General features: G+C 65.4%; 50 protein-coding genes and 1 tRNA gene (2 of these 51 only partly in view). 26 read left to right on the top strand and 25 right to left on the bottom strand.

The features are described from left to right. The 3 genes in view from SSO01S_RS05130 to SSO01S_RS05120 are tightly spaced (at most 40 nt apart) and all read right to left on the bottom strand, a layout consistent with a single transcriptional unit that may run on beyond the window. Positions 1-671: the 5' portion of a DHA2 family efflux MFS transporter permease subunit gene (locus tag SSO01S_RS05130; RefSeq protein WP_066796137.1), read on the bottom strand. It extends 916 nt beyond the left edge of the window; 671 of the gene's 1,587 nt are visible here — the first part of the coding sequence; the start codon lies at positions 669-671; the stop codon falls past the left edge of the window. 40 nt (positions 672-711) lie between these two features. Continuing rightward, positions 712-1,800 carry an HlyD family secretion protein gene (locus SSO01S_RS05125; RefSeq protein WP_066796134.1) on the bottom strand — a complete coding sequence of 363 codons (1,089 nt, stop codon included), beginning with the start codon at positions 1,798-1,800 and terminating at the stop codon, positions 712-714. Further along, positions 1,793-2,239, bottom strand: coding sequence for a MarR family winged helix-turn-helix transcriptional regulator (locus SSO01S_RS05120; RefSeq protein ID WP_157073646.1), 447 nt, complete (start codon positions 2,237-2,239; stop codon positions 1,793-1,795). Before SSO01S_RS05120 ends, SSO01S_RS05125 begins: the two co-directional genes overlap by 8 nt. Positions 2,240-2,324: 85 nt before the next feature. Here SSO01S_RS05120 and SSO01S_RS05115 point away from each other — a divergent pair, with 85 nt between their 5' ends. The 4 genes from SSO01S_RS05115 to SSO01S_RS05100 all read left to right on the top strand — a co-directional run bounded on the left by SSO01S_RS05115 (position 2,325) and on the right by SSO01S_RS05100 (position 6,159). Beyond that, the gene (locus tag SSO01S_RS05115) at positions 2,325-2,768 is read left to right on the top strand and encodes a GFA family protein (RefSeq protein WP_066796131.1); all 444 of its coding nucleotides are present in this window, start codon (positions 2,325-2,327) and stop codon (positions 2,766-2,768) included. Beyond that, complete coding sequence (locus SSO01S_RS05110; protein WP_066796127.1) at positions 2,749-3,510, top strand: alpha/beta fold hydrolase; 762 nt, start codon at positions 2,749-2,751, stop codon at positions 3,508-3,510. The genes SSO01S_RS05115 and SSO01S_RS05110 overlap by 20 nt, the downstream gene beginning before the upstream one ends. Positions 3,511-3,571: 61 nt before the next feature. Beyond that, entirely contained in the window at positions 3,572-5,386 is a 1,815-nt protein-coding gene (locus tag SSO01S_RS05105; protein WP_066796125.1) for a M2 family metallopeptidase, read from the top strand. Between the two features lie 26 nt (positions 5,387-5,412). Then, a complete protein-coding gene (locus tag SSO01S_RS05100) occupies positions 5,413-6,159 on the top strand; it encodes an SIMPL domain-containing protein (RefSeq protein WP_169798316.1) in 747 nt (248 codons plus the stop codon). A gap of 135 nt (positions 6,160-6,294) precedes the next feature. On the opposite strand, the gene SSO01S_RS05095 is transcribed toward SSO01S_RS05100, so the two are convergent. From SSO01S_RS05095 to SSO01S_RS05085, 3 genes are all read right to left on the bottom strand, one after another. Then, complete coding sequence (locus tag SSO01S_RS05095; RefSeq protein ID WP_066796120.1) at positions 6,295-7,737, bottom strand: AMP nucleosidase; 1,443 nt, start codon at positions 7,735-7,737, stop codon at positions 6,295-6,297. 74 nt (positions 7,738-7,811) lie between these two features. Next, positions 7,812-8,138, bottom strand: coding sequence for a hypothetical protein (locus tag SSO01S_RS05090; RefSeq protein ID WP_245646589.1), 327 nt, complete (start codon positions 8,136-8,138; stop codon positions 7,812-7,814). A 29-nt stretch (positions 8,139-8,167) separates the two neighbouring features. Further along, the gene (locus SSO01S_RS05085; RefSeq protein WP_066796118.1) at positions 8,168-8,650 is read right to left on the bottom strand and encodes a peroxiredoxin; all 483 of its coding nucleotides are present in this window, start codon (positions 8,648-8,650) and stop codon (positions 8,168-8,170) included. Between the two features lie 100 nt (positions 8,651-8,750). Here SSO01S_RS05085 and SSO01S_RS05080 point away from each other — a divergent pair, with 100 nt between their 5' ends. After that, positions 8,751-9,311 (top strand): YqgE/AlgH family protein, encoded by a 561-nt coding sequence (locus SSO01S_RS05080; protein WP_066796115.1) that lies wholly within the window; start codon positions 8,751-8,753, stop codon positions 9,309-9,311. Between the two features lie 59 nt (positions 9,312-9,370). Here SSO01S_RS05080 and SSO01S_RS05075 read toward each other — a convergent pair whose 3' ends face one another. After that, positions 9,371-9,928: a hypothetical protein gene (locus tag SSO01S_RS05075; protein WP_157073645.1), complete on the bottom strand. Its 558-nt coding sequence runs from the start codon at positions 9,926-9,928 to the stop codon at positions 9,371-9,373. 226 nt (positions 9,929-10,154) lie between these two features. Between SSO01S_RS05075 and ahcY the strand changes: the two genes are divergently transcribed. The 9 genes from ahcY (at position 10,155) to trxA (ending at position 23,366) form a co-directional block, all read left to right on the top strand. Then, on the top strand, positions 10,155-11,573 hold the full coding sequence (ahcY, locus tag SSO01S_RS05070; protein ID WP_066796111.1) for an adenosylhomocysteinase: 1,419 nt from the start codon (positions 10,155-10,157) through the stop codon (positions 11,571-11,573). Positions 11,574-11,626: 53 nt separating this feature from the next. Further along, the gene (locus SSO01S_RS17705; RefSeq protein ID WP_169798315.1) at positions 11,627-11,767 is read left to right on the top strand and encodes a TonB-dependent receptor; all 141 of its coding nucleotides are present in this window, start codon (positions 11,627-11,629) and stop codon (positions 11,765-11,767) included. A 296-nt stretch (positions 11,768-12,063) separates the two neighbouring features. Beyond that, entirely contained in the window at positions 12,064-14,391 is a 2,328-nt protein-coding gene (locus SSO01S_RS05065; protein ID WP_066796348.1) for a PAS domain-containing sensor histidine kinase, read from the top strand. After that, complete coding sequence (tsaE, locus tag SSO01S_RS05060; RefSeq protein ID WP_066796109.1) at positions 14,388-14,831, top strand: tRNA (adenosine(37)-N6)-threonylcarbamoyltransferase complex ATPase subunit type 1 TsaE; 444 nt, start codon at positions 14,388-14,390, stop codon at positions 14,829-14,831. The genes SSO01S_RS05065 and tsaE overlap by 4 nt, the downstream gene beginning before the upstream one ends. Further along, positions 14,828-15,808, top strand: a complete 981-nt coding sequence (locus SSO01S_RS05055; RefSeq protein WP_169798319.1) for an aminoglycoside phosphotransferase family protein — start codon at positions 14,828-14,830, stop codon at positions 15,806-15,808. The genes tsaE and SSO01S_RS05055 overlap by 4 nt, the downstream gene beginning before the upstream one ends. Then, complete coding sequence (locus tag SSO01S_RS05050) at positions 15,805-16,557, top strand: nucleotidyltransferase family protein (RefSeq protein WP_066796099.1); 753 nt, start codon at positions 15,805-15,807, stop codon at positions 16,555-16,557. The genes SSO01S_RS05055 and SSO01S_RS05050 overlap by 4 nt, the downstream gene beginning before the upstream one ends. A gap of 108 nt (positions 16,558-16,665) precedes the next feature. Next, positions 16,666-19,593, top strand: a complete 2,928-nt coding sequence (gene addB, locus SSO01S_RS05045; protein ID WP_066796098.1) for a double-strand break repair protein AddB — start codon at positions 16,666-16,668, stop codon at positions 19,591-19,593. Further along, a complete protein-coding gene (gene addA / locus SSO01S_RS05040) occupies positions 19,580-22,993 on the top strand; it encodes a double-strand break repair helicase AddA (RefSeq protein WP_066796095.1) in 3,414 nt (1,137 codons plus the stop codon). The genes addB and addA overlap by 14 nt, the downstream gene beginning before the upstream one ends. Positions 22,994-23,045: 52 nt before the next feature. Continuing rightward, positions 23,046-23,366 carry a thioredoxin gene (gene trxA, locus SSO01S_RS05035; RefSeq protein WP_066796092.1) on the top strand — a complete coding sequence of 107 codons (321 nt, stop codon included), beginning with the start codon at positions 23,046-23,048 and terminating at the stop codon, positions 23,364-23,366. A 172-nt stretch (positions 23,367-23,538) separates the two neighbouring features. Here trxA and argJ read toward each other — a convergent pair whose 3' ends face one another. After that, complete coding sequence (gene argJ / locus SSO01S_RS05030; RefSeq protein ID WP_066796089.1) at positions 23,539-24,765, bottom strand: bifunctional glutamate N-acetyltransferase/amino-acid acetyltransferase ArgJ; 1,227 nt, start codon at positions 24,763-24,765, stop codon at positions 23,539-23,541. A 117-nt stretch (positions 24,766-24,882) separates the two neighbouring features. On the opposite strand from argJ, the gene SSO01S_RS05025 reads away from it, so the two are divergent. From SSO01S_RS05025 to secA, 3 genes are all read left to right on the top strand, one after another. Beyond that, on the top strand, positions 24,883-25,188 hold the full coding sequence (locus tag SSO01S_RS05025; protein WP_066796086.1) for a hypothetical protein: 306 nt from the start codon (positions 24,883-24,885) through the stop codon (positions 25,186-25,188). Positions 25,189-25,349: 161 nt separating this feature from the next. Beyond that, positions 25,350-25,607 carry a hypothetical protein gene (locus tag SSO01S_RS05020; protein ID WP_083942847.1) on the top strand — a complete coding sequence of 86 codons (258 nt, stop codon included), beginning with the start codon at positions 25,350-25,352 and terminating at the stop codon, positions 25,605-25,607. 111 nt (positions 25,608-25,718) lie between these two features. Beyond that, positions 25,719-28,457 carry a preprotein translocase subunit SecA gene (gene secA / locus SSO01S_RS05015; protein WP_066796081.1) on the top strand — a complete coding sequence of 913 codons (2,739 nt, stop codon included), beginning with the start codon at positions 25,719-25,721 and terminating at the stop codon, positions 28,455-28,457. Between the two features lie 553 nt (positions 28,458-29,010). On the opposite strand, the gene SSO01S_RS05010 is transcribed toward secA, so the two are convergent. From SSO01S_RS05010 to moaA, 6 genes are all read right to left on the bottom strand, one after another. Then, positions 29,011-29,610 (bottom strand): CC0125/CC1285 family lipoprotein, encoded by a 600-nt coding sequence (locus tag SSO01S_RS05010; RefSeq protein ID WP_066796078.1) that lies wholly within the window; start codon positions 29,608-29,610, stop codon positions 29,011-29,013. Between the two features lie 137 nt (positions 29,611-29,747). Then, on the bottom strand, positions 29,748-30,263 hold the full coding sequence (locus SSO01S_RS05005; protein ID WP_066796070.1) for a phosphoribosyltransferase: 516 nt from the start codon (positions 30,261-30,263) through the stop codon (positions 29,748-29,750). Continuing rightward, the gene (locus SSO01S_RS05000; RefSeq protein ID WP_066796345.1) at positions 30,260-31,276 is read right to left on the bottom strand and encodes an adenosine deaminase; all 1,017 of its coding nucleotides are present in this window, start codon (positions 31,274-31,276) and stop codon (positions 30,260-30,262) included. The genes SSO01S_RS05005 and SSO01S_RS05000 overlap by 4 nt, the downstream gene beginning before the upstream one ends. 62 nt (positions 31,277-31,338) lie before the next feature. After that, positions 31,339-31,413, bottom strand: a tRNA-Asn gene (locus SSO01S_RS04995). A gap of 75 nt (positions 31,414-31,488) precedes the next feature. Next, a complete protein-coding gene (locus tag SSO01S_RS04990) occupies positions 31,489-32,253 on the bottom strand; it encodes an NAD kinase (protein ID WP_245646588.1) in 765 nt (254 codons plus the stop codon). Next, positions 32,253-33,251 (bottom strand): GTP 3',8-cyclase MoaA, encoded by a 999-nt coding sequence (gene moaA, locus SSO01S_RS04985; protein ID WP_157073643.1) that lies wholly within the window; start codon positions 33,249-33,251, stop codon positions 32,253-32,255. The genes SSO01S_RS04990 and moaA overlap by 1 nt, the downstream gene beginning before the upstream one ends. A gap of 82 nt (positions 33,252-33,333) precedes the next feature. Here moaA and SSO01S_RS04980 point away from each other — a divergent pair, with 82 nt between their 5' ends. Both SSO01S_RS04980 and SSO01S_RS04975 read left to right on the top strand, forming a co-directional pair. Next, positions 33,334-35,328, top strand: coding sequence for a putative bifunctional diguanylate cyclase/phosphodiesterase (locus SSO01S_RS04980; protein ID WP_066796063.1), 1,995 nt, complete (start codon positions 33,334-33,336; stop codon positions 35,326-35,328). Next, positions 35,325-35,723, top strand: coding sequence for a hypothetical protein (locus tag SSO01S_RS04975; protein ID WP_066796061.1), 399 nt, complete (start codon positions 35,325-35,327; stop codon positions 35,721-35,723). Before SSO01S_RS04980 ends, SSO01S_RS04975 begins: the two co-directional genes overlap by 4 nt. A gap of 65 nt (positions 35,724-35,788) precedes the next feature. Here the strand turns inward: SSO01S_RS04975 and SSO01S_RS18130 are convergent, their stop codons facing one another. From SSO01S_RS18130 to SSO01S_RS04960, 3 genes are all read right to left on the bottom strand, one after another. After that, on the bottom strand, positions 35,789-36,160 hold the full coding sequence (locus SSO01S_RS18130) for a hypothetical protein (protein ID WP_157073642.1): 372 nt from the start codon (positions 36,158-36,160) through the stop codon (positions 35,789-35,791). Between the two features lie 212 nt (positions 36,161-36,372). Then, positions 36,373-39,831 (bottom strand): transcription-repair coupling factor, encoded by a 3,459-nt coding sequence (gene mfd / locus SSO01S_RS04965; protein WP_066796056.1) that lies wholly within the window; start codon positions 39,829-39,831, stop codon positions 36,373-36,375. Positions 39,832-39,868: 37 nt separating this feature from the next. After that, positions 39,869-40,135 carry a succinate dehydrogenase assembly factor 2 gene (locus SSO01S_RS04960; RefSeq protein ID WP_066796054.1) on the bottom strand — a complete coding sequence of 89 codons (267 nt, stop codon included), beginning with the start codon at positions 40,133-40,135 and terminating at the stop codon, positions 39,869-39,871. A gap of 71 nt (positions 40,136-40,206) precedes the next feature. Here SSO01S_RS04960 and recG point away from each other — a divergent pair, with 71 nt between their 5' ends. After that, entirely contained in the window at positions 40,207-42,258 is a 2,052-nt protein-coding gene (gene recG / locus SSO01S_RS04955; protein WP_066796051.1) for an ATP-dependent DNA helicase RecG, read from the top strand. Positions 42,259-42,358: 100 nt separating this feature from the next. Here the strand turns inward: recG and SSO01S_RS04950 are convergent, their stop codons facing one another. From SSO01S_RS04950 to tyrS, 3 genes are all read right to left on the bottom strand, one after another. Then, positions 42,359-42,670, bottom strand: a complete 312-nt coding sequence (locus SSO01S_RS04950; RefSeq protein ID WP_066796048.1) for a PilZ domain-containing protein — start codon at positions 42,668-42,670, stop codon at positions 42,359-42,361. Between the two features lie 107 nt (positions 42,671-42,777). Next, positions 42,778-44,067, bottom strand: coding sequence for a hypothetical protein (locus SSO01S_RS04945; protein ID WP_157073641.1), 1,290 nt, complete (start codon positions 44,065-44,067; stop codon positions 42,778-42,780). Then, positions 44,064-45,281, bottom strand: a complete 1,218-nt coding sequence (gene tyrS / locus SSO01S_RS04940; RefSeq protein WP_066796046.1) for a tyrosine--tRNA ligase — start codon at positions 45,279-45,281, stop codon at positions 44,064-44,066. The genes SSO01S_RS04945 and tyrS overlap by 4 nt, the downstream gene beginning before the upstream one ends. A gap of 491 nt (positions 45,282-45,772) precedes the next feature. Here tyrS and SSO01S_RS04935 point away from each other — a divergent pair, with 491 nt between their 5' ends. From SSO01S_RS04935 to SSO01S_RS04925, 3 genes are all read left to right on the top strand, one after another. After that, the gene (locus SSO01S_RS04935) at positions 45,773-48,076 is read left to right on the top strand and encodes a TonB-dependent receptor (protein ID WP_245646587.1); all 2,304 of its coding nucleotides are present in this window, start codon (positions 45,773-45,775) and stop codon (positions 48,074-48,076) included. Positions 48,077-48,166: 90 nt separating this feature from the next. After that, complete coding sequence (locus SSO01S_RS04930; RefSeq protein WP_066796034.1) at positions 48,167-48,661, top strand: DOMON-like domain-containing protein; 495 nt, start codon at positions 48,167-48,169, stop codon at positions 48,659-48,661. A gap of 61 nt (positions 48,662-48,722) precedes the next feature. Beyond that, on the top strand, positions 48,723-49,919 hold the full coding sequence (locus SSO01S_RS04925; protein WP_066796031.1) for an exo-beta-N-acetylmuramidase NamZ family protein: 1,197 nt from the start codon (positions 48,723-48,725) through the stop codon (positions 49,917-49,919). 329 nt (positions 49,920-50,248) lie between these two features. Here SSO01S_RS04925 and SSO01S_RS04920 read toward each other — a convergent pair whose 3' ends face one another. Next, positions 50,249-51,067 (bottom strand): hypothetical protein, encoded by an 819-nt coding sequence (locus tag SSO01S_RS04920; RefSeq protein ID WP_218000335.1) that lies wholly within the window; start codon positions 51,065-51,067, stop codon positions 50,249-50,251. Positions 51,068-51,192: 125 nt separating this feature from the next. Between SSO01S_RS04920 and SSO01S_RS04915 the strand changes: the two genes are divergently transcribed. From SSO01S_RS04915 to SSO01S_RS04905, 3 genes are read left to right on the top strand one after another with little or no spacing between them, the layout of a single operon-like run. Next, complete coding sequence (locus SSO01S_RS04915; protein WP_066796028.1) at positions 51,193-52,368, top strand: hypothetical protein; 1,176 nt, start codon at positions 51,193-51,195, stop codon at positions 52,366-52,368. Positions 52,369-52,404: 36 nt separating this feature from the next. Then, positions 52,405-53,508 (top strand): DUF2336 domain-containing protein, encoded by a 1,104-nt coding sequence (locus SSO01S_RS04910; RefSeq protein ID WP_066796025.1) that lies wholly within the window; start codon positions 52,405-52,407, stop codon positions 53,506-53,508. Next, entirely contained in the window at positions 53,505-54,899 is a 1,395-nt protein-coding gene (locus tag SSO01S_RS04905) for a sensor histidine kinase (RefSeq protein ID WP_066796022.1), read from the top strand. The genes SSO01S_RS04910 and SSO01S_RS04905 overlap by 4 nt, the downstream gene beginning before the upstream one ends. A 66-nt stretch (positions 54,900-54,965) precedes the next feature. Here the strand turns inward: SSO01S_RS04905 and SSO01S_RS04900 are convergent, their stop codons facing one another. The 4 genes from SSO01S_RS04900 to gltX all read right to left on the bottom strand — a co-directional run. Further along, positions 54,966-55,286 (bottom strand): hypothetical protein, encoded by a 321-nt coding sequence (locus SSO01S_RS04900; RefSeq protein ID WP_066796019.1) that lies wholly within the window; start codon positions 55,284-55,286, stop codon positions 54,966-54,968. 115 nt (positions 55,287-55,401) lie between these two features. Continuing rightward, on the bottom strand, positions 55,402-55,644 hold the full coding sequence (locus SSO01S_RS04895) for a hypothetical protein (RefSeq protein WP_066796017.1): 243 nt from the start codon (positions 55,642-55,644) through the stop codon (positions 55,402-55,404). 32 nt (positions 55,645-55,676) lie between these two features. Then, positions 55,677-56,960 (bottom strand): citrate synthase, encoded by a 1,284-nt coding sequence (locus tag SSO01S_RS04890; RefSeq protein ID WP_066796015.1) that lies wholly within the window; start codon positions 56,958-56,960, stop codon positions 55,677-55,679. Between the two features lie 30 nt (positions 56,961-56,990). Continuing rightward, on the bottom strand, positions 56,991-57,471 hold the 3' portion of the coding sequence (gene gltX, locus SSO01S_RS04885; RefSeq protein ID WP_066796013.1) for a glutamate--tRNA ligase. The gene runs 938 nt beyond the window's last position; only the last 481 of its 1,419 coding nucleotides appear in the window; its start codon lies beyond the right edge, outside the window — the gene reads right to left on this strand; its stop codon occupies positions 56,991-56,993.

Raw genomic sequence — 57,471 nt, 5'->3', positions numbered from 1 at the left:
GCGAGCAGGGCAAAGCCGAACAGGTCGAACCGCCGCTTTCTGATGGGGCGGCTGGGCAGCAGCCACCACAGGATCGCGATACAGATCACGCCCAGCGGCAGATTGACGAAGAATACCCAGCGCCAGTTGAAATTGTCGGTCAGCCAGCCGCCGATCACCGGGCCCAGGATCGGGCCCACCATGATCCCCATGCCCCAGATCGCCATGGCCTTGGCCTGGCGCTCGGGCGGGTTGATGTCGAGCATCACCGTTTGGCTGAGCGGGTTCATGAACGCGGCGGACACGCCCTGCAGGACACGGAAGATCACCATCTGCTCAAGGTTCTGCGCCATGCCGCACAGCGCCGATGCGATGATGAAGCCGATGGTGGAAAGCAGGAACAGGTTGCGCGAGCCGATCGTGTCGGAAAGCCAGCCGGTGATCGGGATCGCGATGGCGACCGCCACGATATAGCTGGTCAGCACCCAGGTGATCGTATCGGCCGAGGCGCCGAGCTGCGTCGTCATGTGCGGCAGCGCGACATTGGCGATCGTCGTGTCGAGGATCTGCATGATCGTCGCGAGCATCACACCGAAGGTGAGCAGCCCGCGATTGGCGACCGGCAGCGCCGCCACGCCAGGGGTCGGGCGGGGCGGGGTTGCAGGCGTGTCAGACTGGGTGACGGTTGCCATAATCTTCCCTTCGTCATCCCGGCTTTCGCCGGGGTGACGGCTAGTCCACAACCTTCACGACGACGTCCGCCGACAGCCCTGCGATCAGCGGGCGCGGGCTCTGTTCGTCGATCATGATGCGCACCGGCACGCGCTGGGTGACCTTCACCCAGTTGCCATTGGCGTTCTGCGCCGGAAGCACCGAGAATTCGGAACCCGTGCCCGCGCCGATCGAGCCGACATGCCCCTTCAGGTGCAGGCCCGGATAGGCATCGAAGCTGATCTCGGCCTTTTGCCCGACGCGCATCTTGTTGAGGTCGGTTTCCTTGAAATTGGCCTCGAGCCAGGCACCGCTGTTCTGCACGATCGTCACGGCGGGAAGCCCGGTCATCATCATCTGGCCGACCTGGAGGCGATCGGACTGGCTGACGACGCCGTCGACGGGCGCATAGACCTTGGTCCGGCTCAAATCGAGCTGCGCCTTGGCGAGCTGAACGCGCGCAGCGGCAAGCTGGGGGTTCTCGCCCGCAGACCCGGTGGAGAGCTTCGAACGCGCCTCCGCCGCATCCGATGTCGCGCGGCTGACGGCGGCGCGCGCTTGCTCGACCGAATGTTCGGCCTGTTCAAGCCGCGCACGAGTTGTGAAGCCGCTCTTCATCAGCTCCGCCTGGCGGCCATAATCCTGCTGTGCTGCCCGAAGCGTATCGCGCGCGGCCTGGATATCGGCGCTCGTGCCGGCATAGCTGGTCTGCAGCGTCTGGACGTTCACCTGCGCGGCGGCGATCGCGGCCTGGGCGGAAGCTACCGCGATGCGATACGGCTCGGGATCGATCTCGAACAGCAGATCGCCTTTCTTGACCGTCTGGTTCTCCTTCACCGCGACCGTGACGATCCGGCCGGCGACATCGGCCGAAACCGAAACCTTGTCCTGGCTGACATAGGCGTTGTCGGTCGAAACCGTGCGGCCGCCCGTGAAGTAGAAATATCCGACGATCGCGATCACGATCAGCGGAACGCCGAACATCAGCAGCGGACGCAGCCAGGCGCGCTTGGGCTTCTCTTCGACGATCGCTTCGGACGGAACGACATCGGTTTCGGCCATCGTGCTCTCCCTGGAAGCGTTCAGGATTTTCGGATCTGCGTCAGCCATTGGCGGCCTCTTTGCCCTCTGGGGTGTTGGTCAAATTTGCGCGGACCGCATTCAGCGATCCGATAAGCTCTTCGCGTTGCCGGGGGGATAACCCCTTCAGCGCCCCTTCGATCATCTCGCTAGCGACATTGTGTAGATCGGCGAGAACGGGGCGGGCCTTGTCCGTCAGGTAGATCAGCCAGGCGCGCCGGTCGGCGGGATCGCGCCTGCGCTCGACCAGCCCGGCATCCTCCAGCCGGTCGATCATGCGGCACGCGGTGATCGGCTCGACTTCAAGCAGCTCGGCAAGCTGGCCCTGGTTCAGGCCCTCGCGGCGCTCCAATATCTTCAGCGTGCGCCATTGCGGGCCGGTCGCGCCGGTGGTCCGCGCGCGCTCGTCGAAGCGGCGACGCATCAGCCGCGAGACATCGCTCATCAGAAAGCCTAGATTCTCGGTCACGCGACGCACATAATAAGCCTAGTTATTAATTGCAATCAGCAACTGGATTTCATTGTGCGACGCAGCGATTGCAGCGGAGGCAAGCATGAGCAAGCAGATGACCGGCGGCTGCCAGTGCGGGCGGGTGCGATATCGCGTCAACATCGAAGACGATGACGCATATCTCTGCCATTGCCGCATGTGCCAGCGCGCGACCGGGGGCGTATCGATCGCGTTCAAGGGCGTGAAGAAGGCCGACGTAAACTGGGAGCGGGAGCCCGATCTCTACGCCTCGTCGCCCATCGCCGAGCGCGGCTTCTGCAAGGAATGCGGCACGCCGCTGACATTCTGGTTTCCCGATGCGCCGACGATGGATCTGACGGTGGGGAGCTTCGACGATCCCTCGCGCTTCCAGCTGCGCCATCATTATGCGGTGGAAAGCATGCACGAGCAGTGGCTCGACACGCGCGACCTGCCCCGATACCGGACCGAGGACAACGCGAACGTCGTGAAGCGCTGGATGGAAGCAATTGGCAAATTACCCGACTGAAACGCACCGCTTCGCCGCCGATGACGGTGTCGAGCTTGCATGGACCGAAATGGGCGAGGGGAGGCCGGTGGTGCTGATCCACGGCTATTTCTCCACGGCTGCGGTCAACTGGATCAAATATGGCCATGCGGAAAAGCTCGCGGAGCGCGGCTTCCGGGTGATCATGCCCGATCTGCGCGGGCATGGCCTGAGCGACAAGCCACACGATCCTGCCGCCTATCCGCCCGACGTGCTGATGCGCGACGGGATGGCGCTCGTCGCGCATCTGGGCCTCACCGATTACGATCTGGCGGGCTATTCGCTGGGCGGCCGGACGGTGCTCCGCATGCTGGTCAACGGCGCCACCCCGCGCCGCGCCGTCTTGTGCGGCATGGGATTGCAGGGGCTGATCGATACGCAGGGGCGGGGCGGCTATTTCCGCCGCGTGCTCACCAATCTCGGCAGCTTCGAGCGTGGCAGTTCGGAATGGCTGACCGAAGCGTTCCTCAAGACCACCAAGGGCGATCCGGTGGCGCTGCTCAACGTGCTTGAGACCTTTGTCGATACCCCCCGCGAGCAGATCGCCGCGATCACGGTGCCGACTCTTGTCGCGACCGGCGTCGACGATGACGACAATGGATCGGGCGAGGCGGTGGCCGAACTGCTTCCGCATGGCAGCTTCCGATCGATCCCGGGCAATCATATGAGCGCGGTGACCCGGCCCGAGCTGGGGCAGGCGATCCTGGATTTCCTGAGCGCTTGACGCATTGATAGAGCGGGGCGCACTCTCGGGCACATTCAGAATGTACCTGAGAGGTTCCCCCATGACCCGTACCGGTATTTCCGCGCTGGCGCTTGCCGTCGCGGTCGCCGTCGCGCCCGTCCACGCCCAGGACGCGACGCCCAGCGCGGCGGAGGCGCAGGCGTTCATCGATCGCGCACAGAAGGAGGTCACCGAATTCAACCTGATCGCGCAGCGCGTCTCGTGGATCAACGCAACCTATATCACCGACGATACCGACGCGCTGGCCGCCGAATATGGTGCGCGGAGCACCGAGATGTCGGTGAAATACGCGATCGAGGCTGCGCGCTATCAAAAGGCGCAGGGGCTGTCGGCGGAGCAGCAGCGCCAGCTGACGATGCTTCGCGGCGCGATCACCTTGGCCGCGCCCACGCGCCCGGGTGCGGCGGCGGAGCTTTCCGACATCGCGACCCGGATCGGCTCGCAATATGGCAAGGGGAAGGGGACGCTGAAGGGCCAGCCGGTCAATGGCAGCGACATCGAAGCCGCGATGGGCGAGAGCCGCAATCCGGACGAGCTCAAGGAAATGTGGGTTAGCTGGCACGATCAGGTCGGCGCGCCGATGCGCGGCGACTATACCAAGCTGGTCGGCATCGCGAATGAGGGCGCGAAGGAGCTGGGCTTTGACGATACCGGTGCGATGTGGCGCTCCGGCTACGACATGCCCCCGGCCGATTTCATCAAGCTCACCGATGGCATCTGGAATGATATGAAGCCGCTCTATACCGCGCTTCACACCTATGTCCGCCGCAAGCTCAACGAGAAATATGGCGACGCCGTGCAGCCCAAATCCGGCCCGATCCGCGCCGATCTGCTCGGCAATATGTGGGCGCAGGAATGGGGCAATATCTATGACGTGGTGGCCCCGGCGGGCGCGGGCGATCTAGGCTTCGATATCGGCGAACTGTTGGCCGCCAAGGGATATGATCCGCTGAAGATGGTGAAGACGGGCGAGAATTTCTATTCCTCGCTCGGCCTGACCCAGCTTCCGGAGAGCTTCTGGCAACGCTCGCAATTCATCAAGCCGCGGGATCGCGAGGTCCAGTGCCACGCCTCGGCCTGGGATATCGACGAGAAGGACGATCTGCGCATCAAGATGTGCATCAAGGTGAACGCGACCGATTTCGTCACGATCCACCACGAACTGGGGCACAACTATTATCAGCGCGCCTATAAGGATCAGCCTCAGCTCTATCGCAACGGCGCGAATGACGGCTTCCACGAAGCGATCGGCGATTTCGTCGCGCTTTCGATCACCCCCGATTACCTCGTCCAGATCGGCCTGCTCGACAAATCCCAGGTGCCGAGCGCGGACAAGGATATCGGCCTGCTGCTGCGCCAGGCGATGGACAAGGTTGCGTTCCTGCCCTTCGGCCTGCTGATCGACAAATGGCGCTGGGGCGTGTTCGACGGATCGATCCTGGCGGGCGGCTATCAGGCCGGATGGGATAAGCTGCGGCTCGATTATCAGGGCATCGTCGCCCCGGTGAAGCGCGACGAGACCCGCTTCGATCCCGGTGCGAAATATCACATTCCGAACAGCACCCCCTATGCGCGCTATTTCCTGGCGCGCGTGCTCCAGTTTCAGTTCTACAAGGCCGCCTGCGATCAGGCGGGCTGGAAGGGCCCGCTCCACCGCTGCTCGTTCTTCGGCAACAAGCAGGTGGGCGAGCGGCTCAACAAGATGATGGAGATGGGCGCATCCAGGCCATGGCCGGATGCGCTGGAGGCGTTCACCGGCAGCCGCCAGATGTCTGGCAAGGCGATGGCCGAGTATTTCGCGCCGCTCAAGGCATGGCTCGACAAGCAGAACAAGGGGCAGCCGAAGGGCTGGTGACCCGAAACCAGGGGAAGGATATCCAGATGGTTCGTTACGCAATTGCCTGCGCGATGCTAGCGCTGCCCGTCAGTGCGCTGGCACAGACTGCACCGGCATCTGCGCCGGTGACGGTAGAGATCGTCGCGAGCGGCGAAGTGACCGTGCCCGCACAGCGCTTCCGCATTTCGGCGAAGATCTACGGCAAGGCGGAGACCGAGGACGCGGCCAGGGCGGCGCTGGCGGCGCAGAAGGCGAAGCTCCTCCGGACCCTGTCCGCGTCGGGCGTGCGTGAAGCGCAGCCCGGCGGCACGCCGGGGGACAATTCGCTCATGAGCTTTTTCGCCAGCCTGCCGGGCCAGGGCAAGCCCACCATCAGCCTCGCCAGCCTTGACGAGGATCCCGACGCGAAGCCGGAAGCGACGGCGACCGAGACGATCGATCTCGACGCACCGACCCGCGCCGCCGCCGCGGCCGCACGCAAGGCGATCGAGGCCGAGGGCGGTACGCCGGAGGAGCAGGTGATCGGCCTGCTTGATGATTATCCCGGCGCGGCGCGCAAGGCCAAGGCGGATGCCCTGGTCAAGGCGCGAGCGCAGGCGCTATCCTATGGGGAAGCACTCGGCCTTCGCAGCGCCGCGATCACGCGGATCAGCGAGAAGCAGGATATTGTCGGCGGCACGATCGGCCTGATCGGGCAGATCGTCGGCATGTTCGCGCCCAAATCGGGTGCGCAGTCCAACGACGTGACCGTGCGGGAGACGCTCACCGTCGAGTTCACGCTTACCCGCTAGAGTCTGATCCAGGCCTGTTGGCGACAGCGGGGATCAAACTCCAAGCGGCGCGGACGCTCTGCGCTCGGCCCGCGTCAGAATCGGGCGCGGGCGCTCTCCTTCGGCCAGATAGTGCCGGAGAGCGCCTGCAATCCCTTAGCGGAACGGCGGCTCGTTGAACGCGCGCAGCTTGCGCGAGTGGAGCTTCGCGCCTTCGCGGCGCAGTTCCTCGCAGGTCTCGATGCCGATCTTCAGATGCTCGGCGATCGCGCGCTCATAGAATCGGTTGGCCTGTCCCGGCAGCTTGAGTTCGCCGTGGAGCGGCTTGTCTGAGACGCAGAGCAACGTGCCATAGGGGACGCGGAAGCGATAGCCCTGCGCCGCGAGCGTGGCGCTCTCCATGTCCACGCCCACCGCGCGGCTGAGCGAGAAGCGCAAAGCCGTGGTCGAATAGCGCAGCTCCCAGTTGCGATCGTCGGTGGTGACGATCGTGCCGGTGCGCAGCCGTCGCTTGAGCTCGTCGCCCGACTGCCCCGAAACCGTCTCCGCCGCGCGCGCCAGCGCCATCTGCACCTCGGCGATGGCGGGGATCGGGATTTCCGGCGGCAGCACATCGTCCATGATGTGATCGTCGCGCAGATAGGCATGGGCGAGCACATAGTCGCCGATCCGCTGGCTGGGGCGCAGGCCGCCGCAATGGCCGATCATCAGCCATGCCTCGGGGCGCAGCACCGCCAGATGGTCGGTGATCGTCTTCGCGTTGGACGGGCCCACGCCGATATTCACCAGCGTGATCCCCGACCCGTCGGCAGTCATCAGGTGATAGGCGGGCATCTGGTGGCGGCGCCATGCCGACGTGTCGTTGAGCAGGCGATCGGTATCGTCGCCGGCTTCCACATAAATGCCGCCCGCGCCCGAAACCCCGGTGAAGCGGCTTCCTTCGCCCAACTGGTCCACCGCGAAGCGGATGAACTCGTCCACATAGCGATGATAGTTGGTGAACAGGATATATTGCTGGAAATGCTCGACCGGCGTGCCCGTATAATGGCGCAGGCGGGCGAGCGAGAAATCGGTGCGCAATCCGTCGAACAGCGCCAGCGGGCGGGTTTCGTCGTGCGCGATCCACAGCCCGTCCGCGATCTCGTCGCCGATATGCGCCAGCTCGGTCGCCGGGAAGTGGCGCGCCAGCTCGGTCACCGACACGGCCTGGTCCATTGCCTGGATCTGGTCGGCGTCGAGCACATAGGGGAAGGGGATTTCCTGCCGCCCGGTGACCGCGTGCACCTCGACGTCATAATCCTCGATCAGGAAGGTGAGCTGCTCGACAAGATAGTCGGCGAACATCGCGGGCTTGGTGACCGAGATGCGATAGTCGCCCGCCTCGACGAGCCGTCCGAACGACCGTGCCGGCACCGGGCGGTCGGTCCCGCCGCGATAGGTCAGCCGAAGTTCGGGATAGGCGAAGCTGCCGTCGGTGCGGGCTTCGGGGTCCGGCGGCGTGCCGTCTTCAAGGTAGCGATCAATGGCGGCTTTGAGCCGATCGACAGAGGCAGTGTAGAGCCGGTCCAGATCGGCGACGATGTCGGATGCTTGAGTCATCTAGGACGGCTAAGCTGCAAAGATGACGCTGGCAAGACCCCGGCCCCGCGTGGAGTGGGGCCGGGGGAAGGTATTTACTTCTTGCGACTTGCGGTCTTGCCGCTGGTGTTGGGCTTGTCGCCGCCCAAATGGCTCGCGGCATATACGGCGCCGCCCACGGCGGCTGCGGCCCCTGCCGCGATGGCAGCGGCGGCGACCGGATTTTCCTTCACCGCTCCGACAGTGGCCTCGACAGCGCCGCTGATCGCTTCCTGCGCGCTCTCAAGCAGAGACTTTGCGGTGTCGAGCGCCTTGTCGCCGGTTTCGTCGTTCGCGGCGTTGGCCAGGCTCGAAATGTCAGTGGTGTTGGTGTCGGTGACCATGGTGTGTTCCTCCAGATAGCTGGATTCCAACTCCACCATGGCCCCGGGGTTCCGTCAGGTTGGATCGATCAAAGCTGGCCGAGCATATAATCCGCCGAGCTGACCTCGAACTGGCCTGGCGCTTCGACATTGAGCTGTTCGACGACGCCGTCATTGACCAGCATCGAAAAGCGCTGGCCGCGACCGCCCATGCCAAACTTCGATCCGTCCATCTCCAGGCCGACCGCCTTGGGGAAGTCGCCATTGCCGTCTGCGAGCATCGTCACCTTGCCATCGACGCCCGATGCCTTGCCCCATGCGCCCATCACGAATGCGTCGTTGACCGCGGTGCAGGCGATCTCGTCCACGCCCTTCGCCTTCAGTTCGTCGGCCTTCTCGACGAAGCCCGGCAGGTGCTTGGCAGAGCAGGTGGGGGTGAAAGCGCCGGGAACGGAGAAGAGCGCGACCTTGCGGCCTGCGAAGAACTCGTCCGAACTGACCGGCTCGGGTCCGCCTTCGGTCACCTTGATGAAATTGGTGCTCGGCACGCGGTCGCCAACCTTGATCGTCATGTCATTCTCTCCTCAAAAAGTGTCCCAGTCCCAATCGGCGCGCGCGATGCCTTTTTCAAGCGTGGCGGAGCGGAAAGCGCGGCGGTAAGTTGTTTCGGCTATGGATTCGGCACCTTTTCTCACCGGACAATTTCTGCTCGCCATGCCCGGGATCGGCGATCCGCGCTTTGAGCGTGCCGTGATCGCGATGTGCGCCCATGATCAGGAGGGCGCGCTAGGCATCGGCATTGGCGAGACGATCGACGGCCTCGGGCTGCACGATCTCCTCCGCCAGTTCGAGATCGAGCCCGGCGAGGCGCCCGATGCCGCCGTCCATTTCGGCGGCCCGGTCGAGCCCAGGCGCGGCTTCGTCCTGCACTCGGTCGATTGGGCGGGGCAGGATACGGTCGATGTCGGCGGCCGCTGGGCACTCTCGGGCACCGTAGATGTGCTGCGCGCCATCGCGGAGGGCAACGGTCCCAGTCAATGGCTGGTCGCATTGGGCTATGCCGGCTGGGGCGAAGGCCAGCTCGATGCCGAAATGACCCGGCATGGCTGGTTCAGCACCGAATCGACGCCGGGCCTGCTCTATGACGTGGATGCCGAGGACCGCTGGGTTGTGGGCTTCGCGGGCGCGGGCATCGATCCGCGGATGCTCGCAAACAGCGCCGGAACGGCGTGACGGCGGGCTTCCGGCTCAGGGTGTAAGTCGATCGCCTTCGTCACCTACGGGCCGATGCTTCAGGGTTTCGATTTCTCGGCACCGGGCTCGTCGTCCCAGATCACCTGCGGCTCCAGCACCTTGATGCGCAGCAACGAATCTGTGTGGGGCGATCTGCACAGGCTGGCCGTTCCCTCCACGGTAAGCCGTTCCTTGGTCACGCGGTGGCGCAGTTCGAAGCGGACGGGGTGGTTGCACGCGGCTGCGTCGCCATCCTTATAGGCAAGCGTCGCCTTGCGCGGGAAAAGCGGCGCGTCGAACAGGTTTCTGCCCCATCCCGCGCCCGGCTTCGCCCGTCGCGGCTCCACATAGAATCCGATGACGTCATAGCCGCGGGTTTCGTTGACGATCACCAGACAGCCCATCTTCCAGCAGCGATCGCGTTGATAGCGTTCGATGCGCATGGCGGTCATCAGCATGCGGGCCACATTCTCCGAGCCGCCGGGCCGGGTGAAGTTTTTCGGGGCCACGCCCTCCGCCTCGTCGAGGGACTGGTTGTCGTCGATCGCGATCCACTGGGCGAGACATTGCTGCGGGAACGCCAGCGCCAATATAGTCGCCAGGGCGGGTTTCCACATGGCTGCCACCTCCCGTTTCCACCGCCCTTTTCGGTGTTCTGAGCAGATAATACACGCTGTCGATCCGAGGCTGAACCCAAAATGTACGGGCCCGTCGCGAACCGAACATATAAAGATATCTTTATATTTGGATTGCGCATGTCGGACTAAATCTGTACTGGCCCATCGCAGATGGTTCAGGGCGTGTGCTCCGGGCCTGCAATTCTACGCCCATGGAGATTCGTCAGTGGCTACCGTGCTCGACAAGAAAAACGATTATGTGATCGCCGATATCGCGCTCGCCGATTTCGGCCGCAAGGAAATCGAGATCGCCGAGACCGAAATGCCGGGTCTGATGGCGCTTCGCGCCGAATTCGGTGCGTCGCAGCCGCTCAAGGGTGCCCGCATCACCGGTTCGCTCCACATGACGATCCAGACCGCCGTGCTGATCGAGACGCTCACCGCGCTCGGCGCAAAGGTTCGCTGGGCGACCTGCAACATCTTCTCGACCCAGGATCACGCCGCCGCCGCCATCGCCGCTTCGGGCGTGCCGGTGTTCGCGGTGAAGGGCGAGAGCCTGGCCGAATATTGGGACTATGTCGGCGACATCTTCTCGTGGGACCATGAGGTCGAAGGCCAGACCGCAAACATCATCCTCGATGACGGCGGCGACGCGACCATGTTCGCGCTGTGGGGCGCCAAGCTCGAAGCCGGCGCGACCCTGCCCGAGCCCGAGAATGACGAGGAAGTCGAGTTCCAGCGCGCGCTCAAGGCGTTCATCGCCAAGAAGCCCGGCTATCTGACCCAGACCGTCAAGAACCTGAAGGGCGTTTCGGAAGAGACCACCACCGGCGTTCACCGCCTGTACGAGATCGCGAAGAAGGGCGAGCTTCCCTTCCCGGCGATCAACGTCAACGACAGCGTCACCAAGTCGAAGTTCGACAACCTCTACGGCTGCAAGGAATCGCTGGTCGACGCGATCCGCCGCGCCACCGACGTGATGCTCGCCGGCAAGGTCGCCTGCGTCGCCGGCTTCGGCGATGTCGGCAAGGGTTCGGCCCAGTCGCTCCGCAACGGCGGCGCGCGTGTCATGGTCACCGAAATCGATCCGATCTGCGCGCTGCAGGCCGCGATGGAGGGCTTTGAAGTCGTCACCATGGAAGAAGCCGTGAAGCGCGCAGACATTTTCTGCACCGCGACCGGCAACGCCGACGTCATCACCGCCGAGCATATGGCGGCGATGAAGCCGATGAGCATCGTCTGCAACATCGGCCACTTCGACTCGGAGATCCAGATCGCCGCGCTGTCCAACTATGAGTGGGACGAAGTGAAGCCGGGCACCGACCTCGTGAAATTCCCCGATGGCAAGCAGATCATCATCCTCGCCAAGGGCCGCCTGGTGAACCTGGGCTGCGCGACCGGTCACCCGTCGTTCGTGATGTCGGCTTCGTTCACCAATCAGACGCTGGCGCAGATCGAGCTCTTCACGCGGGGCGACCAGTACAAGAACGAAGTGTACGTCCTGCCGAAGCATCTCGACGAGAAGGTTGCCGCGCTGCACCTCGAAAAGCTGGGCGTCCAGCTCTCGAAGCTGACCCCCAAGCAGGCCGGCTATATCGGCGTGCCGGTCGAAGGTCCGTTCAAGCCGGATCACTATCGCTACTGAAATACTTCTTCTATAGTGAGAAGTTCGAGCATGACCTGCAGCTCGCATATGACGTGAACGATAAGTTCCGGCTCTATGGCGGCGTCAACAACTTCACCAACGAGAAGGGTGACGCGGGCTCGACCGCCTATCCCTATTCGGCGGTCGGCCGCTATTTCTATGCCGGTGCCAAGGTCCGCTTCGGCGGCCAATAAGCTCCCGGTAGGGATCTGAAAGATGGCGGCGTGCCCCCGGGGCGCGCCGCCATTTTTGTTTTCCCCATTCCCCGGCCCGAGGGGGAGGGGAAATGGGGGGTGCGTTGAGCAAGCCCGGCCGGGCGGTGCTTCGCCAGCCCATATCGGGCCGCCAATCCGTCGCTCCTCCAAGCGGCGCAGTCCCTCCATCGTCCCTCGTTTCGCGCTTCCGGCAGCAATCATCTTCCCGCCGGGCGGCGCTTTGCCTAAGGACAGGCAATGACCGCAACGAACGGCCGTGGGGACGCGGCTTGATCATGATTTCCTCAAGCTCGGCCGCTTTGGCCGGCGCGGCGCTGGCGCTGCTCGTTATCGGTGCCACCTGGGCGCTGTGGACGGGGCTGCGCGCGCGCGCCGATGCCGCGTCGCTGGCCGAGGATCATGTCCGCTTCAGCACCCTGATCTCGGGTTCGCCAGCGCAGGCGATGATCGTCCGCGCCGATGGCCGGATAGAGATGCCGCGCCGGCTGGCGGACTGGCTGGGCCTGCAAGAGATCCCGCGCGAGCTCGGCGCGCTTTCGGGAGGCGAGGGCGGCCTGATGCCCGAGGATCTGGACGCGCTCGGCGTCCATGTCGCCGCCGCGCAAAAGGCGGGCAAGCCGTTCAGCCTGTCGGTGCGCGCCGAAGGGTCGGAGCGCGCCCTGCTGGTGGTGGGCGAGCGTGCGCACCAGACGCTCAATGCGCCCGGCGGCGTCGTGCTCTGGTTCCTCGACGCCACCGAAAGCCAGGATGAGATCAACCGGCTGCAAAAGGGCAGCACCCGCCTGCGCGCCGCGTTCGATGCGCTGACTTCGCTGATCGAGGCTGCGCCGATGCCGATGTGGTATCGCGGCCCCGATCTCAAGCTGCTGATGGTCAATTCGGCCTATGTCGCCGCGGTCGAGGGAGCCGACGCGGAGGATGTCGTCGAGCGTGGGCTCGAACTGGTCGAGGGCGCGGGGCTGGGCGGGCCGCTGGCAAACGCCGCGATCGCCCGCGATACCGGGGAACCCCAGACCGCGGCGATGCCCGCCACGATCGGCGGGCGCCGCCGGATGCTGCGCCTGCACGACGTGCCTTTGCCCACCGGCGGCGTGGCCGGGTTCGCCGTGGATATCGAGGAACTCGAACAGGCGCGCGGCGGGCTCAAGCGCTTCGCCGATGCCCAGCGGGCGATGCTCGATCGCGTATCGGCGGGCGTTGCCCAGTTCGGCGCGGATCGCGGCCTGATTTTCTGCAACCAGCCGTTCCGCCGCATGTTCGCGATGAAGAATGAATGGCTTGCCGACCGGCCCGAATTCGATCGCGTGCTCGAACGGATGCGTGAGGCCAAGCGCCTGCCTGAAACGCGCGATTTTCCGGCATGGAAGGCGGAGCGCCGCGAATGGTTCACCGCGCCCGATGCGATCGAGGAAATCTGGCATGTCGGCGCGACGCACCTGCGCGTCGTCGCCCAGCCCATGCCCGAGGGCGGGTTGCTCCTGCTGTTCGAGGATCGCACCCAGCAATTCGAGCTCCAGCGCGAACATGGCGAGATGCAGCAGGTCCGCACCGCGACGCTCGACAGCCTTGCCGAAGCGGTGGCGGTGTTCGGCAAGGGACGGCTGCAATTGTGGAACCGCAAGTTCCGCTCGGTCTGGGGCTTCGAGGATGCATTTCTCGATGCGCACCCCCAGATCCTGGCGCTGGTAAAGGCTGCCGGCCCCAAATTGGCCAACCCTGCCAAGGCGGAGGTGATCGGCGATCTCGTTCGCCTCGCCGCGCAGGATCGCCAGCAGCGCGGCAGCAGTATCGTCTTTGCGGATGGCCGGCACTTCGATCTGACGGCAGTGCCTCTGCCGGATGGCAACGCGCTGGTGACCATGCTCGACACGACCGACCAGCATCGCGTGGAGCGGGCGCTGCGTGACCGTAACGAGGCGCTGGAGGCGGCGGACCGCGTCAAGACCAGCTTCGTCGCGAATATGAGCTATGAGCTGCGCACCCCGCTGACCTCGATCAAGGGTTTTGCCGAGATGCTGCACGGCGGCCTCGCGGGCCAATTGAGCGAGAGCGGGATCGAATATTCGGAGGCGATCCTGGTGTCGGTCGAGCGGCTGGGCGCGCTGATCGACGATGTGCTCGATCTCACCCAGAGCGAAGGCGCGCCGCTGGACAAGCGTCCGGTCGATATCGAGATGATCGCCCAGGGCGCGGCTGAGGCGATCGCGCCCTTGGCGAAGGAAAAGGCGATCGATCTCGTCGTCGAGAATGCCGGCAGCGCGGGTGTGGTGTCGGGCGATGCGCGACGCCTGCGGCAGGTGATCGAGCATCTGTTGCGCCATGCCGTATCGGGTACGCCCTCGGGAGGCCGCGTGCTGCTTCACCTCGATGGCAATGCAAGGGTCGCGCGGATCATCGTCTCGGATGACGGTCCCGGCATGAGCGAAGCGGCGGCGGCTAGCGCTTTCGATCGGTTCGCGCTCGGCGGTCGCAATGCGCAGCGCGCGCTTGGCCTCGGCCTGCCGCTCGCCAAGCAGTTCGTCGAGGCGCATGGCGGGCGGATCGAGCTCTTTTCGGAAGTGGGCGAGGGCACGCTGATCACCGTGGAGCTGCCGCGCGGATGATCCTTGCCGATCCTCAGGCTTCGCATGCGCTGGGGCAGCGTCTCGCGGCGCTGGTGCGCCCCGGCGATGTCATCGCGCTGTCCGGCGATCTCGGCGCGGGCAAGACCAGCATCGCGCGGGGGCTGCTCGCGGGGCTGGGGCTGGAGGGGGAGGCGCCGTCGCCAAGCTTCGCGATCGTCCAGCCTTATGCGCCGCCCGAGGTCCGCTTTCCGGTGCTGCATGTCGATCTCTACCGTATCGAGCATCCGGACGAGGCTGAGGAATTGGGCCTCGACGATGCGCGCAACGATTCGCTGCTGATTGTCGAATGGCCGGAGCGTCTGGGGGAATCGGCGTGGTTCGATGCGCTGTGGTTGTCCCTGGAAGTTACACCGGATGGCGCGCGGGAGTTGACAGCGAGGGTGCCCGCGCCATGGAGGGACCGATGGTCCCTGACATGAACCCGCCCGAAACCGCTCCCGCCTTCCTCGCTTCGGCGGGATGGGGCGGCGCGGAGATCCGTCCCCTGGCCGGAGACGCGTCTTTCCGCCGCTATTTCCGCGTGGTCGAGCACGACCGTACCTCGATCCTGATGGATTCCCCGCCCGACAAGGGTGAAGATCCGCGTCCGTTTATTTCAATTGCCCGCTGGCTTACCGGACGCGGCTTCGCCGCCCCCCAGATCCTCCACGAGGATCTCGAACAGGGCCTCGTCCTCATCGAGGATTTCGGCGACGCGCGGATGCGCGAGACGGTGGACGCAGCGCCGGAGAGCGAATTGCGCCTCTACGAACAGGCGGTCGATCTGCTGATCCGGCTGCGCGATCATCCCGCCGCCGAAGACATCGGCCCTTACAGCCCGTCGCAATATCATCGTGAGGCGCGGCTGCTCACCGAATGGTATTGCCCCGCGCTCGGCCTGGAACCCGACGCTGAGGGATATAACGACGCCTGGAATGCGGTGCTCGATTCCGTGCTGACCGGTCATGAGCCTGTCACGGTGCTGCGCGATTACCATGCCGAAAACATCATGTTGATCGAAGGCAGCGAGAATTTGGGTTTGCTCGATTTCCAGGACGCGCTTTCCGGCCATCCTGCCTATGACCTGGTTTCGCTGCTTCAGGACGCCCGGCGTGAGGTTCCGGCCGAGCTGGAGACCGCGATGCTCGATCGCTACAAGCGCGTGACCGGCGTGGGCGACGAGTTCGATATCGCCTATCATGTGCTCGGCGCGCAGCGGAACGCCAAGATCATCGGCATCTTCACCCGGCTTTGGAAGCGCGACGGCAAGCCGCGCTATCCGGGTCTGTGCCCGCGCGTCTGGAACTATCTGGAGCGCGATCTCCGGCATCCCGCGCTCAAGCCCGTTGCAGACTGGTTCGATGCCAACGTGCCTGCGCATCTGCGCGGCGATCCGATGACGCTCGCCGGCGAATGACCGTCTATGCCCTGCGTCCGCAGCCGGACGCACCCGTTCCCGAAACCGCGATGGTGATGGCCGCAGGACTCGGCAAGCGCATGCGCCCGCTCACCGCCACCCGGCCCAAGCCGTTGGTGGAGGTGGCGGGCAAGACGCTGCTCGACCACACGTTCGATCATCTGCGCGAAGCGGGGGTGAAGCGCGCCGTGGTCAACGTGCATTACCTTGCCGATCAGATCGAGGCGCATCTGAAGGCGCGGGCAAAGGGCATCGACGTCTTGATCTCCGACGAGCGCGCGCAGCTGCTGGAAACCGGCGGTGGCGTCGTAAAGGCGCGTGAGATGATCGGCGACAAGCCGTTCTTCTGTGTCAACAGCGACAATCTCTGGATCGATGGCCCGGTCGATGCGCTGCGCCAGCTCGCGGCGGCGTGGGACGATGAGAAGATGGACGCGCTGCTGCTCCTCGTGCCGTTGGCGCGGGCGAACTGCCATGGCGGGCAGGGCGATTTCCGCCTCGATCCGTTCGGCAGGATCATCGAGCGGCGCAAGCCGGGGCGGCTCGCCCCCTTCGTCTATATCGGCATCCAGATCCTCTCGCCCCGCGTGATCCGCGATTGGCCGGAGGGTCCGTTCTCCACCAATCTCTTCTGGGATCGCGCAATGGCGCAGGGGCGCCTGTGGGGCGTGGTCCATCAGGGCATGTGGTTCGACGTCGGCACCCCCGTCGCGATCGGCGAGGCGGAGACCGTCCTGGCCGAGATGTGACAACCACCGTCATCCCGGCGAAAGCCGGGATCTCAGCCCGGTAGGGAACCTTATTGCACGAGATCCCGGCTTTCGCCGGGACGACGAATGGCTGTACAAAGGGCGCTCATGTCCGGCCGTCTCCACCTCTTCACCATACCCCCGCACCGCGCCTTTGCCGATGCGCTGGCCGATGGGCTGATCGCGCGTTTCGGCGGCGATGCGCTGGGGTTGGCGCGCGGTATCGTGCTGGTGCCCAACAACCGCGCCAAGCGCGCGATCCAGGACGCGTTCGTCCGCGCCAGCGGCGGCGGCCTGCTGCTGCCCCGGCTGGTCGCGGTCGGAGATCCCGAGCTCGACGAGGCCGTGTTCGAGGCGGTCGAAGATCAGGAGCCGGTGCCCCCCTCGGTCGATCCGCTCCAGCGGCGCATGATCCTTGCGCGGCTGATCCAGGAAAGCGGCGCGCCGGTCGATGCCGCCGAGGCGGTCCGGCTGGCGGGCGAGCTTGCTTCCACGCTCGATCAGTTGCTGATCGAGGAAGTCGATCCCCGGCGTCTCGCCAGCCTCGAACTCGGCGAACTCACCACCCATTGGGAGCGCTCGCTCACCCAGTTCAGGGTCATCCTCGAGCATTGGCCGGTCGAGCTGGCGCGGATGGGCCGCGTCGATCTCGCCGAACGGCGCACCCGGCTGCTGGCCCGGGTCGCGGGACGTTGGCGTGACGCACCGCCGCCGGGGTTCGTCTGCGCCGCGGGGATCACTGCCAGCGCGCCTGCCATCGCGCGGCTGCTGCGTGTGGTGGCGGAAATGCCGCGCGGGATGGTGGTGCTGCCCAGCCTGTCGACCGGGATCGGCGAGGACGAATGGGCGTCTCTCGGTCCGCACGATCCCGACGCGAGCGGCCGCCGCAAGCGCGCGATGGAGACGCACCCGCAGTTCCAGCTCAAGCTGCTGCTCGAGCGTATGAGCGTGAACCGCAGCGAATTCTCTGTCTGGCGCGGCCGGAGCGAGCATGACGCCGCCCCCGCGCGCAGCAAGGCGATCGAAACCGCGATGGCGCCGCCCGAGCTCACCAGGGAGTGGAGCGCGCTGCCCCTCTCTGCCCGGCGGCTCGATGGCGTCCGTGTGCTCGAAGCGGAAACGCCGGCGCAGGAAGCACAGGCCATCGCGCTCGCACTGCGTCAGGTGCTCGAAACCCAAGGCAAGACCGCCGCTCTGGTCACGCCCGATCGTGCGCTGGCCCGCCGCGTCGTCGCGCATCTCGCGCGCTGGGGCATCGCGATCGACGATTCGGCGGGGCAGGCGCTTTCGGTGCTCCCGCCCGGCACGCTGTTGCTCGCTCTAGCCGAAGCCGCCGCACAGGATTTCGCCCCGCTCGCCTTGCTCAGTCTGCTCAAGCATCCGCTGGTCCGGCCCGATGCCCGGCTTGAGTGGCTGGAGGGCGCGCGCCTGCTCGATCGTGCGCTCAGGGGTCCGCGCCCCGCACCGGGACTTGCCGGGATCGACCGCCAACTTGCCGAGCAGGACGGGCGTGATGGCGGTCTGCGCCGGGCCGCGCAGGCATGGTGGGTCCGGGCGCGACCATTGCTGGAGCCGATCGAGGCGGTGTTCGCCGCAGGGCCGCAGCCCTTGCCCGCGATGATCGCGGCGCTGCGCGAAGCGGCGCAGGCGCTGGGCGGCGATGGCCTGTGGAGCCGGGCCGAGGGCCGCGCGGCTGCCGATCTGCTCGATGCGCTGGAGCGCGAGTCCGTGTTCGGCCCGCCCGCCGCTGACCCCGCCAGCCTCGCGCCCCTGCTGCGCACCTTGATGGACGAGACGGCGGTGCGCCCGCCACAGGGCGGACATCCGCGCCTGGCGATCCTCGGTCTGATCGAAGCGCGGCTGCACAATGCCGATCTGATGATTCTCGGCGGCCTCAACGAAGGCGTCTGGCCCGGGCTTCCCGCGCCCGATCCCTGGCTCGCTCCCCGCATCCGCACCGAACTGGAGCTGCCCGGCCTCGAACGGCGCATCGGCGTGTCGGCCCACGATCTGGCCGGAGCGCTTGGCGCGCGCGAAGTGCTGCTGACGCGTGCGCGCCGCGATTCCTCCGCGCCCACCATCGCGTCGCGCTTCTGGCTCCGCCTCGAAGCGCTGTCGGGCGGACTGGAGCGGGCCGAAGATCTCGCCGCATGGGCGCGCGCGATCGATGAGCCTGGGCGGCACGAACCCGCCACACGTCCCGAGCCTTCGCCGCCCGTGGATAAGCGCCCCAGGGAGATTTCGGTCACCGAAGTCGATCGGCTCAAGGCGGACCCCTATGCCTTTTACGCCAAGCGCATGCTGCGCCTCGCGCCGCTCGATCCGGTCGATGCCGATCCCAGCGCGGCGTGGCGCGGCACGGCGGTGCATGCGGTGCTGGAGCAATGGGCGAAGCTGGACGATTGCCGTCCCGACAAGCTCCATGAGCGGGCACTCGCGATGCTGGCGGACGAGCGCACCCATCCGATGATGCGCGCCTTGTGGCAGCCGCGGCTGATGGAAGCGATCGACTGGATCGTCGCCGAAAGCGCGGCGCAGGCGGAGACCGGTCGCCGCGTGCTTGGCGTCGAGCAGGACGGGCATATCCCGTTCGCGGGCGTGACGCTGCGGGGCAAGTTCGATCGGATCGATCGCTTGCCCGATGGCACGCTGGCGGTGGTCGATTACAAGACCGGACAGCCCCCCAGCGCAAAGGCGGTGCGCGCGGGTTACAGCCTGCAATTGGGCCTGCTCGGGCTGATCGCGGAGCAGGGCGGTTTCAAGGGCATCAGCGGCGATGCGCGCGGCTTCGAATATTGGTCGCTCGCCCGCAAGAATGGCAGCTTCGGCTATGTCGATTCGCCGGTTTCGCCCAAGAAGCGCGATCCGATCCCGCCCGAGGAGTTCGTGCCCATCGCCGGCGGCAATTTCCACGAAGCGGTGCAGGATTGGCTTACCGGCGATCGCCCGTTCACAGCCAAGCTCGTCCCCGAATATGCGCCCTATGCCGAATATGATCAGTTGATGCGCCGTGACGAATGGTATGGCCGTGAATAGCCTGCGGCTGCTCCATCCCCTGAAGGGCAATCAGCGCGCGGCGAGCGATCCTGCGCGCCATATCTGGCTTTCCGCATCGGCGGGTACGGGCAAGACCCAGGTGCTTGCCGCGCGCGTCTGGCGGTTGCTGCTCGGCGGCACCGATCCCGGCGCGATCCTGTGCCTCACCTTCACCAAGGCGGGCGCGGCGGAAATGTCCGAACGGATCACCTCGCGCCTGGCAAGCTGGGTCCGCGCCGACGACGAGGCGTTGTTCAAGGATCTGGAGGCGCTGGGCGAGGATTCCGGCCCCGAAGCGCGCGCCCGCGCCCGCACCTTGTTCGCAAAGGTGCTCGACGCTCCCGGCGGGGGCATCCGCATCCAGACGATCCACAGCTTCTGTCAGACGCTGCTGTCCGCCTTCCCGGTAGAGGCGGGGCTGGTGCCCGGATTCCGCCCGCTCGATGGGCGAGAGGAAGTCGTGCTCAAGCGCGAGGCTTTGGCCGAAATGCTGGTCGATGCCGAGCGGGAAGGGCGGACCGGTCTGATCGACGCGGTCGGCGCGCTCAGCCTCAGGCTGGGGGAGGGGCAGGCGGAAGCGTTCCTGCATCGCTGCGCCCAATCGGCTGAGGCGCTGGCGGATCTGCCCGCCGGTATTCAGCCATTTCTCCGCCGCGCGCTCGATCTGCCAAGCGGCGATATCGATGTGGAGCTGGAGAAATGCTGCGCCGATGATGCGTTCGATTGCGCCGGCCTGCGCCAGATCGCCGCTGCCAATCGCCAATGGGGCACCGCGACCGGAAACAGCGCGGCGGAGGCGATCGGCGCGTGGCTGGGCGGCGCGACAAAGGATCGCGCGGCAGGGCTCGATGCGCTGGGGCTGGTGTTCCGCACCAAGAGTGGCGACCCGCGCAAGATTTCTCCCAAGCTGATCGCCGCCCATCCGGATTATGAGATGTTGGCCGAGCGCATTGGTGGGCGCTGCGCCGAGCTGGCCGCGATGAAGGTGCGTGCGGATTATGCCGATCTGCTCGCGTACGGGCTGGAGGCGGGACGTGTCTATGCCGATACCTATGCCCGGGCAAAGCGGCGCGTGGGCGCGGTCGATTTCGACGATCTGATCCGCCGCGCCGTCGAACTGCTGCAGACCCCCGGCATGGGCGAATGGGTGCGCTTCAAGCTCGATCAGGCGACCGAGCATGTCCTGATCGACGAGGCACAAGATACCAACCTCAAGCAATGGACGATCGTCGACGCGATCGTGCAGGAATTCGCGGCGGGCAAGGGCACGCGCGACGCGGGGCGGCGAACGCTGTTCACCGTCGGCGATTACAAGCAGGCGATCTTCAGCTTCCAGGGCACCAGCCCGATCTTCTTCCAATGGGCGCACCGCCAGTTCACCGAGATGTTCCGCCTCGCTCCCGATGCGGAGACCGAGGCGCGCGAGCTGGAGTCGCTGTCGCTCACGCACAGCTTCCGCTCGACCCGGCCGATCCTCGAATTCGTCGATGCCGCGCTGGCCGTGCTGCCGGAGCCGGGCATGGGTACGCTCAGCGATACCGAGCCGCACGCCAGCGAAGTGGCGGGGCCGGGCACGATCACCTTGTGGCCGCCCACGATCGAGGGCGGCAGCGAGGCCGATGAAGAGGAATGGGTCAGCGACGCGACCCGTGAGCATGCCCGCCGGATCGCCCGCGCGATCCGCGATTGGACCGATGGCAGCGTCCTGAAACGCGATGGCACGCCGCTGGGGCCACAGGACGTCATGGTGCTGGTCAAGCGCCGGGGCGAGCTCGCCTCGCTGATCGTCGCGCGGCTCTATGCGGAGGGCGTGCCGGTCGCGGGGGTCGATCGCTTGCGGCTCAATGCTCCGCTGGCGGTGCAGGATCTGCTCGCCGCGATCCGCTTCGTCTTGCAGCCCGACGACGATCTTTCGCTGGCCTCTTTGTTGGTCTCCCCTTTGATCGGCTGGAGCCAGGAAGATCTGATGGCCGGGGCGCTGCGCGAGCGCGGCGCGCTGTGGCGGCACCTGCGCGCGACCCAGCCTGCGGTAAGGTTGCGCCCGCTCGAACAATTGCTGGCGATGGCCGATTTCACCACGCCCTATCGCTTCCTAGAGGCGATCCTGTCGGGCGAGATGGACGGGCGGCGCAAGCTGCTGCTTCGGCTGGGCGAGGAAGCGCGCGATCCGATCGAGGAATTGCTGAGCGCCGCGCTCAATTTCGAGAAGCTGGCAACGCCCACGCTCCAGCGCTTTCTCGACTGGTTCGATCGCGGCGATGTCGAGATCAAGCGCGAGGCGGATCAGCCGCGCGGCGCGGTGCGCGTGATGACCGCGCATGGCGCGAAGGGTTTGCAGGCACCGCTGGTGATCCTTGCCGATGCCACTGCCGATCCCACCAGGAGCCCCCGCGACTTCCTCGGCTGGCAGCCCGAGGAGCATGACGGCGCGGCATTCCCGATCTTCCGCCCGCGTAAGGCGGAGCAAAGCGGGGCGCTGGAGCAAGCCGTCACCCGCACCGCCACGGCCGAGATGGAGGAGCATTGGCGGCTCTTCTATGTCGCCGCCACCCGTGCGGAGGAACGGCTGGTGATCGCAGGGGCGCTGGGGCCGATGGCCAAGGGCGAGCCGCCTGCGCAAAGCTGGTACGCCGCTTGCGCTCGCGCGTTCGAAGCGTTGGGTGCCGAGGGCGAGTTTCACGGCACCACGCCCGCTGGTCCGGTCGTGCCCAAGCCGATCCCCGTGGCGCCCCCCACGCCAAGCGCTGCATTGCCCGCCTGGATCGCGCAGCCCGCGCCTCAGGAATCGCGCCCGCCGCGCCCGCTCGCGCCGTCCGCTTTGGGCGACGATTCGGTTGCCGATCCGCCGCCCACGCCCGCAATGCGCCTCGCCGCCGAGCGTGGACGCCTGCTCCATGCCTTGTTTGAGCGTCTGCCCGGCGTCGCTTCGGAGAAGCGCGCCGAGGCTGCTGATCGCTGGCTCGCCGGCGCGGGCGGCGTCGCGGAGGGGCTTCGCGCCGAACTCGTCAGCGCCGCGCTCGCGGTGACCCAGGATCCGCGCTTCGCCGATCTGTTTGGCCCATCCTCGCTCGGCGAAGCGCCGATCGCGGCGGTGGTCGGGGACGGCGTGGTCGTATCGGGCACTGTCGATCGGCTGGTGGTCACGCCCGAGCTTGTCCGCGTCGTGGATTTCAAGACCGGCCGCCGCGCGCCTGCGTCGCTAGCTGACGTGCCGCATTATCATCTGCGCCAGATGGCGGCCTATGCAGCGGCGCTCGCCGTGATCTTCCCGGGCCGCGCGATCGAGGCCGGATTGCTTTACACTGCGGGCCCCACGCTCCATCTGCTGCCCCCTGATCTGCTGGCCGCGCACAAGCCCGGCTTCGCGGCTTCGGAGCAAAGCTTGGCTTCGCGCGCTTGAGCCACAGCCACCCAGCACATAGATAGTATCCCAACACACAGGAGATTTCCCCATGGCCACCAAGGCAGTCACCGACGCCAGCTTCCAAACCGACGTGCTGGGTTCCGACAAGCCCGTTCTCGTCGATTTCTGGGCGGAATGGTGCGGCCCGTGCAAGATGATCGCGCCCGCGCTCGAAGAGCTCGGTGCCGAGCTCGCCGATCAGGTCCAGATCGTGAAGGTCGATATCGACGAAAACCCCGATGCGCCCACCAAATATGGCGTGCGCGGCATCCCCACGATGATCCTGTTCAAGAATGGCGAGCCCGCCGCAACGCAGGTCGGCGCGCTGCCCAAGGGCGCGATCAAGCAGTGGATTGAGGGCAACCTCTAAGAACGCTTGCGGCTGGGCGAGATCGAATAGCCGTCATCCCCTCGAAAGCGGGGATCCAGGGTTGCCCGGCGATACCCTTGGCTCTGGGTCCTCGCTTTCGTGGGGATGGCGATTCAAGATGTCGGGATCTCGCTCAAAAGCTGATGCCGTTGCGCTCTTTCGCGGATGCCGCTCAGCTCCGATAGTCGGCGTTGATCGAGATATAGCCGTGGGTAAGGTCGCACGTCCAAACGGTCGCGCGGCCTTCGCCCAGTCCCAGATCGACGCCGATCCGGATCTCGCGCCCCTTCAGATGTTCGGCGACCGGGGCTTCGTCATAGCCCGTCACCGCCAGCCCGCCCTCGGCCACCTGCGTCTCGCCAAATCGGATCGCGAGCCGGTCGCGCTCGGCGGGCTCGCCGGCCTTGCCCACAGCCATCACGACGCGGCCCCAATTGGCGTCCTCGCCCGCGATCGCGGTCTTCACCAGCGGCGAATTGGCGATCGACATCGCAATCACATGCGCGCTGCGGTCGCTCTCCGCGCCTTCGACCTCGATCGTGATCAGCTTCTGCGCCCCTTCGCCGTCGCGCACGACGAGCAGGGCCAGTTGGTGGCACAGATCGGCCAGCGCGGCGCGGAACGCATCGGCCCCGTCGCTGTCCGAATCCTCGATCGGCGCGTTGCCCGCCTTGCCGGTCGCAAAGGCGAGCACGGTGTCGCTGGTGGAGGTGTCGCTATCTACCGTGATGCACGAGAAAGTCTTCATATTCGCGTCGCTTAGCGCCGATTGCAGAAATTCCGGCTCAACTGCCGCGTCGGTGAAGATGAACCCCAGCATCGTCGCCATGTCGGGCATGATCATCCCCGAACCCTTGATGATGCCCGCCAGCGTGACGGTGCGCCCGTCGACCACCGCCTGCGTCACCGCACCCTTGGCGAAGGTGTCCGTCGTCATGATCGTCGCTGCGGCGCCTTCCAAGTTGCAGGGTTCGGCGGTGAACGCCGTATCCAGCCCGGCTTCCGCCTTGTCGATCGGCAGCGGCACGCCGATTACGCCGGTGGAGGCCACGAAGACATCCGAGGGCTGGCAATCCAGATGCGCGGCGGCGCGCGCCGCGATCGCCTCGACTGCGGCGCGCCCGCGATTCCCGGTAAAGGCGTTGCTGTTGCCCGCATTCACCACCAGCGCGCGCGCCTGGCCCAGCACCAGCGCCTTGCGGCACCATTCCACCTCGGGCGACGGGCATTTGCTCTGCGTCAGCACGCCGGCCACCGCCGTGCCGGGATCGAGCGTCACGAAGGTCAGGTCGCACCGGTCCCAATTCTTGTACCGCGCCCGCGCCACGCGCGGCGTGACCCCGGCGATTCCGGGCATTTCGGGAAAGGGCAGAGCGAGGGGAGAGCGATCGGTGGACATGAATACGCGCCTATGGATGGGGTGGCGCTGCTTCGGGCAGCGCGGCGCAAAGATCAAGGTTGTTGCCGGGCCGGACGCAGTTTAGAAACATGTCGGCCAAATGAGAGGTTTCCCCTGATGTTGTTCGTATCCCTGCTCGCGCTCGCTTCGTTCCAGACCGCTCCTGCGGCCCCTACCGTGATGACCATCACCGTCCAGAAGCTGCCGGCTTCGTTCAAGCAGAACCCGGTGGTTTCGCTGACCTTCAATGCGAAAGGTGAGGTGGCGTCGTGCGCGGCCAAGGTGACCAGCGGCAGCGCGGGCGTCGACAAGGCCGCCTGCGGGCAGGCTGTGGCCAATTATTCGGTCAAGCCCGAAGGCGGCAAGGCACCGGCACCGACCGACGTCGTCATCGCGTTCGAGACCGAAGCGCCCGCGCAATAAGCGCGCCAGCGCCGATCCGCGACCGGTCTGGCGTACCCGCCGGATCGCGTCTGCGGACGCCCCAGCGCCGATTTCCATTGTTGAACCGGCGCGCAGCCATTATGTCGCCTCACGATCGGCATGGGCCTTGCCCCGTGCGGGCCTTAACGCAGGACTGACGCTTGGAATTGCTGCTTCTCCTCACGGCGCTGCTCGCGAGCCTGACCGGGACCGGTTCGGCCGACCGCCAGTTGCGTCAGGTGCAGGGCGTCGCGGTGGTCCATGCGGCCGAAGCCGCGCAGGCCGCGGTGCAGCCTGCCCGCAGCGTCGCGCCTGCCAAGGCCGCGCACCTGTTGCGGCCCGAAGCCGATGCGCTTCGCCCGGCGCGCGGCACGCCGCTCGCCGGCCAGCATTTCCCGTTCGAGCGCCGTCTCGAATAAGGCGCTGCGCGGCGCGTCCCTTCGCGCTGCTTTCCCATCACCCTTGCACCCTGCGGGCGCCCCCTTTGGCGCGACCGCTCGACAACCCTTTAGATTTGAACAGGAATTCTCATGATCGGCGGTTTGGTCAAGACCATCTTCGGATCGTCCAACGAACGTTATGTGAAGTCGCTCGGCAGCATCGTTGCCAAGATCAACGCATTCGAGCCCACCATCTCGGCGATGAGCGACGATCAGCTCTCGGCCCAGACGGTCAAGTTCCGCGAAGCGCTCGCCAATGGCGAAAAGCTCGACGACCTGCTCCCCGAAGCCTTCGCCACCGTGCGCGAAGCGGCGAAGCGCGTGCTCGGCCAGCGCCATTATGACGTGCAGATGATCGGCGGCATCGTCCTCCATCGCGGCGAGATCGCCGAGATGCGCACCGGCGAAGGCAAGACGCTGGTCGCCACGCTGGCAACCTATCTCAATGCGCTGCCGGGTGACGGCGTCCATGTCGTCACCGTCAACGATTATCTCGCCGCGCGCGACGCCGAATGGATGGGCCGGGTCTATCGCTTCCTGGGTCTCACCGTGGGCGTGATCGTCCCCAATCTGAGCGACCAGCAGCGCCGCGACGCCTATCATTCGGACATTACCTACGGCACGAACAACGAGTTCGGCTTCGATTATCTGCGCGACAACATGAAATATGATCGCGCATCGATGGTGCAGCGCAAGTTCAATTACGCGATCGTCGACGAGGTCGATTCGATCCTGATCGACGAAGCTCGCACCCCGCTGATCATCTCCGGCCCGACCGACGACAAGTCCGAGCTGTACATGCAGGTCGACGCGATCGTGAAGCAGTTCGCGCCCGAGGATTATGAGAAGGACGAGAAGCAGAAGTCGATCATCCTCACCGAGGACGGCACCGAGAAGGCCGAGCGCATGCTGGAGGCTGCCGGCATCCTGGTCGGTGGAAACCTCTACGATTTCGAAAACACCCAGGTGGTCCACCATCTGAACCAGTCGCTGCGCGCGAACATGATGTTCAAGCGTGACATCGATTACATCGTGAAGGACGGCAAGGTCGTCATCATCGACGAGTTCACCGGCCGCATGATGGATGGCCGCCGCTGGTCGGACGGCCTGCACCAGGCGGTGGAGGCCAAGGAAGGCGTGGCGATCGAGCCCGAGAACCAGACCATGGCCTCGATCACCTTCCAGAACTATTTCCGCATGTACCCCAAGCTCTCGGGCATGACCGGCACCGCGGCCACCGAAGCGGCGGAATTCTACGACATCTACAAGATGAATGTCGTCACCATCCCGACCAACCTGCCGGTCCAGCGCGTCGATGAGGAAGACGAATTCTACAAGACGCTCGAAGAGAAGTTCCGGGCGATCGCGAAGAAGATCAAGGAGCATGCCGCCAAGGGCCAGCCGGTTCTGGTCGGTACCGTCTCGATCGAAAAGAGCGAGATGCTCAGCGACTTCCTCAACAAGGAAGGCGTGGACCATGCGGTCCTCAATGCGCGCCACCACGAGCAGGAAGCACGCATCGTGGCGCAGGCGGGCCGTCTGGGCGCGGTGACCATCGCGACCAACATGGCCGGTCGCGGCACCGACATCCAGCTCGGCGGCAATCTGGAATTCCGCGTCGAGGACGAGCTGGCCGAGATGCCGGAAGGCCCGCAGCGCGAGGCCGCGATCGCGCAGATCAAGGCCGAGATCGAAGCCGAGAAGGAGCGCGTCCGCGAGGCGGGCGGCCTGTTCGTGCTCGGCACCGAGCGGCATGAAAGCCGCCGCATCGACAATCAGCTTCGCGGCCGTTCGGGCCGTCAGGGCGATCCCGGCCTCAGCCGCTTCTATCTGTCGCTCGATGACGATCTGCTGCGCATCTTCGGCTCGAACACGCTGTTCGCCAAGATGATGCGCAACAATATCGAGGATGGCGAGGCGATCGGCAGCAAGTGGTTGTCCAAGGCGATCGAGACTGCGCAGAAGAAGGTCGAGGCGCGCAACTACGACATCCGCAAGCAGGTTGTCGAATATGACAACGTGATGAACGATCAGCGCAAGGTGATCTACGAGCAGCGCGCCGATATCATGGATGCCGAAACCGTCGGCGACGTGGTCGAGGATATGCGCTCGGAAACGGTCAACGCGATCGTCGCCGATGCCTGCCCGCCCGATTCCTATCCCGAGCAATGGGATCTTCCGGGGCTCAAGGAAAAGCTCGCTGCGGTGCTCAACCTCGAAGTGCCGCTCGACGATTGGGTCAAGGAAGAAGCCGTCGAACCCGAGATGGTCGAAGAGCGCGTCCGCGAACTCGCCGACAAGCTCATCGCCGACAAGGCTGCCGAGCTGGAGCCCGAGACCTGGCGTCAGGTCGAAAAGTCGATCCTGCTCCAGAGCCTCGATCATCACTGGAAGGACCATCTCGCGATGCTCGATGCGTTGCGCCAGGTGATCCATCTGCGCGCCTATGCGCAGAAGACGCCGATCAACGAATATAAGCATGAGGCGTTCGCGCTCTTCCAGCGCATGCTCGAGACGATCCGTGAGGACGTCACCCGCACGCTGGCGATGGCGCAGTTCCGCATGGCCCCGCCGCAGGATCTGCCGGAGCTTCCGGACTTCCTGACGACGCACATCGATCCGCTGAGCGGCGAGGACAACACCTACGATTATGACGGTGGCGCGACGGGCAATGTCCTGTCCCAGCTCCCGCCCATGGCGATCCCCCAGCCCTCGGGCGCGGACCTGCCCACCGATCCCTCCGAATGGGACCGCCTGGTCAGCCGCAACGCCCCATGCCCCTGCGGCTCGGGCCTGAAGTACAAGCACTGCCACGGCCAGGTGGCCTGAGCTGATCCCATAACGGTCACCCCGGCCTTGTGCCGGGGCCCACCAGGCCTGTGGTTCTGCCGCCAGAACCTCCTGCCGATCGCTCCCCGAAGCTGAATCCCGGGACAGACCCCGGATGACGGATCTGGGGACCGCTTACTTGGGAAGGGCCCCGTCATCCCCGCGCAAGCGGGGACCCAGAGCCCAGAGTGGCACCGCGCATAACCCTGGCTCCCCGCTTGCGCGGGGATGACGAAAGGGGGAGGGCACCGGGGCCGCAACCCCTCTCTTCGTCACCCCGGGCTTGCCCCGCAGTCCCGCTTCTTCCTTGCCGCAAAGCGGAGCTCTCATCCCGCTTGCAATGTAGGATTTCGCCTGCTTGGCTCAGCCGGTCGGCAGTGCCGCCCGCTCTTTGAAATCGTCCGCCGTTGCTGATTCGTCACCGCGAACATCGCGAACATTCGCGCCGCGAAGCGCGTTCTTGGTGTCACCTTAGTGTCACCTTCCGCGCGCGCACGAAAAGGGGGAGCGCCCGCGAACCGGCGCTCCCCCCAATTTCGTATCGATCCGCGAATTACTTCGTCGGCGGCGTCACGATCGTGGGGCCGATCCGGTCGATCACTTCGCGCGCGTCGAATGCGCGGACGTTGGTGGTCGGCTTGGGGCCTTTGCCGGTGACGATCTCGGCCATCGCCTCATAGCGGTTGACCGTGCGGTAATCCCAGTCGCGGGCGCGCCAGAAGGGATCGTCATAGAATGGGTCCCAGCTCCGCCAGCCGCCGTAGCGCGGGCGGTAGAAGCGCCAATAGGGGCTCCAATAGCCATAGGGGCTGCCAAAGCTCGATCCGAAGCCGGGCGAGCGATAGGTGGTCGTCTGCGTCTCGGTGTCCTTCGAGACCAGGATGAAGTGGTCGAAGCCGCGCTGGAGGGTCAGTTCGGCGGCGCGGAAGAGCAGGTAGCGCTCGACCGTCTCACGCGCGGTGAGGCTGTTTCCGCGGAAGCTGACCTGGAAGCGGTTGCTCTCGATCTGCTGGTCCGAATAGCCATTGGCCGACGAGCTGGCCGTGGCGGGCTGATAGGGCGTCGCGGTCATGCAGCCGCCAAGCGCTGCGCTGCCGATCAGGGCGGCGGCTAGCGCGGCGATGCGCGGACGCTTCAAAATGCTGATTCGCATGGTTCCTCCAGGGGGTTGGCGAACGGGGCAGGGGTTTTTCTTATGATTGTGAAACGCGTGTAGAACCGCTTTGTGTCCCGCGCGCGCCTGCGCCGGATTGTTGCGGGCGCACGATTGACCGAGGCTGAACGGCGCGGTCAGGCGATGCGTTCCGGCACTTCCATCGCGTCCTCGGTCAGCGCCGCGCGGGGGGCCATCGCTTCCCAGGGGAATACGAACCAGTCCTTCTGCACGGCCCGATCGATCGGGCGGAAGCCATATTCAACCTTCTGGGAAGACTGGATATTGTCCATCAGTACCGCGAAGCGGATATTGTCCGCGACGGCGCCGTCCGCGGCCAGCGCGGTGCGGATCTCGCCGATCGTCTTGCCGCTGTCGTTGATGTCCTCGACGAAGAGCAGCCGGTCCCCGTCGCGGGTGCGCTGGGCCAGGATCGCGATCAACTCCGCGCCGAACTGGGCGATCTTGGTCGAATAGTCGATCGAGACCATCGACAGCCCCATGCGGTGCGACAGATACACCGCTGGGGTCAGCCCTCCGCGTCCCACGCCGACGAGCAGCGAAGGACCCCATTCCGACGCGGCGTCGGCGATGGCGTGCACCCCCGCGACCATGTCCTCATGGGTGAAGGGGGTGAAGACGATCCCGGTCATGCGTGCGCCTCCGCATAGGCGTCGAGCGTGGCGAGGTGCCGGGCGACGTCCTCGTCGGGCAGGAACGAGCCGAGGAAGCTGTTGCGCGCCAGCGTAACGAGCTGCGTCCGGCTCAGGCCGCGCCCGCCCGCGATCGCGCGGTAGTTATCGCCGACATAGCCGCCGAAATAGGCCGGATCGTCGGAATTGACCGTGGCGCGCAGGCCGAGCTCCAGCATCCGGTCGATGGGGTGCGTATCGATCGATTCGACGTTGCAGAGCTTCACGTTGGAGAGCGGGCACACGGTGAGCGTCATCGCCGACCGCGCCAGCCGGGCGACGAGGTCGGGGTCCTCCAGGCTGCGATTGCCATGGTCGAGCCGGTCGATGTGGAGCAGGTCCAGCGCCTCCTTCACATATTCGGGCGGGCCTTCCTCGCCGGCATGCACGACCCGCTTGAGCCCCATCGCCCCGGCGGCGGCAAAGACGCGCTCGAACTTGGATGGCGGATGCCCGACTTCGGACGAATCCAAGCCCACGCCGGCGATCTGATCGATCCAGGGCTGGGCCTGGTTGAGCGTCTTGAATGCCGCTTCCTCGTCCAGATGGCGCAGGAAGCAGAGGATCAGCTTCGAGGTAAGGCCGTGCTTCGCCTCCGCGTCGGCCATGCCCTGGAGCAGGCCGTTGGCGACGACTCCGAACGGAATGCCCCGATCGGTGTGCGTCTGGGGATCGAAGAAGATCTCGGCATGGACCACGCCGTCCGCTGCGGCGCGATCGAAATAGGCCATCGCCATGTCGCGAAAGTCCTGCTCGGTCTGCAGCACGCTGGCCCCGGCATAATAGATGTCGAGGAAATCCTGGAGGTTCGAGAATTCATACGCCGCGCGCACTTCCTCGACCGACTTGAACGGAATCTCGATCGCATTGCGCCGGGCGAACTCGAACATCTGCTCGGGCTCGAGGCTCCCTTCGATATGCAAGTGGAGCTCCGCCTTGGGGAGCCCGGCGATGAAGGTGTCGAGATCGGTCATGCGGCGGACCATCGCAGGGGCCGCAGAGAGTCGCAAGGGTCAGCGATGGAGGAGGATTTTGGTGGCTCCCTGAGTAGGATTCGAACCTACGGCCGCTCGATTAACAGTCGAGAGCTCTACCGCTGAGCTATCAGGGATCACCAATTTTCCGCGCGGCCACGCCGCTGCGGAGGCGGCCCTATAGCAGCGCGATTCCCGGGATTGCAAGGGCCTCAGGCGATGAATTGTTCCATCGTTATGCGGTCGTCGAGCGCATGCTCCGGATCGAAGAGCAAGGTAAGGTCGCGCGTGTGATCGATCTCGACATGTACCGAGGCGACTTCGCGGACTTCGCGCTGGTCCGCCACGGCGCTGACCGGGCGCTTGTTCGCCTCCAGCACGCGGATGCCGATGCGGGTTCGTTCGGGCAGAATGGCGCCCCGCCAGCGCCGCGGGCGAAAGGGGCTGATGGGGGTGAGCGTAAGCAATGCAGAGCCGAGCGGCAGGATCGGCCCGTTGGCAGACAGGTTATACGCCGTCGATCCCGCCGGTGTCGCGACGAGCATTCCGTCCGCGACGAGTTCGGCAAGCACGACGCGGTCGTTGATCGTGATCTCCAGCTTCGCGGTCTGGCGCGTCTCGCGCAGCAGCGAGACCTCGTTGATCGCGGGGAGCACCACGGTCTCGCCATCGATGGTCGTGGCGGTCATGCTGAGCGGCGAGACGCGGAACGGCCTGGTTCGTGCCAGGCGATCGTCGAGGGCGTCGATTCGCCAGTCGTTCATCAGGAAGCCGACCGTGCCGAGATTCATGCCGAATACCGGCAGGATGCGGCGGCGCTCGAGCATGGCGTGCAGCGTCTGGAGCATGAAGCCGTCGCCGCCCAGCGCGACGACGCATTCGGCTTCCTCCAGCGGCACCCATTCATAGGCGTCGCGCAGTTCCGCAGCGGCGGCGAGCGCCGGCGCGGTGGGCGAAATGGCAAGCGCGCGCGGCATCATCCGCCGGTGACGCTCATGTGCCGTGCGACCGCCGGAGCGGCACCGCGTTCGATTCGGAAATCATGCGCGGCGGGCTTGTGATCGAGCGCCGAATCGATCGCTTGATCCAGCGCGGCGATGCCGCCGGAGCGAATCGCAGCCTTGAGATCGACCTGGTCTTCCTGGCCAAGGCACATGAAGAGCTTACCTTCGGTAGTGAGGCGCACGCGATTGCACGTGCTGCAGAAATTGGACGTGAGCGGCGATATCAGGCCGAGCCGCGTCTCCGTACCCTCGACGCGCCAATACCGTGCCGGTCCGCCGCTATTGTGCCCGTCGCGCACCAGCGGGAAGCGTTCCTGCAAATCTGCGAGCACGCCGGTGAGCGGGAGGAAGCGATCGATACGGTCTTCGTCGATCAGGCCGAGCGGCATGGTCTCGATAAGGGTGAGGTCGAAGCTTTCCGCCACGCACCACGCCAGCATGTCCGCGATTTCGTGGCCGTTCAGCCCCTTGAGCGCGACCATGTTGATCTTCACCGCTAGACCCGCTGCCCGCGCCGCGGCGATGCCGGCCAGCACCCGGGCCACGTCCCCGGTGCGGGTGATGTGGCGGAAGGTGCCGGGATCGCGGCTGTCGAGGCTGACATTCACCCGGCGCACGCCCGCATCGAACAGCGCGCCGGCATGATCGGCCAGCCGGGTGCCGTTGGTGGTGAGCGTGAGCTCGTCCAGCCCCTGGCCTATCCACCGCCCCAGCCGCCGCGCCAGATCGAGCGCGTCGCGGCGCATCAGCGGCTCGCCGCCGGTCAGCCGGATCTTTCGCACGCCGCGCGCGATGAAGCGTTCGGCGATCAGCGCGATCTCTTCCAGCCGCAGCAATGCGTCGCGGGGCAGGAACGTCATCTTCTCGGACATGCAATAGCGGCAGCGCAGATCGCAGCGGTCGGTCACGGAGATGCGCAGATAGCTGATCTCTCGCCCGTGACGGTCAACCAGGGCTGGGGCGCAGGCCATGCCGAAGGGGTTAAGCGACAAGCTGTGGGCAAACAAGCCTTAGGATTCGCGGGTTGCCGCGCTTCGCGCTATCGAGAGACGAATGTCTGACGATTTCACCGTAATCGATGCCGTCAACGTGCCCTCGCAAGAGGCGCCGGTGTTCGTGCTTTCCTTCCGCCAGCGCGACGAAGTTGCGGCAGCGGCGGCCGGCGGAGGCTGGCGCGTCGTTGCAGCGCGACGGAGCGAGGGCGCCGAACATCGCTTCATTTCCAGCGGAGCGGCGGTCGCCGTGATCGACGCGCGCGGCGCGATGAGCGACGGTCTGGAAGCTGCCAAGATGCTGGGCGGCGCGATCGAGGCGCATGGCGCGGCGATGCTGATCCTCGTCTCGCAGAGCGACGCCGTGCATATGCGGCACTTCTACGATGCGGGGGCGACGCACTTTCTCTCCAGCCCGATGTCTTCGGCAGCGATGGCGCACGCGATTCGCTTTGCGCTGCGCCATGTCGAACGGCTGGCGGGATGGAGCAAGGAGGCGGGACCGGCGGGCGAGCCGATGGGCTGGCGCTACGATCCGGACCTGAAGTCGCTCCAGCTCACTCCTGCGCTGGCGGGGCTGCTGGCCTTGCCCGAGGCGCCGGGTCTGCGGGCCCTGTATCGCAAGCTCGACAGGGCGGACTGGCAACTTGCCAGGGCCGCGCTGCGCCGGCTGGACGGCACGGTGGCCTCCACCGCCTTTGCGCATGATCTGCCGGGCATCGGTCGCGTGGTGCAGCATCTCCAATATGATTCGGCGACCGGGCGGCTTCATGCCCTTGTCGAGGCTCTGGGCGTGGCCCCCGATGCGAGCGCGGCGGTGCGCGATGCGCTGACCGGGGCGCGCGACGGGCCAAGCGCGCGACGCTGGATCGACCGGCGACTGAGCGAGGGCGGCAATGTCGGCGCGATCCTGATCGGCCTGACGCGATTTGAGACGGTGAACACCGCTTATGGCCGCGCTGCGGGCGACGAACTGTTGCGCGCCGTGTCGCGCCGCGTTGCCGAAGTCGCGCGCGAAGCGTTGGGCAAGACTGCGATAGTGGCGCGGATCGGGGGCTCGGAATTCCTGGTCGCCAGTGACGACGCCGATGACGACACGCTGGCGGCGGCCGTCGCGCGGCTGGAAGAGGCGCTTTCCCGGCCCTTCGTAGCCGGGGGTGCCATCGCCCCGCTCGGCGCGCGCCTGGCGAGCGCCGCCAGTGGCCCCGAGGACAATGCGGCGACCCTGCTTCGCCGCGCGAGCGAGACCCTGCTGGGCGACGGATCTCCGCGCGAAGGGGGCGGCCCCCCGATCGACGCATTGGTCGGTAACATTCATCATGCGTTGGAACGCGGCGAGATCGGTGTGCTGTTCCAGCCGCAGGTCGCGATCGCGACCGGGCAGGTCATCGGCGTCGAAGCGCTGGCGCGCTGGCAGCATCCGCAGTTCGGCGAGATCGGTGCGGAAACTTTGTTTGCCGCCGCCGAACGGGCGGGGCTTGAGGCGACGCTGAGCGACCATGTCCAGCGGCGCGCGCTTTACACCGCGGCAAACTGGCCATCTTCGCTGGCGAAGCTACGGCTTTCGATCAACGTTACCGCTGCCGATGTGGCGCGGCCGGGCTTTGCCGACAGCCTGCTCGGGCGTGTGGACGCGAGCGGATTTCCGCGCGCACGCCTCACCGTCGAGATCACCGAAGGCGGGATCATGGCAGATCTGAGCGAGGCTTCGCGGCTGCTGGGCGAACTGCGCGCTGCCAAGTGCCGCGTGGCGATCGACGATTTCGGAACCGGCTATTCGAGCCTCGCTTATCTGAAGGCGCTGCCGCTCGACTATCTCAAGATCGACAAGAGGCTGAGCCAGGACATCACTGGGAGCGCGCGTGATCGCGTGGTGGTGCGCGGCGTCATCGATATGGCGCGCTCGCTGGGCCTTTCGGTGATTGCGGAAGGGGTGGAGACCAAGGGGCAACTCGATCTGCTCGCCAAGGAAGGGTGCCAGTATTTCCAGGGCTATCTGTGCTCCGAAGCGATAGATGTGCCCGCGCTCGCGCAATTGGTGTCCCGGGCTGCGTGAACGACCCACTCGACCTGAGCGGGGTGTGGTATGGCCGCTATGGCAGCCGCGTGGATGATCAGGAAAACAGCTTCATCGCGCTGATCGAGGAAGGGGGCGGGGTCTTTACCGGCAGTATCACCGAGCCCGACGACGAAGGCGGGGGCATCCGCCGCGCCACGATTGCCGGACGGCGCACGGGGCAGGCGCTGTTCTTCGTCAAACAATATACCGGGCGCTGGACCCACGCGGTGCGCTACGCTGGCCGGATCGACGATGCGGGCAAGGTTATCGACGGAAGCTGGAGCGTGGACTGGCTGACCGGTGGCTTCGACATGGAGCGCGAGAAATTCGACGCGGGAGCGCTGGAGGCGGAGGAAGAGGCAGAGATACCGATGTCTGCGGACGTGCATTAGCGGGGGGCATGAAATGATCGGATCGATGGCGACTGCGATCCTGGCTTGGCTTGAAAAGTCGTTCCCTAGCCGACGCTGAGCTTCGCGTCCGGCCTGCCGATGCGGCTAAGCGCAGTGCCCGCCATCCGCGCAAGTGCCGCGAGCAGGGCCGCTGTGCCGGGATCGATCTCGCGCGGATCACGCCAATAGGCGCCGACCGCCATTACCGGCGCGACGAGGCCGATCGGGTACATCGCCATGCTGCGGACAAAGGTGGGGCGATATGCTGCATGGGGCACGCGATCATCGGCATAGATGTCCGCGATCAGGATGGGGCGGTTCTGGACGATTGCGATGCCGGAAATGCATGCCTCGATCGCGAAGCGCTTGCCGGTCCAGAGTGGGGCGAGCGCATCCTCGGCGATATAGGCGACCTGATTTCCTTCCCGGCGAATCACGGTGACGCCGTCGCTGGCGGCGATGGAACGTCCGGAAGCGCAGAGTATGTCGACAAGCCGATCGATGGACGTCGCATCGGCGAGCGCAGATGTCGCTTCATTTAACTTGCGTCTTTGCGCAAATATCGCTGGCTCGCCCAAGGTAATTCCCCTCGTCGCCGACAATATCCACAATGCCTTACTAGAGTCTTTCCGTGAATTATTGGGGAAGACTAGCCCGCTGCCTTCGCAAGGCCCCGTGAAATTTGGAGTGCCGCGTTCAATCGGGCGCGTGGATTGTTCCACTCGCGGGTGACGACCAGTTTCATGTCGGGCCGCAAGCGTGCTGTGCCGTCGAGCCGCTCGACATAGGCCAGCAGGCCTGGGACGTTCGGGAATGTGTCGCCGTGGAAGGTGACGAGCGCCCCCTTCGGTCCCATGTCGAGCTTGGCGATGCAGGCGCGCTTGGCGTTGAGCTTGGTCTCGATCAGGCGCAGCAGGTTCTCGGTCGCGTCGGGCAGCTTGCCGAAGCGATCGATGAGCTCGGCGGCGAATGCCTCGATCCCGTTCGAATCCTCGACTTCGTTGAGGCGGCGGTACAGGCCCATGCGAAGATCGAGATCCGGCACATAATCCTCGGGAATGAGGATCGGCGCATCGACGTTGATCGAAGGCGAGAGGTCCTTGGGGCGAAGCTCCTCGCGCAGCCCGCCGGCCTTGGCGTCCATGATCGCCTCTTCCAGCATCGACTGGTACAGCTCGTAGCCGACTTCCTTGATGTGCCCCGATTGCTCGTCACCCAGCATGTTGCCCGCGCCGCGAATGTCGAGATCGTGCGATGCGAGCTGGAAGCCGGCGCCCAGCGTTTCGAGATCGGAGAGGACCTTGAGCCGCTTGGTGGCGGTTTCGGTCATCTGCCGCTCGGGCGGGGTGGTCAGATAGGCATAAGCGCGGGTCTTGGACCGGCCGACGCGCCCGCGGAGCTGGTAAAGCTGGGCAAGGCCGAACTTGTCGGCGCGGTTGACGATCATCGTGTTGGCGCTCGGAATGTCGAGCCCGCTCTCGATGATCGTGGTCGAGACGAGCAGGTCGTAGCGGCGATCGTAGAAGGCCGACATGCGCTCTTCGACTTCCGTCGGCGACATCTGGCCGTGCGCGACGACATAGGTAATCTCCGGCACCTCTTCGCGCAGGAACTTCTCGATATCGGGAAGATCGGAAATGCGTGGCGTTACGAAATAGGCCTGGCCGCCGCGATAATGCTCCCGCAGCAATGCTTCGCGCAGGACGACCGGATCCCAGGGCATCACGTAAGTGCGCACCGCGAGGCGATCGACCGGCGGGGTCTGGATCACCGAAAGCTCACGCAGCCCCGACATCGCCATCTGCAGCGTGCGCGGGATGGGCGTGGCGGTGAGCGTCAGGACGTGGACGTCGGCCTTGAGCGCTTTGAGCCGCTCCTTGTGCGTCACGCCGAAGCGCTGTTCCTCATCGACGATGACGAGGCCCAGCCGCTTGAAGTCGACGGTTTTGGAGAGGATCGCGTGGGTGCCGACGACGATATCGATCGTGCCCGCTTCCAGCCCCTCGCGCGTTGCCTTTGCCTCGCCCGCAGGAACGAGCCGCGAGAGACGGCCGATCTCCAGCGGGAAGCCCTGGAAACGCTCGACGAAATTGCGGTGATGCTGGCGCGCGAGCAGCGTGGTGGGGCAGACCAGAGCGACCTGCATCCCCGCCATCGCCGCGACGAAGGCGGCACGCAGCGCCACCTCGGTCTTGCCGAAGCCGACATCGCCGACGATGAGCCGGTCCATCGGTCGGCCCGCGCCGAGATCGGCCAGAACGTCGCCGATCGCGCGATCCTGATCGTCGGTTTCCTCATAGGGGAAGCGATCGACAAAGGCGGGGTAACCGCCCGGATCCGGTTCGAGCACTTCGCCGGGGCGCACCGCGCGCCGCGCGGCCGTGGCGATCAATTCACCCGCGATCTCGCGGATGCGCTCCTTCATCTTCGCCTTGCGGCGCTGCCATGCCTCGCCGCCCAGCCTGTCGAGCGACGCGCCTTCCTCGCTCGATCCGTAGCGGCTCAGGACCTCCAGATTCTCGATCGGGACGAAGAGCTTGTCGCCACCGGCATAAGTGAGCTGGACGCAATCGTGCGGCGCCTTTTGCACCGGGATCTGGGTCAGCCCCTCGTAGCGGCCGATGCCGTGATCGACATGGACGACGAGATCGCCGGGCGTGAGCGTGGAAAGTTCGTTGAGGAACGCGTCGGTCGATTTGCGCTTCTTCGTCCGGCGCACGAGGCGGTCGCCGAGCATGTCCTGCTCGGTGAGCACCGCGACGTCGGGGGCGGAGAATCCGTGATCGAGCGGCAGGACGATGAGCGCGATGCCCTTGTCCGCCTTGCCGAGCGCATCCTGCCAGCTCTCGGCATTCTGCGCGCCGGCAAGGCCGTGATCGTTGAGCAGGCCGGTCAGGCGTTCGCGCGCGCCCATCGAATAGCTGGCGAGGATCGGCTTGCGCCCAGCCCTGCGGATCTTGGCGAGGTGCTCGACCACCGCTTCATAGACATTGGTGCCCGCCGCGCGCTCGGGCGCGAAATCGCGGGGGCCGTCGACGTTGAAATCGAGGACGGTCTTGCTCTCGGGCTCGTGGAAGGGCGTTGCGGTGTGGATCGGCGTGTGCGCCTGGGCGCGTTCCCATTCTTCTGGCGCGAGATAGAGCGCCGCAGCATCGAGCGGGCGATAGCTGCCCGGCGCGGTGCTTTCGGCACGAACGCGGTTCTGCTGATAGTCCGCGATCGCCTCGAAGCGTTGCTCGGCCGCGCCGATCGCGCCGGTATCGCGGATGACGACGGCGCTGTCGGGGAGGTGATCGAACAGCGTCTCCAGCCGGTCTTCGAACAGCGGCAGCCAATGCTCCATGCCCGCCAGCCGCCGGCCGTCGCTGATCGCCTGATAGAGCGGATCGCTGGTTGCATTCGCGCCGAATTTCTCGCGGTAGCGCGCGCGGAAGCGCTTGATGCTGTCTTCTTCCAGCAAGGCTTCGGACGCGGGGAGGAGCGTGAAACCGTCGATCCGGCCGGTGGTGCGCTGGTCGGCGGTGTCGAAGGTGCGGACGCTTTCGATCTCGTCGCCGAAGAAATCGAGGCGAAGTGCCTGCTCCGCGCCCGAGGGGAAGATATCGACGAGGCCGCCGCGTACCGCGAACTCGCCATGATCGTTGACCGTGTCGAGCCGCACATAGCCGTTCGCCTGGAGCAGTGCGGCGAGCCGGTCGAGCCCGATCCGCTCGCCGGGCGCGAGCCGCGCCACGAGCTGGCGGATGCGGAAGGGCGTCAGCGTGCGCTGGGTGGCGGCGTTGACGGTGGTGACGAGGAGCCGGGGCCGATCACTCTTGGCCTGGAGCACATGGAGCGTAGCCAGCCGCTCGGACATCACCCGCAGCGTGGGGCTGGCGCGGTCGTAGGGCAGGCAATCCCATGCCGGATAGCTCAGCACCTCCAGCTCGGGTGCGAAGAAGGGCGCGGTGCTAGCCACCGCGCGCATCGCCGCCTCGTCGGGCGCGATGAACACCGCGAGCCCCCCCGCGCGCGCCACATCTGCGAGCATCCATGGCTGGAAACCGGCGGGTGCCCCTGCAAGGGTGAGCGTACTTGTCGCGGAAAGGATGGTCTTCAGATCGGGCATTCTTACTCTTCTGGTCCCTCCTCAGGAGGGGAGGGCCTTATTCCGCTATCGGCACATAGGTGAGGGTCTTGAGCGCGGTCATGAGCGTCCCGGCATAACGCGGCGGAACCGGCGCGGCTCCCAGCGCCCAGGCCATGATGTCAACATCCTGCTCTTCCAGCAGTTCTTCGAACAGGTTGCGCTCTTCCTCATTCCAGCCTTCGGAATATCTGTCGAAAAAGCCCCCGATCAGCAGATCGGCTTCCTTGATGCCGCGATGCCATGCGCGGAAACGCAGGCGCTTGAGATGGGTGTCGCGGTCCATGGCTTTTCCAACGCAAATTGGCCGGCGGCGCTTTGAGCGTCCGTCGGCACGGTGTAGGGCGGCAGATAGTCATGCGGCCCGAAATTCTCAATCCACTGTTCGCGGAGGTGACCGCGCTGAAAGGCATTGGCGCCGGGCTCGCCAAGCCGCTGGAGCGGCTAGGGCTGGCGCGCGTGGTGGATGTCGCGTTTCATTTGCCCACCGGTTTCATCGACCGGTTGCCGCGCGACGAGCTGATGCAGGCCGATGTCGGGCGCACGATCGTGATCCAGCTCACCGCTGCCAGCTATCGCTTCGGCGGCAGCGCGCGTGCGCCTGCCCGCGTTCAGGCGGTGGACGCGCACGGCAATCACGTCTCGCTGGTATTCTTCGGCGGAAATTCCGGCTGGGCCAAAAAGCTGCTCCCTTTGAACGAGAAGCGCTGGGTCTCGGGGCGGCTCGATCAATATGGCCAGGACTTGCAGATCGTGCATCCCGAAGTCTCGGAGACAGCCGAGTCCGGCGGGCGCGAGGCCGTATATCCGCTCTCGGAAGGGATCACATCGAAGCGGATCGCCGGCTTCGTCGATCAGGCGATCGAGCGTGCGCCCGAATTGCCCGAATGGATCGAGCCCAGCCTGAAGGCGCGCCATGGCTGGCCAAACTGGCGCGAGGCGCTGGTGCGCATCCATGCCGACCCCGCCGATGCCAAGGCGCGTGAGCGGCTGGCCTATGACGAGGTGTTCGCCAACCAGCTCGCGCTATTGCTCGTGCGCGGCGAGGCGCGGGCGAAGCGCGGGCGGGCGTTGCAGGGCGACGGGCGGCTGCGCAACGCGCTGAAGCTGCCTTATGCCCCCACCCGTGCGCAGGCGCGGACGATGGGCGAGATCGAGGGCGACATGGCGCAGACCCAGCCGATGCTGCGCCTGCTTCAGGGCGATGTCGGCTCGGGCAAGACGCTGGTGGCGCTGATGGCGCTTCTGGTAGCCGCGGAGGCGGGTGCACAAGGCGCGCTGCTGGCGCCGACCGAGATTCTCGCGCGGCAGCATTTCGAAAATCTCGGGCGGATGCTCGCCGGGCTCGATGTACGCATCGCGATCCTTACCGGGCGCGACAAGGGCAAGGTCCGCGAAGCGACCTTGATGGGCGTCGCATCGGGCGAGATCGACATTCTGATCGGTACGCATGCGATCTTCCAGCAGGGCGTCCAATATCGCGATCTCGGGCTGGTCGTGGTCGATGAGCAGCATCGCTTCGGCGTGGCCGAGCGCATGATGCTCCAGGCCAAGGCGCAGGTCCCGCCGCATCTGCTGGTGATGACCGCGACGCCGATTCCCCGCACGCTGCAGCTAGCCAGCCATGGCGAGATGGACGTGAGCCGGCTCGACGAGATGCCGCCGGGCCGCGAGCCTATCCAGACGACGGTGATCTCTGAGGACAAGCTCGACGCGGTGATCGATGGGCTCGGCAGGCATCTGGCGGCGGGAAAGCAGGCCTATTGGGTCTGCCCGCTGGTCGAGGAGAGCGAGAAGACCGATCTCGCCGCTGCCGAAGATCGTGCGGCCAAGCTTACGGCGCGGTTCGGCGACAAGGTCGGTCTCGTCCATGGCCGGATGAAGGGGCCGGAGAAGGACGCGGTGATGGCGCGCTTCGCGGCGGGGGAACTGGGCGTGCTGGTGGCGACCACCGTTATCGAGGTCGGCGTCGACGTGCCCAACGCGACGCTCATCGTGATCGAGCATGCCGATCGCTTCGGTCTGGCCCAGCTTCACCAGCTGCGCGGGCGCGTTGGGCGGGGCGGGGGGCAATCGCACTGCATCCTGTTGCGCGGCAGCGGGCTCAGCGAAACCTCACGCGCTCGGCTGGGGCTGATGCGCGACACGACAGATGGCTTCCTGATCGCCGAACGCGACCTGGAATTGCGCGGTGCGGGCGAATTGCTGGGCACGCGCCAGTCTGGGGAGCAAACCTTCCGGCTCGCGACGCCCGACAGTCTGGCCGCGCTGATCGCCGCAGCCAATGCCGATGCCCGTCTGCTGGAGGATCAGGACCGTGCGTTGAAGAGCGAGCGCGGTCAGGCAGCGCGACTGGCGCTATACCTGTTCGAACGCGATGCCGCCGTCGGGCTGCTCCGCGCCGGCTAGGGAGAAGATGCCGGCATCCCTAACCGTCTCCCGCGAAAGCAGAACCCAGGGTTGCCAAGCGATAGCGATTCTAATCAATCCCGATGGATCAAGCTCTGGGCTATTTGGCGCGCATCATCGCGGCGATGAGCTCGTAATAGCTGGCGAGATCCATGGGGGTTTCAAACTCGGCGCCCAGCCGCCCTCCCAATGCCCAGCGGACCTCCGCAACCATCGCGCCGACCACGGGCATCTGGATACGCACGCGGTCTCCGACATCGAAACAGGCATCGCAGCGCGCCATCAGCCCGTGCGACGATATGTTGACGATCAGGAACGTGTGCAGCTTTGCGTCCGGGCCGAACGCGCGGGCTCGATAGTGGACATCGTCACGGCCTTCGCGACGCACATCGGCAAACGCCAGGCTATTCATTCCAGCACTCACACACGCCCTCATACACTCGAGGTTAGCTACTCATATTGAGCAGGCTGGCGTGAATTCCGCTACAATGAAGATGTTTAATATCAAGTTTCAGTGGCTTACCGGGCCAAATCAGCCGGAACCGTCGGTTCGGACAGGATCAGCACCATCCGCTCCCACCGGGTCTTCTCGTCGGCCCCGCCCGCTTCGAGCGCCTGGGTGATCATCTCCGCGCCCAGCCCATAGTTGATCACATAGCTACGATAGCGGTCGGCGAAGTCGAGCGACTTGGCGGCACCCTCGGGGCTCGACAGCGCATATTTGCCGAGCAGTTCAACCGCTTTGGCCCGGTCGATCTCGCCGTCGAGATACATTTGCTGGATCGTGACAGAGGCGCCCTTCAGCTCCTCCAGCGCCTTGAGCACCGCGTCATGCTTCACCGCCTTTGACGGAGCGATCCCCGCGAGCGGATAGAGCGTCTTCGCTTCGAATTCGGCCTGCTCGTCGCCCGGGAAGGCCAGCTTGATGCCCGCATTTGCCGATCCCTCGGCAATGAAGCTTTGCGGGCTGTAGAGCGGATAGACCGAGAATTCGATCCAGCCACGACCATTGACGAGCTTCTCTTCAAGCCGCGACATATAGGTGTGGTGCCCCGGATAGCCTTCGTGGCAGCCCAGATCGATCGCGCGGCTGATGGTGACCGGCAGATCGGTGTTGATCTGGATAAGGCTGTGGGTGTCGCCCTTGAACCAGTTATAGCCGCCCCAGGGCTGGTTCTTCACGAATTCCAGATCGAACCGCTCCTTCGCCGGTAGGGTGACATGCTTGAAGGTGCGCGCGCGGCATTCCGCGATCGCTGCACGCATCACCGCATCGGCCTTGTCTGTGGGGATCACGAACCCGCCGGCTTCGGCGGCCACCCGCGCGGCGAGCGGGCCAGGGCCGGGGAGCATCTTGTCGAGCTGCGCCAGTGCCGCGTCATATTCGGCCAGCGGCTTGAGTACCGGGCGCACGCCGAACAGCGCTTCGGCCTCGTCCACGAACTTGAACTTCTTGCCCTGAAGCATCGCCAGCCGGGTCTCCGCGGCCTTGAGCTGGCCGAGCAGATAGGCGCGGCGGCGCTGTTCGGTGGGGTGAAGGATTGACGGCTCGATCGCCGTCAGCTTGGCCGTGAGCGCGGCTGCTGCGGCGGACAGCGCCTTCACGTCGCGGGGATTGGCCTTGGCCGCCGTCGCCATCTCGGGCGGGCCGAAATACGCGTCGACATAGCCGGGTTCGCGCTCGCCAATCTCCAGCGTCAGTTTGACGTAATCGATCGCAATGCCGTCGAGCAAGGATCGCTGCGCTGCGGCCGGCGTCGCCGCCAGTACGAGGGGGGCGAGGGCCAGCAACAGCGCGCGACGGATCACAGGGTCAGGACTCCATGTTTCTTTGCGCCGAAGCTGATCTTGTCGCCCGGCTTGACGATCAGATCGGCGCTTGCGACCTTTTCGTCGTTCACGCGGATCGCGCCTTCCTCGATCTTGCGCTTCACTTCCTTGTTGGAGGAGGCAAAGCCCAGCGCGACATTCGCCTGGATGATGCTGATGCCTTCGGGGGCCACGGCAAGCGTGGGCAATGCGCCACCTGCCGAACCTTCCTCGAACAGCTTGCGCGCCGTTTCCGCAGCTTCTTCGGCACCCGCACGGCCACGGCACATCGCCGTCGCTTCGTTGGCCAGCACCTTCTTTGCCTCGTTGATCTCGGCGCCTTCGAGCTTTTCGAGACGCTCGATCTCGTCCAGCGGTAGATCGGTGAACAGCCGCAGGAACTTGCCCACGTCGCGATCGTCGGTGTTCCGCCAGAACTGCCAGTAATCATAGTGCGAGAGCTGATCAGGGTTGAGCCATACCGCGCCGGACATGGTCTTGCCCATCTTGCCGCCATCCGCCGTGGTGATCAGCGGGGTGGTGATGCCATAGACTTCGGTGCCGTCGCAGCGGCGAGAAAGCTCGATTCCGTTGACGATATTGCCCCACTGATCCGATCCGCCGAGCTGGAGGCGGCAGGCGTGGCGGCGTGACAGTTCCAGAAAGTCATAGGCCTGAAGGATCATGTAGTTGAATTCGAGGAAGCTGAGCGACTGTTCGCGATCGAGCCGCAGCTTGACCGAATCGAAGCTCAGCATCCGGTTGACCGAGAAATGCTGGCCGTAATCGCGCAGGAACGGCAGATATTCGAGCTTGTCGAGCCAATCGGCATTGTCGAGCATGATCGCGTCCGTGGGTCCGTCGCCAAAGGTGAGGAACGGCTCGAACACCTTCTTGATCGAGGTGATGTTCGCCTTGATCACATCCTCGGTCATCAGCTTGCGCGCTTCGTCCTTGAAGCTCGGGTCGCCCACCTTTCCGGTGCCTCCGCCCATCAGGACGATCGGCTTGTGGCCAGACTGCTGGATGCGGCGGAGCAACATGATCTGCACCAGGCTGCCGACATGGAGCGAAGGCGCGGTGGGGTCGAAACCGATATAAGCGGGCACGATCTGCTTGCTGGCGAGCGCATCGAGCGCGGCGGTGTCGGTCACCTGGTGGATGTATCCGCGCGAGGAGAGGGTGCGGAGCAGATCGGAGCTGTATTCGGTCATAGTGCGCGCCGTGTAGCCAATGCCCGCCGCCGCGTCATCCCCGGCAGCCTTATTCCGTCCCGATCGGGGGGCGAGGGGGCTGGCCCGCCTTAAATGCTCGAACTTGCCGGGTTCGCTCCGCCACAGCCAAGAAAATCATGACCTGCGCCACAGGGATAGGCGTCTCATGGAAGCAAAAAATCCAAAATATTATAGGCAGTGCCTTGCCTCCAGCTCGCGCTGACTGGCCCGGACAAAGCGTTGGATTTGGCCGCGGCAGCTCAAAACTGTTGCCCGATAGTTACGCTATCGCGCTTTGTGCCAAAAAATATGATTTGCCATATAACAGTTATTGACTTCCGAAGGGGGAGCGCATTTAAGTCCGACAAATTAACAGGGGCGCCGAGATGCCCCGAAATGAGGAGGGGCAAATGGCCTTTAATGTTCGGACGCGCTTGGCGTGTGCATGCAGTGTGATCGTTTTGGGCGCTTCGCTGACAGCGTTGCCTGCCATGGCGCAGGACGCGCCGGCCCAGCCTGTGGCGCAAGCGGGCAGCGAGGACGAGATCGTCGTCTCGGCACGCCGCCGTGAAGAAAATCTCCAGGATACGCCCGTCGCCATCACGGCCTTCAGCGCCGAGATGCTCGAAGTCCGCCAGATCACCCAGACCCAGGATCTCGAGCGCGTCACGCCCAGCCTTCAGTTCAAGCCCGCAGGCCAGCTTTCGGGCAACACCGCCTCCTCGGTCGTCTTCATTCGCGGCGTCGGGCAGGTCGATCCGACCGCAGCCGTCGATCCCGGCGTGGGCGTGTACCTCGATGAAGTCTATCTCGGCCGGGCCGTGGGTGGCGCGATCGATTTCGGCGATATTGCCGGCGTGGAAGTGCTGCGCGGTCCGCAGGGCACGCTGTTCGGGCGCAACACCATCGGCGGCGCGATCCTCGTGCGCACGCGCCAGCCCGAACTGGGCGTGCTGAGCGGCCGCGCGCGCGTTCGGGCGGGCGGTGACAATCTGCTCGAAGGGTTTGCCGCGGTGAACCTGCCGATCGGCGATACGGTGGCGGCGCGCGTGTCCGGCGGGTTCCGCAAGCGCGACGGCTATGTCATCCGCGCCGCCGATCGCCTCGATCTGGGCAATGAGAACCGCTATTCGCTTGCCGGCTCGCTCAAATGGGAGCCGTCGAGCGATTTCGATCTGGTGATCCGCGCCGATTACAGCAAGCAGGACGAGCATGGTGCGCCGTTCGTGTTCGCAGGCGTGAACGAACAGGCCCCGGTCGCGGCAATCGCCTCGGTAGCTGCCGGGTGCCCAGGCGCGACCATTCCGTTCGTGCTGCCGGCCGGCGATCCGCGGCTCGGCCCGCCCAACGTTCCGATGATCAACGATCCTCGCTGCGCCAATGATTTCCAGGCGAAGGGCGATTTCGTCAACGGCGGTACGGCGCCGGTCATGAGCACGTCCGAAGTGTGGGGCGTCGGCGGAACGGCCCGGATCAACCTGACCGAGCATGCCACGATCAAGCTGATTTCCGCTTATCGCGAAACCACCTCGCGCGGCATTCGCGATGGCGACAACACTCCGCTCCTGCTGATCACCACCGACGTGGCGGCGCAATCCTCGCAGTTCAGCCAGGAAGTGCAGCTCCAGCTCGATTATGGTTCGGTAAGCGCGATCCTGGGCGGCTATTTCTTCAACGAGAAGACCAGCGAACGTGCGACGGTGCCGCTGGCATTCCCGCCCGCGCCGCCGGTGATCAACTCGCTTCTCGCGGGCGGCCCCGGATCGCGCGATCTCCAGCTTTCCAATCTGAAGACGGATTCGGTCGCAGCCTTTGGCGAAGTCACCTGGAAGCCGGCGCCCAATCTCGAGCTGAGCGGCGGGCTTCGCTACACTTCGGATCGCAAGCGCTATCAGGGCACGGTGCTGAACCTGATCAACGCAAACCTGCCGGATCCGAACCCGCTCCCCACGCTTGCGAGCACGCAGGGCGGACCGCTGTTCATCTTCAACAAGCCCTATCAGCGTGATTTCGCTGCGCTGACCGGATCGGCCAGCCTGCAATATCGCTGGAGCGACGCGATCAGCACCTATGCGTCTTACTCGCGCAGCTTCAAATCGGGTGGTTATAATACGCGCTATAATGCTGCAACGGTTGACAATAATCCCGTGGCGTTCGCGCAGGAAAGCGTCACCAGCTACGAAATCGGCGCGAAGACCAATATCGGCCGCCTGCGGCTGAATTTCGCGGCGTTCGAAGCGCAATATGACGATATCCAGCTGATCTTCCGCCAGGGCGTGGTTCCGCTGCTGTTCAACGCGGGTGAGGCGCGCATCCGCGGGCTCGAAGCGGAAGCCAGCTATCGTTCGCCATGGGGCCTGACCTTCGATGCCGGGCTCAGCGTGCTCGACGACAAGATCAAGACGGTTACCCCGATCCCCGGAGCGACCGCGACCGTGACGCCGGCTGACGATCTGCCCTTCACGCCCGATATGCAGGCCAATTTCGGGATCAGCTACGCGATCCCGCTCGGCGGCGATGCGACGCTGACTCCGCGCGTGGATGGCAGCTACACTTCCAAGATCACGTTCATCACCGGAAGCATCCCCCAGATCGAGGAAGATGGCTATTTCGTCGGAAACGCCTCGCTGACGCTCAAGCTGAGCAACGGCCTGGAAGTGAGCGGCGGTGTCACCAACCTGCTGGATTCGCGCTACTTGATCCAGGGCAATGCGTCGCTCGCGACGCTGGGCTATGCCGAGCGCATGTTCGCCCGTCCGCGCAGCTGGTATGTGCAGGTCGGGGCATCGTTCTGAACTGACGATCCGGACTATGGCGGCGAGCGGCGCGGGGGGCGTTGCTCGCCGCCATTTGGCATCTGCGGCACAAATCGTTAGCTGGCCGGGATGGAGCTGATCCCGCACCCCGCTTTTCCGCCAAGGGCGATCGAGAACATTGAGGTTGAAGCGGCGATTGCCCGCGGGCGCACCGTGTTGCGCTGGCGCGTCGCGGGCGATCCGTTGATGCCCGCAATTGCCGCGCCGGCCGTGCGCACCGATGGTTTGTGGCAGACAAACTGTTTCGAGCTGTTCGTGAAGCCTGTGGCCGGTGAGGCCTATTTCGAATTCAATTTCGCGCCGTCCGGGGCGTGGGCGGCCTACGCGCTGGACGGGTATCGCAGCGGGTTGAAGCAGGCGCCGCTGGACCCGCCCGTGATCGAGCGGCTGGCGGACGGGGTTCGCGTCACGGTGGATATGGGCGGCTTGCCGGAGGGGACCTGGCAGGTCGGCTTGTCCGCCGTGATCGAGGAAGCCGACGGCACCAAATCCTATTGGGCGCTCGCGCACGGCGGCGAGCAGCCGGATTTCCACGCTCCGGCCAGCTTCGCGCTGACGCTTTAGGCGCGCATCTGGCCCCGCGAAGGGGTTGCTTCCCGTGCCAAGTCCCGGCACCTCAGCGGCCATGAAATTCGGTATCGATCGTCTGCTCGCGGACCCCGCATTGCTCGGCCAGCTCAAGGGGCAGCGCGTTGCCTTGCTCGCTCACCCGGCTTCAGTGACGGCGGACCTTCGCTATTCGGTGGACGCGCTGATCGCGGCGGGCCTCAATATCTCGGCGATGTTCGGGCCGCAGCATGGCGTTCGGGGCGATTTGCAGGACAATATGATGGAGTCGCCCGACTTCACCGATCCCACGTACGGCATGCCCGTCTTCAGCCTGTATGGCGAAGTGCGGCGCCCCTCCGGGCAATCCATGGGAACGTTCGATACGATCCTGATCGATCTGCAGGATGTCGGATGCCGCATCTACACCTTCGTCACGACCCTGCTCTACATGCTGGAGGCTGCGGCCGAGCATAGGAAGCGCGTATGGGTGCTCGATCGGCCAAACCCCGCCGGGCGGCCCGTCGAGGGGCTCACCTTGCTGCCCGGCTGGGAGAGTTTCGTCGGCGCGGGGCCGATGCCGATGCGCCACGGCATGACGCTGGGCGAGATGGGCGCGTGGTTCATCCATCACTTCAAGCTGGATGTGGACTACCGCGTGATCGCGATGGAGGGCTGGCAGCCCGAAGCCGCGCCCGGATATGGCTGGCCGCCAGAGCGCCCCTGGATCAATCCCAGCCCGAACGCCGCCAACGTCAACATGGCGCGCGCTTATGCCGGAACGGTGATGCTGGAGGGCACCATGCTTTCCGAAGGGCGCGGGACGACGCGGCCGCTGGAGCTGTTCGGCGCGCCCGATATCCACGCCGGTGCGGTGATCGCCGAAATGCGACGCCTCGCGCCCGAATGGCTGGCGGGGTGCACGTTGCGCGAATTCTGGTTCCAGCCCACCTTCCACAAGCATGTGGGGCAGCTTTGTTCGGGCGTGTTCATCCACGCCGAAGGCCCCGCTTATGACCATGGCGCATTCCGGCCCTGGCGGCTTCAGGCGGCGGGCTTCAAAGCGATCCGCACGCTGTATCCAGACTATGATCTCTGGCGCGATTTCCCGTACGAATATGTCTTCGACAAGCTCGCGATCGACGTGATCAACGGCGGCCCCGGCCTGCGCGAATGGGTCGACGACGCCGCATCCGCAGCGGGCGACCTCGACGCCATCGCCGCGCCGGACGAGGCCGCATGGATCGAGGCGCGCCAGCCCTTCCTGCTTTACTAGGGGGCGGGCTCATTAAAGCAGCCTGTCGGCTAGCGACCCCATTGCGGACCTTGAATCTTTGTCACCCCGGACCTGTTCCGGGGTCCACGGGGCCGCGGGTGTTCAGGCTGGAGCCTCTTGTCCATCGCGTGCCGCCAGGTGGATCCCGGAACTAGTCCGGGATGACGGGTGTGGACGTGCGGAAGGTCGGCGCCCCAACCCAATCGCGGCCAGCCCGCGCTTCCGGCGTCATCCCTGCGAAAGCGGGGACCCAGAGCCACGAGCGCAGTCGCTTGTAACCTGGATCCCCGCTTTCGCGCGGATGACGGATTTTATGCGGCTGGTTCGCGTCAGATCAGCTCCGGCGCGCCCAGCATCGTCAGCGCTGCCTTGTGCCACCAGGGCTGGTTCCAGGCGACGTGCATCGCGATCGCCGGGATCAGCGAGACCGCAAGCCAGATCCAGTAGGCGCGATGCACGCCGCGCCGGCGATAGAGGTCCCACAGGAACATCGGTGCGATCACGAACAGCGGCCACAGATCGACGGTGAGCGCCGATCCGGGCATGGTGGTGGGCAGCCAGGTGATCCGATCGGTGGCGGCGGGCAAAGCGGCAGAGGTAGCCAGGAACATCAGGCGCTTGTGCGCTTCCGGATCGGTACGCCGCGCCGCAAGGCCGATCACGACCAGGATCGCGAAGACCACGCCTACGCGGATCTGGATCGCCATGATGTTGAGCACGATCGGCAGCACGTTGCGCAGTTCCTCGGCCACTGCGGGCGGGCCATGGCGTATGCCGTCGATAACCTGGCCGTCTATTGCCGGGATGAGGAGGAAGCCGACAATGATCAGAGCCGGTGCGAGCACCATCGCGGTAAGGCCGAGCTGCTTGTGAAGCCCGGACCGTCCGGTCGCCATCAGCAGCGCCTGGGTAAACAGCAGTAATAGCCAGCTTCCCATCAGCACCGCATGGACGTGAAGGATCATCGGGAAGGGCGGGCGCTTGCCCGCGGCGACGGCATCCATCTTGCCGATAGAATCGGGAATGAATCCCGCGAACACGGTCGCGATGAACAGCGCCGCCATGAAGACGTAAATCCATCGATCCGCGAATGCCGTGAAACCGCCAGTCCGGCGCGCGGTGCCGATCGAGTCTGCTACAGTTGCCATTGGTCTCTCCCCGTATCTGTATCTGCGCATAATCGCAGATCTTGGTCACGGGAAAATTCACTTGCGCCGAAATTTCGACCAACGCGCGTTTGCGCTGTTTCTGCGAATTGCCTAACCAACATATCATGTTCGCGGGCCTGATTTTTGCTGTTGAGGAAGCGACCGACCGGCCGGGGACGCTTGTCGCCACCCTGCCGTTCGGTGGCATGACATTGCTCGAATATCAGGTGCGGCTGCTGGTGGGGGCAGGGGCCGAGAAGATCCTGATCGCGGTGGGCAAGATGACCCCGCAATTACTCACCTCGGTTAACCGCGCGACCAAGAAGCATCCGATGGTAGAAGTCGTGCGATCGGCGGAGGAAGCTGCGGAGAAATTCGATCACCGCGCCCGCGTGCTGGTGATTGCTGATGGGCTGGTAACGACCGATCCGGTGATGGATCGCATGGCGGCTGAGGGCGGCGAGGCGCTGCTAGTCACCGACGATGCCGATTCGCCTGCGGCGATCGAGCGGCTCGACATGCGCGACAGTTGGGCCGGCATCGCGCGCATCTCGGTCGAGCAGCTTGGCCAGATCGCGCAGATGCCAGAGGATTATGATTTCCAGTCGGCGCTGCTGCGGATTGCGGCACAATCGAGCGCCGAGCATGTACCGCTGAGCGCGAGCTGGCTGCGCGGCGGCCATTCCGTCGAGCGAAGCGCGGAGGGGCTTGCGGCGCGCAACACCGGCCTGCTCGCGGTGCTTACCGAGCGGCGCGTCGATTGGGCGGATCGCTGGGTGTTCACGCGCATCGCCCGCGCCGTCCTGCCCGAACTGGTTGGCCGCAACATCGGCGGATGGGTGCTGATGGTCGCGGCGGGGCTGCTTTCGCTGCTTTCGCTAACGGCGGTGGCGATGGAGTGGGAAGGTGCGGGTCTGGTCGGCTCGCTCGTCGCGGCGGCAACGCTGGCGACGGGATCGGCGATGGCCGCGCTGCGTGGCGAGGAAGCGCGCGGGCGAGCGCTCGAATGGGCGATCCTGGTGCTGTTCGGGGCTGTCGTGTTGCTCTGCGGCTGGGTGGGGCATGCGCGCCTGTTCAGCTGGACGCCAATGGTGTGCGGCGCGTTCGGGCTAGGCGCTCAGGTGTTGATCGAGCGCGTGCAGGTCCGGCATCGCCGCTGGTGGGCGAGTCCTTCGGCGCATCTGCTGCTGCTCACGCCCTTCGCGCTGGCGGGTTTCACCGAATATGGAATCGCCGCAATCGCCGTATATGCGTTCGTGACATTGGCCGCCGCTGTTGAGGCCACGCGCGAAAAGGCTTAGCTTCCTCTTAAGGACAGTTCCGCTAGGGTCCGATGCATGTCGGATAATCCCACCGAACCGCGTGACAGCCTGGCTGCCGGCGCAGAAAGGCTGCTTGCTCGCGCGGCCGCTGCGGAGGTGCGCGCCTATCGCGGCTTGACCGTGGCGATCGACGATTTCTTCCTGCCCGAGGATTGCCGGCTGGATGAGCGCACGCGATCTGGCCTGGCCGGGCTGCTGCGCGGATTGGTGGAGACGGTGGAGGGCGAGGTGCGCGAACATGCCGTGCGCCTGCTCCACGGGCGCGGCGAATCGCGCCTTGTGATTGCGCTCAACGATCCCACTTCGATTTTCGCGCGGCTGGTGCAATCGGGGCTGCTTCGTGATCCTGATCTGATGGTCGAATTGATCGCACGGGTGCGCCAGGAGCTGCTGGGCGCGGCTTTGCCGATGCACGCGCCCGATGATCCCGAGCGCCCGAGCCTGATCAATCGATTCGTCCAGCATCCGGATCGCGTCGTCGCGGCGGGCGCGATGGCGGTCTTGATTGCCGGAAGTCGTCGTAGGACAAGTCCCGATACGGGACAATTCACGCGAACCGATCTGCCCGCGGAGCTCCACCACCGGCTGGTATGGTGGGTCGCCGCCGCGCTACGGGAGCGTGTGGGCGAAGGTGGCGATGCACTGGACATGGCCTTGAGCGAAGCGGCGCAGCGGAGCCTCGCGGCGTATGACGAAGGCGATCGGCTGGAAGCGACGGCAATGCGCTTTGCCGCCGCCATTGATGCGCAGCCCCAGGAATTGTCCGGGCTGCTGGTGGAGTCGTTGGCAGACAAGCGGATCGTGTTGTTCATCGCTCTGCTCGGTCATGCGTTGGGAGTGCCCTATACGTTGGCGCGCGACATCGTGCTTGATCCCCGTGCGGAGAGGCTGTGGCTGTCGCTGCGTGCGCTCGATCTTGGCCGCGAGACGATCGCGCAGATCGGCTATGCGCTGTGCGAGGCGGATCCGCGCCGCGACCTCGAGGATTTTGCCGACACGCTCGATACGATCACGCAGGTGAGCGCACAGGCTGCGCGCGAGGCGCTTGCACCGCTCAAGCTTCATCCCGATTATCGTGCGGCTGTTGTCGCTCTCCAACGTTCTGCTTCACCGGAATGAATGCGATAGATTTCTCGATGCCGCTGGCGATCGGCACGCTCGACGCGGAGGGCAGGCTGCGCGACGCGGAGTCTCGCCTGTTCGAGCTGAACCAGCGCGCCGGCGGTTCGATCGGCGCGCCGCTCGCGGTGCCGCAGATCGCCACGCTCGCGCGCCTCTCGCAGCGGCTGGGCATCGCGATCTCGCGCAACGTGATTGCCGCCGATGGCGATGACGATCTGGAGCTATGGGTCCGCGCCGAGCCACAGGATGGCGGCGTGCGGCTTGAAGTCAGCGGATGGCGTCCCCGGGCGGGCTGGCGCGCGGTGGCGAGCGACCCGGAACGCGACGGCGACTTCTTCCGCTCGGCCGCCGATTGGCTGTGGGAAACCGATGCCTCGCTGCGGATCACCTTCCTGTCGATAGAGGCGGGCGCGCGCTACGGCTTCGACACCTCCTCGATGCTGGGGCAGCCGCTCACCCGCCTGTTCAGTCTGGAACAGGACGAAAGCGGCAACATGCCGATCCTGAGCGCGGTCGCGGCACAGGCGCGGTTCGACGGGCAGAAGGCCGAGATTCGCGGAACCGGCCGGATGGTGCGCCTCGACGCCACGCCGCGCGCCGATCCGGGCGGGCGGTTCGCCGGCTTTGTCGGCGCGGCGCACATGCTGGATAATGGCGAGGCGCGGCCCAAGGTCGATGCGCCCTTGCCGGCACCCGCTGCGCCCTTTGGCGGCTTTCCGGATTCGTTCAGCCAGCGGCTGGATCGCGCGCTGCGTGCGCCGCTTGGCCGGATCATCGCCAATGCCGACAGCATCAGCGCGCAGACCGAAGGGCCGCTCAAGCCCGATTATGCCGAATATGCCGGGGACATCGCCAGCGCCGCCCGGCACCTGATGGGCCTTGTCGACGATCTGGTCGATCTTCAGGCGATCGAGCGCGAGGATTTCAGGATCGAGCCCGAAAATATCGACCTTGCCGATGTCGCGCGTCGCGCGGCGGGCCTGCTTTCGGTGCGCGCGGCAGAGGGCGAAGTGCGGATCGATCGCCCCGCCGCTTATGAGATATTGCCCGTGACCGGCGAATTCCGCCGCGCGCTCCAGGTGCTGGTCAATCTGATCGGCAACGCCGTGCGCTATTCGCCGCCGGGCGGGCAGGTGTGGATCCGGCTGGAGAAGGACGAGGCCCGCGCGCATGTGATCGTCGCCGATCAGGGCAAGGGCATCGCCGTGGAGGACCAGGCGAAGATCTTCGAGAAATTCGGCCGGGTCGACATGAGCGAGCCGGGTGGCAGCGGGCTGGGGCTCTATATTGCCCGCCGACTCGCCCGCGCGATGGGCGGCGACCTCACCGTCGATAGCGCGCCGGGGCAGGGCGCCCGCTTCGTGTTCAGCCTGCCGCTGCGCGCCTGATCTGCTGACGAACAAGCGCCGGGCGCCCGCGGTTTCCCGCAAGCGCCCGGCGCGGCTGTGCAGCCATTAGCGGCGACGGCAGACCGTCACGCGGCCCTGATAGCGGCGATATTCGGTCCAGCAGACCTTGCCGCGATTATAGTGACGCCCGCGATTATAGTGGCGGCTGCGATTGTAGCGGCCGCGATCCCATCCGCGATTGCTGCGGCGGTCCCAGCGGCGATTGTCGCGATGGCGCCAGTCCTGCGCGCTGGCAGCGACCGACACGGTCAGCACGCTGGCGCTCGCACCCGCCGCCGTGACCGGTGCCGCAGCGGCGGTGGTGGCGGAACCGGCGATACCGGCAACAGCCAGCGCGGCGGCGGCGATCAGTTTCTTGAAGTGCATTTCCGAATCTCCTCTTGGCTTCATTCCCCGCAAGCCCTGGAGGATAAGAGAGCGATTCGGTCGCGTTGCTGAATCGGATTGTTCTGCAATGTTCATCTTCGAGCGGAGACGCGCCCTAATCCAGCGTCCGCCCCTCGCGCTTCGCCGCCTTGCGCTCGGCGCGGGTGGGAACGAGCCGGACTCCGCCGACCAGAATCGCCCCCGCAACGGCAAGCGCCAGCCCGCGCCATAGCCAGACGCGCTGGTCGATCATCGTGCTGCTCGCCGGCCAGCGCACCACGCCCAGGCCCTGCAGCATGAACAATATGCCAAAGATTATGCCGGCAAGCCCGGCGAAGATCAGCAGGTTCTGGCGCATCGGCTACTCCCTATGCGCCAGATCCTCCCGGATCAGCGCTTGTCGACCGGGATATAATCGCGCTGCACCGGGCCGGTGTAAAGCTGGCGCGGGCGGCCGATCTTCTGGTCCGGATCGGAGATCATCTCGTTCCACTGCGCGACCCAGCCGACGGTGCGGGCAAGCGCGAAGAGCGCGGTGAACATCGTGGTCGGGAAGCCGATCGCGGAAAGGATGATGCCCGAATAGAAATCGACGTTCGGGAACAGCTTCTTCTCGACGAAATACGGATCGTTGAGCGCCATTTCCTCAAGCTGGAGCGCGACTTCAAACACCGGATCGGTGACGTTCAGCTCCTTGAAGACTTCGCGGACCGTCTTCTGCATCACGGTCGCGCGCGGATCATAATTCTTATAGACGCGGTGGCCGAAGCCCATCAGGCGGAACGGATCGTTCTTGTCCTTCGCGCGGGCGATGAATTCGGGGATGCGATCGGGCGTGCCGATCTCGTGCAGCATGTTGAGCGCCGCTTCGTTCGCGCCGCCATGCGCCGGGCCCCACAGGCAGGCGATGCCCGCCGCGATGCACGCGAACGGATTGGCGCCCGACGAACCGGCGAGGCGCACGGTCGAGGTCGATGCGTTCTGCTCGTGATCGGCATGGAGGATGAAGATGCGGTCGAGCGCCTTTTCCACCACCGGATTGACCACATATTCCTCGGCGGGGACGCCAAAGGTCATGCGCAGGAAATTGCCGGTGTAGCTCAGCGAATTGTCCGGATACAGGAACGGCTGGCCGACGCTGTACTTGTACGCCATCGCCGCGATCGTCGGCATCTTGGCGATCAGGCGGTGCGACGCGATCATGCGCTGCTTGGGATCGGTGATGTCGGTCGAATCGTGATAAAAGGCCGAAAGCGCGCCGACGACGCCGCACATCACCGCCATCGGATGGGCATCGCGACGGAAGCCGCGATAGAAGGTGGCGAGCTGCTCGTGCAGCATGGTGTGGCGGCTGATCGTGTAGGTGAACTTGTCCAGCTCTTCCTTGTTCGGCAGCTCGCCGTTCAGCAGGAGGTAGCTGACCTCCATGAACGACGATTCCTCGGCGAGCTGGCCGATCGGATAGCCGCGATGCAGCAGAATGCCCTCGTCGCCATCGATATAGGTCAGGCCGGATTCGCACGACGCCGTCGATGTGAAGCCCGGATCATAGGTGAACATGCCGGTGTTGGCGTAGAGCTTGCGAATATCGACGACGTCGGGACCCGTGCTGCCTGTAAGGATCGGGTATTCAACTTCTTTCCCCGGAACCTGCAGCTTGGCGGTGTCGCTCATATTCGTCGTCCCTTATTCTCTTCTCGGCGCTCAGGCCGAAACGGTCATCTGATCAGCGATACGGCCCAGGCTTTCGTCGCGCCCCAGCAAAGCCAGAACGTCGAAAATGCCCGGCGAAGTCTTGCGACCGACGAGCGCCGCACGAAGCGGCTGCGCGACCTGGCCCAGCTTTACCCCCGCATCTTCCGCGACAGCGCGTACCGCCGCTTCGAGCGCTTCCGTATCCCAGTCCGCCACCGCGTCAAGAGCGGTATGCAAGCTGGACAGAAGCGCCCGCGCCTCATCCCCTAGCAGAGCCGATGCATCGGCGTCCAATTCCAGTGGGCGAGTGCGAAACAGAAATGCCGCGCCATCGGTCAACTCTAGGAGATTGGCTGCGCGTGGCTTCAATGCGGCCATGCTGCGGCGCAGAAGGTCCTGCTGCGATTCGCTGGTCTCGAAGGGCAGGCGAGCGGCGACGAGACTGGCCAGGCGCGCATCATCCGTCTGGCGGATATAATGACCGTTCAGG

The organism is Sphingomonas soli NBRC 100801, from assembly GCF_001591025.1.
GTDB classification, from domain to species: Bacteria; Pseudomonadota; Alphaproteobacteria; order Sphingomonadales; family Sphingomonadaceae; genus Sphingomonas; species Sphingomonas soli.
The sequence above is the reverse complement of the archived record's forward strand: the minus strand, read 5'-3'. Positions and strand labels throughout refer to the sequence as shown.

Coding starts and splice junctions, on each gene's coding strand:
- SSO01S_RS05125 (WP_066796134.1), bottom strand. CDS start 1,800: ATGGCTGACGCAGATCCGAAAATCCTGAACGCTTCCAGGGAGAGCACG.
- SSO01S_RS05115 (WP_066796131.1), top strand. CDS start 2,325: ATGAGCAAGCAGATGACCGGCGGCTGCCAGTGCGGGCGGGTGCGATAT.
- SSO01S_RS05105 (WP_066796125.1), top strand. CDS start 3,572: ATGACCCGTACCGGTATTTCCGCGCTGGCGCTTGCCGTCGCGGTCGCC.
- SSO01S_RS05100 (WP_169798316.1), top strand. CDS start 5,413: ATGGTTCGTTACGCAATTGCCTGCGCGATGCTAGCGCTGCCCGTCAGT.
- SSO01S_RS05095 (WP_066796120.1), bottom strand. CDS start 7,737: ATGACTCAAGCATCCGACATCGTCGCCGATCTGGACCGGCTCTACACT.
- SSO01S_RS05090 (WP_245646589.1), bottom strand. CDS start 8,138: ATGGTGGAGTTGGAATCCAGCTATCTGGAGGAACACACCATGGTCACC.
- SSO01S_RS05085 (WP_066796118.1), bottom strand. CDS start 8,650: ATGACGATCAAGGTTGGCGACCGCGTGCCGAGCACCAATTTCATCAAG.
- SSO01S_RS05080 (WP_066796115.1), top strand. CDS start 8,751: ATGGATTCGGCACCTTTTCTCACCGGACAATTTCTGCTCGCCATGCCC.
- SSO01S_RS05075 (WP_157073645.1), bottom strand. CDS start 9,928: ATGTGGAAACCCGCCCTGGCGACTATATTGGCGCTGGCGTTCCCGCAG.
- SSO01S_RS05065 (WP_066796348.1), top strand. CDS start 12,064: ATGATTTCCTCAAGCTCGGCCGCTTTGGCCGGCGCGGCGCTGGCGCTG.
- tsaE (WP_066796109.1), top strand. CDS start 14,388: ATGATCCTTGCCGATCCTCAGGCTTCGCATGCGCTGGGGCAGCGTCTC.
- SSO01S_RS05055 (WP_169798319.1), top strand. CDS start 14,828: ATGAACCCGCCCGAAACCGCTCCCGCCTTCCTCGCTTCGGCGGGATGG.
- SSO01S_RS05050 (WP_066796099.1), top strand. CDS start 15,805: ATGACCGTCTATGCCCTGCGTCCGCAGCCGGACGCACCCGTTCCCGAA.
- addB (WP_066796098.1), top strand. CDS start 16,666: ATGTCCGGCCGTCTCCACCTCTTCACCATACCCCCGCACCGCGCCTTT.
- addA (WP_066796095.1), top strand. CDS start 19,580: ATGGCCGTGAATAGCCTGCGGCTGCTCCATCCCCTGAAGGGCAATCAG.
- trxA (WP_066796092.1), top strand. CDS start 23,046: ATGGCCACCAAGGCAGTCACCGACGCCAGCTTCCAAACCGACGTGCTG.
- argJ (WP_066796089.1), bottom strand. CDS start 24,765: ATGTCCACCGATCGCTCTCCCCTCGCTCTGCCCTTTCCCGAAATGCCC.
- SSO01S_RS05025 (WP_066796086.1), top strand. CDS start 24,883: ATGTTGTTCGTATCCCTGCTCGCGCTCGCTTCGTTCCAGACCGCTCCT.
- secA (WP_066796081.1), top strand. CDS start 25,719: ATGATCGGCGGTTTGGTCAAGACCATCTTCGGATCGTCCAACGAACGT.
- SSO01S_RS05010 (WP_066796078.1), bottom strand. CDS start 29,610: ATGCGAATCAGCATTTTGAAGCGTCCGCGCATCGCCGCGCTAGCCGCC.
- SSO01S_RS05005 (WP_066796070.1), bottom strand. CDS start 30,263: ATGACCGGGATCGTCTTCACCCCCTTCACCCATGAGGACATGGTCGCG.
- SSO01S_RS05000 (WP_066796345.1), bottom strand. CDS start 31,276: ATGACCGATCTCGACACCTTCATCGCCGGGCTCCCCAAGGCGGAGCTC.
- SSO01S_RS04990 (WP_245646588.1), bottom strand. CDS start 32,253: ATGCCGCGCGCGCTTGCCATTTCGCCCACCGCGCCGGCGCTCGCCGCC.
- moaA (WP_157073643.1), bottom strand. CDS start 33,251: ATGGCCTGCGCCCCAGCCCTGGTTGACCGTCACGGGCGAGAGATCAGC.
- SSO01S_RS04980 (WP_066796063.1), top strand. CDS start 33,334: ATGTCTGACGATTTCACCGTAATCGATGCCGTCAACGTGCCCTCGCAA.
- mfd (WP_066796056.1), bottom strand. CDS start 39,831: ATGCCCGATCTGAAGACCATCCTTTCCGCGACAAGTACGCTCACCCTT.
- SSO01S_RS04960 (WP_066796054.1), bottom strand. CDS start 40,135: ATGGACCGCGACACCCATCTCAAGCGCCTGCGTTTCCGCGCATGGCAT.
- recG (WP_066796051.1), top strand. CDS start 40,207: ATGCGGCCCGAAATTCTCAATCCACTGTTCGCGGAGGTGACCGCGCTG.
- SSO01S_RS04950 (WP_066796048.1), bottom strand. CDS start 42,670: ATGAATAGCCTGGCGTTTGCCGATGTGCGTCGCGAAGGCCGTGACGAT.
- tyrS (WP_066796046.1), bottom strand. CDS start 45,281: ATGACCGAATACAGCTCCGATCTGCTCCGCACCCTCTCCTCGCGCGGA.
- SSO01S_RS04935 (WP_245646587.1), top strand. CDS start 45,773: ATGGCGCAGGACGCGCCGGCCCAGCCTGTGGCGCAAGCGGGCAGCGAG.
- SSO01S_RS04930 (WP_066796034.1), top strand. CDS start 48,167: ATGGAGCTGATCCCGCACCCCGCTTTTCCGCCAAGGGCGATCGAGAAC.
- SSO01S_RS04925 (WP_066796031.1), top strand. CDS start 48,723: ATGAAATTCGGTATCGATCGTCTGCTCGCGGACCCCGCATTGCTCGGC.
- SSO01S_RS04920 (WP_218000335.1), bottom strand. CDS start 51,067: ATGGCAACTGTAGCAGACTCGATCGGCACCGCGCGCCGGACTGGCGGT.
- SSO01S_RS04915 (WP_066796028.1), top strand. CDS start 51,193: ATGTTCGCGGGCCTGATTTTTGCTGTTGAGGAAGCGACCGACCGGCCG.
- SSO01S_RS04910 (WP_066796025.1), top strand. CDS start 52,405: ATGTCGGATAATCCCACCGAACCGCGTGACAGCCTGGCTGCCGGCGCA.
- SSO01S_RS04905 (WP_066796022.1), top strand. CDS start 53,505: ATGAATGCGATAGATTTCTCGATGCCGCTGGCGATCGGCACGCTCGAC.
- SSO01S_RS04900 (WP_066796019.1), bottom strand. CDS start 55,286: ATGCACTTCAAGAAACTGATCGCCGCCGCCGCGCTGGCTGTTGCCGGT.
- SSO01S_RS04895 (WP_066796017.1), bottom strand. CDS start 55,644: ATGCGCCAGAACCTGCTGATCTTCGCCGGGCTTGCCGGCATAATCTTT.
- SSO01S_RS04890 (WP_066796015.1), bottom strand. CDS start 56,960: ATGAGCGACACCGCCAAGCTGCAGGTTCCGGGGAAAGAAGTTGAATAC.